Below are 57,477 nucleotides of genomic sequence, written 5' to 3' on the forward strand. Positions count from 1 at the left end.
GGCCTACGACGCCCGGGAGCGCGACTACCCCGGCGGCGTCAGCGTGCCCGCGATCGTGGACGTACCGAGCGGGCAGCTCGTCACCAACGACTACCAGCGGATCACCCTCGACCTCGCCACCGAGTGGACCGCCCTGCACCGCCCCGGAGCCCCCGACCTCTACCCCGAACCGCTGCGCGCGGAGATCGACGAGGTGATGGAGGGCATCTACCGGGACATCAACAACGGCGTCTACCAGTGCGGCTTCGCCAGCTCGCAGCAGGAGTACGAGGAGGCGTACGCCGCCCTCTTCGCCCGCCTGGACCAGGTCTCCGCCCGCCTCGCCGACCGTCGCTACCTGGTCGGCGACACCATCACCGAGGCCGACATCCGGCTCTTCACCACCCTGGTCCGCTTCGACCCCGTCTACCACGGCCACTTCAAGTGCAACCGGAACAAGCTGACCGAGGACCCCGTCCTGTGGGCCTACGCCCGCGACCTCTACCAGACGCCCGGCTTCGGCGACACGGTCGACTTCGACCACATCAAGCGGCACTACTACCAGGTGCACACGGGCATCAACCCGACCGGCATCGTCCCCGCCGGCCCCGACCTCTCCGGCTGGACCACCCCGCACCACCGCGAACAGCTCGCCGGCCGCCCCTTCGGCGACGGCACACCCCCTGCGGCGACTGTCCGAGATCCGGCGGCAACCTTTTGATCCTCGGCGGCGACAAGGAGTCGTCCGGCCGCACACGGCCGGACGACTCCCGACCGAGCGAAGGAACCACCCCACGTGATCACCAGCAGAGGACGACACCGCAGGACGCGTACGCTCATCTCCACCGTGGCCGTCGCGGTGGCCACGGGCGTCGCGGGCGTCTGGCTGACCAGCACCCCCGACGACGCCCGCGCCGCCGGCACGGTCGTCGTCTCCACCACCGCCGAGCTGGAGAAGGCGTTCGCGAACGCCGGGCCCGGCACCACCCTCCAGCTGCGTGGCGGCACCTACCACCCGGCGAAGAGCCTCAAGAGCCAGGCCGACGGCACCGCACGGAGCCGGATCACCGTGACCGCGTACGGGGCGGAGAAGGCCGTCGTCGACGGATCCCGGCTCCCGGCCGGTGCGTGGCTGGTCGCGATAGGCGGCGACCACTGGACCCTGTCGAACCTGACGTTCCGCAACTCCCGCGCCCACGGCGTCGTCGTGACCTCGTCCGTCGGCGGGATCTTCCGCAACCTCACCACCCACGGCAACGGGGACTCCGGCTTCACCCTGCGTGGTGAGGGAACGACGGACAACCTCATCGAGAACCTGGACTCCCACGGCAACTACGACGCGAAGAACCACGGGCAGAACGCCGACGGCCTCGCCATCAAGTTCGGCTCGGGCAGCGGAAACCGGGTGATCGGCGCACGGCTCTACAACAACGCCGACGACGGCGTTGACCTGTGGCAGTGGGCGAGCCCTCTCCGTATCGAGCGCAGCTGGGCGTACGGGAACGGGGTGAACCGCTGGAAGGACCCCGCCTTCGAAGGCAACGGCAACGGCTTCAAGCTCGGCGGCGGCGGGGCGAGCGCGGCGCACGTCATCACCGGCAACGCCGCCTGGGACAACGAGAAGCACGGCTTCACGGACAACAGCAACCCGGGCGCACTGCGCCTGCACCGCAACACCGCCTACGCCAACGACGCCTCCGGCTACTACATCGCCTCCTCGCCGTCCCGGCTCTCCCGGAACCTCGCACTCGACAACGCCTCCGGTCCGGCGAAGCTCGGCAGGCGCGTGGTGTCGGCCGCCAACACCTGGGACGCGGGCGGGGCAGGGGACCTGCGCCCGGCCGTCACCGACCCCACCACCGCGTACGGGCCCCGGCGCGCGGACGGCTCCCTCCCCGCCACGGACTTCCTGGTGACCGGCACATCGGCCATCGGCGCGGGGATGAAGTAGCCCGCCGCCGGTCCATGTCCATGGCGTAGGATCCGGCGCTCGGCCCGGATCGGCGCGCACCACGGAGGGGTTCTGGGGAATGACCGACGACACATCCGCGGAGTTCCACGACTTCTTCGACCGTCACTACGCCGAACTGGCCCGCCTCGCCTTCCTCCTGACGGGCGAGGCCGACGCCGCGGACGACCTGGCCGCCGACGCGCTCCTCGCCCTGTGGGACCGCTGGGACCGGGTACGCGCCGCCGGGCACCCCGTGGCCTACGCCCGCGGAGTCGTCGCCAACATGGCGCGCAGCCGCATCCGGGGGGCCGTGCGCGAGCGTCGGCGCGTCGCCCTGTTCTGGTCCCGGCGCCAGGACCACACCGAAGGGCCGGACCTGGCGGCCGTCCTCGACGTGCGGCAGGCGCTGCGAAGACTGCCCTTCCGCAAGCGGGCCTGTGTCGTGCTGCGGCACGCGCTCGACCTGTCGGAGAAGGACACCGCCCTGGCCCTGGGCATCTCGGTCGGCACGGTGAAGAGCCAGACCTCCAAGGGGATGGCGGAACTCGAACGGCTGCTGGGTGACCGCACCGCCCTCGAAACCGCGGGAAGTGGACGACGATGAGCGACCTGCTCAGGCAGTTGGAGGAAGCGGCCCGGTCGCACCGGCCGGACCGGGCGCGGATGCTGGCCCGGGTCGAGCGGGCCCGGGCCGGCGGCGTGGATCCCCAGGGCTCCCGCGCTCGCCGTACCCGACCGGCCTGGCCGCGCGTCGCCCTCGCGGCGTGCACCGCCACCGCGGTGTGCGTGATCGGCGGAGTCGCCGTCGCCGCACTCGTGCCGGGGGACGCGTCCCCTCCGCGGGAAGTCTCCACCGGCTCGCCGCCCGAGCCCCCCGACGCCACACCCCCGGCGTTCGGCGACAGCCGCCCGCCGGTGCCGGGCGACAGCCGCGTCACGGACGGCCCGCTGTGGGCCGACGGCTCCGTCGCCCCCGACGACAACATCCACTGGGCCCAGAGCAACGTCACCCTCAAGAGCCAGGATCCGCTCACGGCGCTCACCGTGGAACTGTTCGTGGCCCAGACGGGCCGGGTGCAGAGCACCGGACGGTGGGAGACCCGGCCCGAGGAGGACTTCGACCTCACCGTGTACGAGCGGGGCGGCATGGTCGTCTACCGCTGGACGCTCAGGCCCGGACGGACGCTCCCGGCCGGGACCCATGTCTTCGCCGGACAGTACGACCACGCCTCCGGCGGCCGCGACGCGGGCGCCGACGTGTACCGGGCCACGGCGGCGACGGCGAACGGCACGTACGAGGTCCACGGCGACTTCGCGCGCACCACCTGAGCAGGCAGCCGCTACCGCGTGCGAGGAGGCGCGGGCGGCGGCGCGAGCGTGCCCCTGGCCAGTGGCGTACGGGCCAGGCGCACGCACCCCGTGGCGATCAGGGCCAGCGCGGCCAGCTCGGGCAGCAGCCACCACCCGGTCCGCAGCTCCTCGTCGAACAGGGTCACCCCGAACAGGATGCTGATCAGCGCGTCCCCCAGCGTCAGCATCGGCTGAACCGCCACCAGACTGCCCGCCTGCAGCGCGTTCTGGAGCAGGAACAGCGCGCCCACCCCGGCCGCCGCCGTGGCGTACAGCTGCCAGGACGCCAGCAGCGCGACCGCCCCGCCGTCGTCCAGGTTCGCCATCGCGTCCTTCATCAGCGCGGCCGTCAGCGCGTACCCGCAGGCGGCGGCCAGGCCCAGCAGCGCCGCCTGGAGGTTGCCCCGGGTGCGGAGTGCGGCAGTGATCAGCCCCGCCTCGAACATCCCGGTCACCAGCAGCGCCGGAATCCACGCGAAGTCCTCCACCGTGTCGCTGCCCTCGACCGGGGCGGCCGCCGCCATACCGAGCGCCAGGCCCGCGGTGACCGCCGCGACCCCGGACCAGACGGCCGCGTCCGCCCGCACCCGCATCACCAGACCGGCGATCAGCAGCGTCAGCGGCAGCTCGATCACGAAGATCGGCTGGACCACCGCGATCGGCCCGGTGGCCAGCGCGATCGCCTGGCAGACCGCCGCCACGACCACCAGCCCGATCCCCGCCAGCCATACCTTCTGCCGCACCAGGCGGGTCATCAGCGACAGCCGCATGGCCTCGCTGTCGGGCACCTCCATCGCCGCCCGGCGCTGGAGCACCGAGGCGGCTCCGTTGCTGAGGGCGGTGAGGACGGCGAACAGGACACTGATCACCGGTTCATCATGGAGCCGTGCCGGCCGGTGCGCTCGCACACGGGCCCGGTGGGCGTGCCGCGCGGCTGCGGCCGGAGTCGACGTGACGAGGACGCTCCGCCGATTGCGGACCGTGGCTGACCGCAAGCGCCGGTAGCGTGCGGACCATGGCCACGAAGACGCACCGCACCGCCGCACACTCCGCCGTCCTGTCCGTGCGGGCGCTGAACCGGGCGACCCTGGACCGTCAGCTCCTGCTGCGCAGGTCACCGATGTCCGCCAAGGACGCCGTCGCCCACCTCGTCGGGCTCCAGGCGCAGAACACCAAGCCGCCGTACTTCCAGCTGTACGCCAGGCTCGCGGACTTCGACCCCGCGGAGCTGTCCGCGCTGATGGAGTCCCGCGAGGTGGTCCGCATCGTCACCCTGCGCTCCACCCTCCACACCCATACGGCGGACGACGCGCTCACCCTGCGCCCGCTGGTGCAGGCGGCACGCGAGCGGGAGCTGAAGGGGTTCCGGCGCGGGCTGGAGGGGGTGGACCTCGACCGGCTGGCGACGGTGGCCGAGGAGCTGGTCCGCGAGCGCCCACGCCCGGTCGGAGAACTGCGGAAGGAACTCCTCGCGCACTGGCCGGAGGCCGACCCGCTCGCGCTCACCGCCGCCGCCCGCTGTCTGCTGCCGCTGGTCCAGGTCACCCCGCGCGGACTGTGGGGCCGCAGCGGGCAGGTCGCCCTGACCACCGTGGAGCACTGGCTCGGCCGGCCCGCCGCGCCCGTGCGGGAGCTCGACGCCACCGTGCTGCGTTACCTCGGCGCGTTCGGCCCCGCCTCGGTGATGGACTTCCAGTCATGGGCGGGCCTCACCCGTACGAAGGAGGTCTTCGAACGGCTCAGGCCCGGGCTGCTCACCTTCCGCGACGAGCGGGGCGTCGAGCTCTTCGACCTGCCCGACGCCCCGCGTCCCGACCCCGGCACCCCGGCCCCGCCGCGCTTCCTGCCCGAGTTCGACAACGTCCTCCTCGGCCACGCCGACCGCACCCGCGTCATCCCCGCGGTGAACAAGGGGCGCAACGGGGTGGGCAAGCAGGCGTACGGCTCCGTGCTGATCGACGGGTTCTTCGACGCGGTCTGGCGCATCGAACGCGATGGCGGTGCGGCGCTCCTGACCGTCCAGCCGCTCCGCGGCCTGGCCCGCGCCGAGCGCGCGGAGATCGCCGACGAGGCGGCGCGGATGCTGGCCAGGATGACGGACGCGACGGATCAGGACGTGCGGTTCGGCACGTTCCTGGACTTCGGCGACTGAGACTCCCTCGCGGGACACGGGAGACCGGGACGCGGGACACGGGGGTGGAGGTCAGGGCAGCAGTCCCGCCCTGCGGGCCGCCACCACCGCCTCCAGCCGGGTGTGCGCCCCCAGCTTCCGCATCGCGGACCGCAGATACCCCTTCACCGTCTCGGGCCGCAGCCCCAGCCGCTCGGCCGCCGCCGCGTTCGTCGCGCCCGCCGCCACACACGCCACCACGTCCACCTCGCGCGGGGCGAGGCGGACCTCCCGGTCCGTGGACGCCCTGGCCCCCGACGCCGACGCGAGCCGCCCGCAGACCTCCAGCAACTCGTCGCGCAGGGCAGGGTCCTCGACCTTCGGGACCAGGGCGCGCAGTTGGCGGTGGGCCTCGCGCACGTCCTCCCACGCCCCGGGCACCGCGTCCGGATCGTCCACCCGCTCCCGGCCCGCCGCCAGCAACTGCCGTGCCGAGTCCCGTACCGCGAGCGACTGCTCCACATCACGGGCCGCCGCCACCACCGCGTCGAACGTCCGGTCGCCGAGCGTGACCGGTGTACGCAGCGCCCCGTAGAGCACGCCCCGCACCGCCCGCCGGACGACGACGGGGGCCGCGACGACCGAACGCAGGCCCTCCGCCGCCACCGCCGCGTCGTACTCATGGCTGATGTGGCGGGAGGTGGCGTAGTCCGTCACCGCGCAGGGCCGGGACAGCGCGATGGCCTTGCCGCCGAGGCCGCTCCCGGCGGAGATGACGAGACCCCGCAGGGCGCTGGTCTGCACCCCGTTCAGCTCGGCGATCCGGGCGTGGCGCGCGTCCGACAGCAGACCGCCGAACACCACGGGAAGCCCGCTCGTGCGGCGCAGCCTCGACAGCGCCGCCTGCATCTCCACCGCATCGACCGCTTCCGGCACTCCGACGCCCCTCCGCCCCGGCCCGCGCAGTCCACCCCCGCACGGGGAGCGGACCACCCCCGTCCGGGGGTGGTGAGACCTGGGTCACTGTTTACATGATGTTAGGCGACGGGTCCGTAACGAGGAGGGCACATGCCGGCAACCAGCGCGACCGAGACGTTCCGGGCCGCCCGGGACTTCCTGCTGGAGCAGCGCGAGGACTACGAGCGGGCTTACGCGGGCTTCCGCTGGCCTCGGGCCGACCACTTCAACTGGGCGCTGGACTGGTTCGACGTCATCGCCGAGAACAACGACCGCACCGCCCTGCACATCGTGGAGGAGGACGGTCGGCGCACCGAGGTGTCCTTCGCCGCGATGTCGGAGCGCTCCGACCGGGCCGCCAACTGGCTGAGGGCGCAGGGCGTACGGGAGGGCGACCGCATCCTCGTGATGCTCGGCAACCAGGTCGAGCTGTGGGAGACCGCGCTCGCCGCGATGAAGCTGCGCGCCGTCGTCATCCCCGCCACCCCGCTGCTCGGCCCCGCCGATCTGCGCGACCGGGTGGAGCGCGGCCGGGTGCGCCATGTGCTGGTGCGGGACGCGGACACCGCGAAGTTCGACGAGGTCCCGGGCGACTACGGCCGGATCGCGGTGGGCGAGGAGGTGGCGGGCTGGCGATCGTACGCCCGGGCGGCCGAGGCGCCCGCCGACTTCACGCCCGGCCGGGAGACGGACGCGGACGAACCGCTGATGCTCTACTTCACCTCGGGCACCACCGCCAGCCCCAAACTGGTCGAGCACACCCATGTGTCCTACCCCGTGGGCCACTTGGCGACGATGTACTGGATCGGTCTCAAGCCCGGCGACGTCCATCTGAACATCTCCTCGCCCGGCTGGGCCAAGCACGCCTGGTCCAACCTCTTCGCCCCGTGGACCGCCGAGGCCACCGTCTTCATCTTCAACTACACCCGTTTCGACGCGGGCCGGCTGATGGCCGAGATGGACCGCTCGGGCGTCACCAGCTTCTGTGCCCCGCCCACCGTGTGGCGGATGCTCATCCAGGCGGACCTGAGCCAGTTGACGGCCCCGCCGCGCGAGGTCGTCGCGGCCGGTGAACCGCTGAACCCGGAGGTCATCGAGACGGTCCGGCGGGCGTGGGGCGTCACCATCCGGGACGGCTTCGGCCAGACCGAGACCGCCGTCCAGGTCGCCAACAGCCCCGGCCAACCCCTCAAGACCGGCTCCATGGGCCGCCCGAGCCCCGGCTACACCGTCGAACTGCTCGACCCGGTGACCGGGCAGCCCGGGGCGGCCGAGGGGGAGATCGCCCTCGACCTCTCCGACCGCCCCGTCGGGCTGATGACCGGCTACCACGGCGACCCCGACCGCACCGCCGAGGCGATGGCCGGCGGCTACTACCGCACCGGGGACATCGGCGCCCGCGACGAGGACGGCTACATCACCTACGTGGGCCGCGCCGACGACGTGTTCAAGGCCTCCGACTACAAGATCTCGCCGTTCGAGCTGGAGAGCGCCCTGCTCGAACACGAGGCGGTCGCCGAGGCCGCCGTCGTCCCCGCGCCCGACCCGCTCCGCCTCGCCGTCCCGAAGGCGTACGTCGTGCTCGCGGAAGGCTGGGAGCCGGGGCCGGACACGGCGAAGGTCCTCTTCGAGCACTCCCGGGCGGTCCTCGCCCCGTACAAACGCATCCGCAGGCTGGAGTTCGCGGAGCTGCCCAAGACCGTCTCGGGCAAGATCCGCCGCATCGAACTCCGCGAACGCACCGCTCTGGGCACCGGCGCCGAATTCGACGAGGGAGACCTGAAGTGAGCCTGCTCTCGTACGCGCACGGCACCGGCGACACCGCTCTGCTCGGCGACACCATCGGCCGCAACCTCGACCGGACCGCCGCCGCGCACGGCGACCGCGAGGCCCTGGTCGACGTGGCCTCCGGCCGGCGCTGGACGTACACGGAACTCGTCGCGGACGTCGACGAGCTGGCCCGCGCCCTGATGGCTTCGGGGGTGGCGAAGGGCGACCGGGTCGGCATCTGGGCGGTCAACTGCCCCGAATGGGTGCTCGTCCAGTACGCCACCGCCCGGATCGGGGCCGTCATGGTGACCGTCAACCCGGCCTACCGCGCCCACGAGGTGGAGTTCGTCCTGAAGCAGGCGGGCATCTCCCTGCTGGTCGCCTCGCTCGCGCACCGCGCCAGTGACTACCGCGCCCTCGTCGACGAGGTCCGCGGCAACTGCCCCGGCCTGCGGGCCGTCCACTACATCGGCGACCCCTCCTGGGCGGAGCTGACCGCCGCCGCCCCCGCCGTCACGCGCGGACAACTGGCCGCCCGCGAGGCGGAGCTGTCCTGCGACGACCCGATCAACATCCAGTACACCTCGGGCACCACCGGCTTCCCCAAGGGAGCGACGCTCTCCCACCACAACATCCTCAACAACGGCTATTTCGTGGGGGAGACGATCGCCTACACCGAGGCCGACCGGGTCTGTCTCCCGGTGCCCTTCTACCACTGCTTCGGCATGGTGATGGGCAACCTCGCCTGCACCTCGCACGGCGCCTGCATCGTCATCCCCGGCCCGTCCTTCGAACCCGCCACCGTGCTCGCCGCCGTCCAGCAGGAGCGCTGCACCTCGCTGTACGGGGTGCCCACCATGTTCATCGCGGAGCTGAACCTGCCGGACTTCGCCGCGTACGACCTCTCCTCGCTGCGCACCGGGATCATGGCCGGTTCCCCCTGCCCGGCGGAGGTGATGAAGCGGGTCGTCGCCGAGATGCACATGGCCGAGGTCTCCATCTGCTACGGGATGACGGAGACGTCACCCGTCTCCACCCAGACCCGCCGCGACGACGACCTGGAGCGCCGCACCGGCACGGTGGGCCGGGTACTGCCGCACATCGAGGTCAAGGTCGTCGACCCGGTCACCGGCGTCACCCTGCCGCGCGGCGAATCGGGTGAACTGCGCACCCGGGGCTACAGCGTGATGCTCGGCTACTGGGACCAGTCCGACCGCACCGCCGAGGTGATCGACGCCGGGCGGTGGATGCACACCGGCGACCTCGCGGTGATGGGCGAGGACGGCTATGTCCAGGTCGTCGGCCGGATCAAGGACATGATCATCCGGGGCGGCGAGAACGTGTACCCGAGGGAGATCGAGGAGTTCCTGCACGGCCACCCGAAGATCGCCGACGTCCAGGTGGTCGGGGTCCCGGACGAGCGCTACGGCGAGGAGATCCTGGCCTGCGTCATCCCCCGGGACCCGGCCGACCCGCCCACCCTGGCGGAGCTCACCGAGCACTGCCGGGAGCGGCTCGCGCACTACAAGATCCCGCGCAGGCTGCGGATCCTGGAGACCTTCCCGATGACGGTCAGCGGGAAGGTCCGCAAGATCGAGCTGCGCGAGGCGTACACGGACTGAGGGGGGCGCGGGCGGGGCGGCCGGGGCACCGGGGGTCAGGCGGCTTCGATGATGTCGGGGTCGCCCCGGGTCGCCGCCGCCCACTCGATGAGGAGCACCTCGTACGTCGCCGCCTCCACCGGGGACCAGTCCGGTCCGGTGGCGTCGACGAGCGCGCGGATGGCCTCGTTGGCCTGCTCGGCGGCGGGCGCGGGGCGGTCTGCGGGGTGGGAGCTGTCGGGGAGTAAAGCCATGCGCACAGCTTAAGGGCCACCACTGACAGCGAGGGCTCCCGAATCGTCGGCGGCCCCCGAAGTGTCCGGAACCGGTGGGGTCTTCATGGCTTTCGGGGCCGGCGAGGGCCGGGGGACGGCCGACAGGTCGCGGCGCATGCAGACCCGGGGCCAGCGGTCGAGGCCGTGCTGGGCCTCCTCGGCGCGGATGGCGCGGAGCCCGTCGGTGAGTTCGTCCTCGGTCAGGACCCGGAAGCCGAGCCGGGTGTAGTACGGGGCGTTCCACGGAACGCCGGTGAAGGTGGTCAGAGTGAGCGCCGTCATGCCCTGTCGCGCGGCCAGGGCGGCGAGGTGGGCGATCAGTTCCCGCCCGATGCCCCGGCGGGCGGCGGCGGGGTCGACCGAGACCTGCTCGATGTGCAGGGCACCGTCGACGGGATCGGCGAGCACATAGCCGAGCGGCCGGTCGCCGGTGGCGGAGAGGGGGTCGGTGGCCACCCAGCAACGGCCTGCCTGCCGGTAGCCCTCCAGCAGGTCGAGCGGGGGCGGATCGTCGTCGGCCACGAAGGCCATGCCCAGGGCGCGGAACGGTTCCCCTGCGGCGCGCTCGATCTCCTGGAGCAGCGGGAGATCCGAGCGTCTGGCGGAGCGGATACGCATGTACTCAGTGTGCCGCGCCGGAGGCCGGACCGGTACGCGGGTGGCCGGATCCGGCTGCCTGGACGGGGCCCGGTTCGTTCAGGCGCCCGTGCTCACGAGTTCGTCGGCGGGGCTGTTCACCGGCTGCGGGGTCCCGGTCAGGTCGATCACGAAGAGCGGGAGACCGACACCGTCCGCGCGGGCCCGGGCATCGGTGGCGTACCCCGCGAGGGAGAAGAACACTCCGGCCGCCGAGGCGCCCAGCGCGTTGAGCCAGAGGGTCTCGACCGCGCGCAGCGTCGCCGGGTGGGTGCTGGAGTCGACCTGGGCGATGACTCCGTCGCCCCGCAGATCGATGCCGGAGGCCGGGCCGGCGCCGGGCCGCCCGACCTCGCGGAAGCCGAGCCAGGTCAGATACAGACCGGCCGCGTTCACCGCGTCGTGGCGCGTGCGGATCGTCATAGGGCGGAACGTCGGCCGTGGGCGCGCGGCGGTGCGCGGCAGGGGGATGTGGGCCGGCGGGACGGGTGGGGCCGGGGGCGGGGCGGCGGCCACCGGGCGGACCGGTATCCGCAGGACGGTCCCGCACGGGCAGCACAGCTCGGGCTGCGGCCACTGGTCCTCCCGGGCGCAGGACGAACAGCGGACGGTGACCCAGACGTCGTTCCAGCTGCGGTGGCCGACCCGGACCGCCGGGGCGTCGGGCAGCAGCGGCGGGGCCGTGGGCATGCCGCACGGGCAGGGGTAGGCCGGTGTGCTGTAGGCGTGGTCCCGGTTGCAGACGGGGCACCGGACCGGCACGGACTCCACGTGTCTCTCCCTCCGGCACGGCAGCGCGAGCGACTCCGCTCCGTGCCTGACTCGTCACACCATCGTCCACCAGGAGCGAGGCTCTGGGGAGGGGATCGACGTACTTCGTGCGGTGCGCACACCGGTGTACGCCCTTGACGGCGATCGCCCCAGCTCCTAGATTGCTTCCATATAGCAGAACTAGGATTCCGTAATGCGGAATTGGTGCTCTCAGGTGGCGCGACAGAGCCCGACTCCACCAATCCCGAGCAGGAGCTTCCATGCCTCGTATGACCGCTGCCCGAGCGGCAGTTGAGATCCTGAAGCGCGAAGGCGTCAGCAACGCGTTCGGCGTTCCGGGCGCGGCGATCAACCCCTTCTACGCGGCCCTCAAGGCGTCCGGCGGGGTCAACCACACACTGGCCCGCCACGTCGAGGGCGCCTCCCACATGGCGGAGGGCTACACCCGGGCCAAGGCGGGCAACATCGGCGTCTGCATCGGTACGTCGGGCCCCGCGGGCACCGACATGATCACCGGGCTGTACTCGGCCATCGCCGACTCCATCCCGATCCTCTGCATCACCGGCCAGGCGCCGACGGCCGTCCTGCACAAGGAGGACTTCCAGGCCGTCGACATCGCCTCGATCGCCAAGCCGGTCACCAAGGCGGCGACCACCGTCCTGGAGGCCGCGCAGGTCCCCGGCGTCTTCCAGCAGGCCTTCCACCTGATGCGCACCGGCCGTCCCGGACCGGTCCTCATCGACCTGCCGATCGACGTCCAGCTCACCGAGATCGAGTTCGACCCCGAGCTGTACGAGCCCATCCCGGTGCACAAGCCCGCCGCCTCCCGCAAGCAGATCGAGCGGGCCGTGCGGATGCTGAACGACTCGGAGCGCCCCGTGCTCGTCGCGGGCGGCGGCATCATCAACGCCGACGCCTCCGAACTGCTCGTGGAGTTCGCCGAGCTGACCGGCGTCCCCGTCATCCCGACCCTGATGGGCTGGGGCATCCTCCCCGACGACCACGAGCTGAACGCCGGCATGGTGGGCCTCCAGACCTCGCACCGCTACGGCAACGCGAACTTCCTGGAGTCCGACTTCGTCCTCGGCATCGGCAACCGCTGGGCCAACCGCCACACCGGCAAGCTGGACGTCTACACCCAGGGCCGCACCTTCGTCCACGTCGACATCGAGCCCACCCAGATCGGCAAGATCTTCGCCCCGGACCTCGGCATCGCCTCCGATGCCAAGGCCGCGCTGACGCTCTTCGTCGAGGTGGCGCGCGAGCTGAAGGCCGCGGGCGAGCTGAAGGACCGCTCGGCCTGGGCCGCCGCCACGCAGGAGCGCAAGGCGACCCTCCAGCGGAAGACGCACTTCGACAACGTGCCGCTCAAGCCGCAGCGCGTGTACGAGGAGATGAACCGGGCGTTCGGCCCGGAGACCCGTTACGTCACCACGATCGGGCTCTCCCAGATCGCCGGCGCGCAGATGCTGCACGTCTACAAGCCGCGCCACTGGATCAACTGCGGTCAGGCCGGCCCGCTGGGCTGGACGATCCCGGCCGCGCTGGGTGTCGCCACCGCGGACCCGGAGGGCACGGTCGTCGCCCTCTCCGGTGACTACGACTTCCAGTTCATGCTGGAGGAGCTGGCGGTCGGCGCGCAGCACCGCATCCCGTACGTCCACGTCCTGGTGAACAACTCCTACCTCGGGCTGATCCGCCAGGCGCAGCGCAACTTCGACATCGACTTCCAGGTCAACCTGGAGTTCGAGAACCTCAACTCCCCGGAGCTGGGCGTCTACGGCGTCGACCACGTCAAGGTCGTCGAGGGCCTCGGCTGCAAGGCCATCCGGGTCACCGAGCCGGACCAGCTGCTGCCTGCCTTCGAGGAGGCGAAGAAGCTGGCGGCGGAGTTCCGCGTCCCGGTCGTCGTCGAGGCGATCCTGGAACGGGTCACGAACATCGCGATGAGCGGCAGTGACATCGCGTCGGTGAACGAGTTCGAGGACCTGGCGACGGACCCGTCCCACGCCCCGACGGCGATCCGCCCCTTGACGGTCTCCTGACCCGTCCGCCCCCGCACCGAACGGCCCCGCCCCGGATTCCTTCCCGGGCGGGGCCCGCCGCTGTGCCCCCGGCCCCTCACCGCTCGCCCGTGGGCACGCTCATCGCCAGGAGCGCGGTGTCGTCGTCGAGTCCCTCGCCGAACGAGTCCAGCAGTGCGGTGACCGCCCCGACGGTGCCGGGCGCCGAGGTGGGCGCCAGGGACCTCGCGAAGTCCAGGAGCGCTTCGTCGCCGTAGCGTTCCCCCGCGTCCCCGGTACGGGCCTCGGTCAAGCCGTCGGTGTAGAGCAACAGGGTGTCGCCGGGACGCAGGTCCAGGGTGGCGGTGGTGAACTGCGCGTCCGGTACGACCCCGACCAGCTGTCCGCCCGGGGTGGGCAGGTAGTCTGCGCTGCCGTCGGCCCGGAGCAGCATCGCGGGAGGGTGGCCGCCGCCTGCCAGGACGACATGGAATCCGGGGTCGTTCTCCTCGGGTGTGAGCAGGCCGAAGATCACGGTGCAGAAGGGTGGTTCGTCCTCCTGGGCCTGCTGGTTGAGCGCGGTGTTGAGGTTGGCCAGTACCCTGACCGGTACGGGATCGGAGACCGCCGCGGCTCGCAGGGTGTACCGCGCCAACGACGTCACCACGGCCGCGTCGGCGCCCTTGCCGCGCACATCCCCCATGAAGAACCCCCAGCCTCCGCCGGCGAGCGGGAACAGATCGTAGAAGTCCCCGCCCACCTCGTCGGAGGACGCGAAGTGGTAGTGCGCGGCGGCCTCCATTCCGGGCACCGGTTCGATGGCCGGCGGGATCAGGGTGCGCTGCAGGGTGGTGGCGAGGCGTTGCAGACGTTCGCGGTCGTGCTCGGCCTCCTGCCGGGCCCGCAGGAGTTCCCGCTCGTAGGCGCGCCTGTCCCGGGCGTCGAGGAGGGTGGTGCGGATGAGCAGCGGTTCGCCGCCTTCGCTCCGCTTGACGGTGGACGTGGCCAGGACCGGCAGCCGGGTGCCGTCCGCGGCCTTGAGCTCCAGGGCGACGCCGTTGATCTCGCCCTGCATCCGCAGCAGCGGTGCGAAGTGCGTCTCGTGGTAAAGCCTGCCACCGACGGTCAGCAGGTCGGAGAAGTGCCGGTGGCCCACCAGGTCCTCGCGACGATTGCCGAGCCATCTCAGGAGTGTTCCGTTGACCTTGGCGATCCGCCCGTCCATCAGTGTGGAGAGGTAACCGCACGGCGCGTTCTCGTACAGGTCCTCCACGCTGTCCTCCAGCAGGGCGGACAACGCACGGGGGGCGTGGTCACGGTCCTGCGACGGCCACGATCCGTCGGTCCCCTCGCTGCCCCGGCGCACGGTCACGGCCCCTGCACGAAGGCGATGATCGCCGCGGCGGTCTCCTCGGGGGCGCTCAGCTGGGGACAGTGGCCCCTCGAGTCCAGTGTGACCAGCTCGCTGCCGCGGATCTGCGCGTGGACGAAGGCGCCCACCTCACGCGGGGCGATCGTGTCGTGCGCGCTCTCGGCGACGAGCGTCGGAACGGTCACCTCGGAAAGGTCCGCGCGGTTGTCGGACAGGAAGGTGGTTCTCGCGAAGACCCGGGCGATCTCGGGGTCCGTTCGGCAGAAGCTGTTGGTCAGCTCTTCGCCCAGTTCGGGGCGGTCCGGGTTTCCCATGATCACCGGCGCCATGGTCGCCGACCAGCCCAGATAGTTGCTGTCCAGTGACTCGAGCAGTTCGTCGATGTCCTGCTCGCTGAATCCGCCCCGGTAGTCGCCGTCGTCGATGTACGACGGCGAGGGGGTGAGGAGGACCAGTTTCTCGAAGAGCGCGGGCTCCTGAACGGCGGCGAGCACACCGATCATGGAACTGACCGAATGCCCGACGAAGGTCACGGGCCCGAGAGCGAGCTCCCGGCAGATGCCGATGACGTCCTGCGCGTAGCCGTCCAGGGTGGAGTACCGCTCGGGGCTCCAGGCCGACGGATCGGAATGCCCCGCCCCCACATGATCGAACAGGACCACCCGGAAGTGCTCCCCCAGCGCGGGCGCGACGAGACGCCAGAGGTTCTGATCACAGCCGAAGCCGTGGGCGAGCATGACCACCGGGCCGCCTTCCCGGCCCATCACCCGCACCCGGTTCCTCTTGCGTACGTCCATACGGACATCCTGGCACCCTTCGCACCTCACGGCCTGGTCTGCCGGCCGGCCGCCGCCCCAGGCGCGGATCACGGTGGGGCGTGGGCATGCGGAAGGGCGCGGGGTACGGGACCGTATCCGTACTCCACGCCCTCGTTCAGGGGGTGACAGGGACCGCGGCGGCGGCGATCGGTCCGGGGGAGGGCGTCTCCTTCAGGTCAGGAGACGGTCCCCGGGCCTTCACCACCGCACTGGCATCGCACAGCCGCCGCGGCCTCGTCGTCCTGCCCGTCCCGCGCGACACCCCTCATCCGGGTGCGCGGTACGGGCAGGGTCCAGGGGGAGGCTCAGTCCTCGCGCAGGGCGCGGACCGCCTTCTCCACGCGCTTGCCGTAGTCGGCGTCGGCGGCGTGGAAGTGGGCGAGGTTCTTCTCGATCACGTCGTCGCGGGTGACCTGCGAGAGGCCCCCTGCGATGTTCGCGACCAGACGGCCCTTCTCGTCCTCCGACATGAGCCGGTACAGCTCGCCCGCCTGGAAGAAGTCGTCGTCCTTGGCGTGGGCGGGAGCCTCGTGCGTGCCCGTCCAGCCGTGGATCGCGAGCGGCGCGGCGAGCGCCGCGTCGGTCTGCGCCGGACCGGCGTACGAGTTGGGCTCGTAGTTCTTGTCGTGGCGCGAGCCGTTCCGGGTCGCGTGGAGGCCGTCGCGACCGTAGTTGTCGACGACCGCCGTGCGCGGCGCGTTCACCGGCAGCTGGGTGTGGTTGACGCCCAGGCGGTAGCGGTGCGCGTCCGCGTAGGCGAACAGCCGGCCCTGAAGCATCTTGTCCGGGGACGGGCCGATGCCGGGCACGAAGTTGTTCGGGGAGAACGCGGCCTGCTCGACCTCGGCGAAGACGTTGTCGGGGTTCCGGTCGAGGACCAGCCGGCCGACCCGCTGGAGCGGGTAGTCCGCGTGCGGCCACACCTTGGTGAGGTCGAACGGGTTGAACCGGTAGTCCGCGGCCTCGGCGGCCGGCATCACCTGGACGTACAGCGTCCAGGACGGGTTGACGCCGCGCTCGATGGCCTGGAGCAGGTCCGTCTGGTGCGAGTTGGCGTCCTTGCCGACGAGCTCGGCGGCCTGCTCGGCGGAGAGGGACCGCACGCCCTGGTTCGTCTTGAAGTGGTACTTGACGAAGAAGGCCTCGCCCTCGGCGTTCGTCCACTGGTAGGTGTGCGAGCCGTAGCCGTTCATGTGGCGGTACGAGGCGGGGATGCCGCGGTCGCCCATCAGCCAGGTGATCTGGTGCGTCGCCTCGGGGGCGTGCGCCCAGAAGTCCCAGACGTTGTCCGGCTCCTGCTTGCCGGTGAACGGGTCGCGCTTCTGCGAGTGGATGAAGTCGGGGAACTTGATCGGGTCCTTGATGAAGAACACCGGGGTGTTGTTGCCGACCAGGTCGTAATTGCCCTCGTCCGTGTAGAACTTGAGGGCGAAGCCGCGCGGGTCGCGGACCGCGTCCGCGCCGCCGAGCGAGTCGGCGACGGTCGAGAACCGGAGGAACGTCTCGGTGCGCTTGCCGACCGCGGAGAGGAAGTCGGCGCGGGTGAAGCCCGTGACGTCGTCGGTCACCTCGAAGTAGCCGTACGCACCGGAACCACGGGCGTGCACGACGCGCTCCGGGATGCGCTCACGGTTGAAGCGGGCGAGCTTCTCCAGGAGGTGCTGGTCCTGGAGGAGGATCGGTCCACCGACACCGGCGGTGGCGGAGTTCTGGTTGTCGGCGACCGGGGCGCCTGACTCGGTCGTGAGCACACGCTTAGCCATGTGGCGGGATGACCTTTCGTACGAGCTGCTGACGGCTTGAGGAGCGTAGATTCGCCGCCGAGGACGCGTCAACAGTTTGTTGAAATCGAAGTTTGTGGTTCCGGGCCGCGGCAGCGCCTGGGCGCGACAGGACAGGTGTCAGCGCCACCGCGGCCCGGAGATCAGGGGGCCCGCCGTGCGGGCCGTGGCCCCGTACGAGGCCAGGGACTCCTCGCGGAGCCGGGGGAGGGGTCAGACCTGGGAACCGGAGAGCCGCTCGACCGAGCGCAGCAGCGCCGAGTGGTCCAGGCCGCCGTCGCCCTGGGCGCGCAGCGAGGCGACCAGCTGGGCGACCACACCGCCGACGGGCAGGGCCGCGCCCACGTTGCGGGCGGCGTCCGTGACGATGCCCATGTCCTTGTGGTGCAGGTCGATCCGGAAGCCGGGGGCGAAGTCCCGCTTCAGGAAGTTGTCCTTCTTGCGGGTCAGCACGGTCGAGCCGGCGAGGCCCCCGTTGAGGACGTCGAGCGCGGCGGTGAGGTCGACCCCGGACTTCTCCAGGAAGACCACGGCCTCGGCGCAGGCCTGGATGTTGACCGCGACGATCAGCTGGTTGGCGGCCTTCACCGTCTGGCCGGAGCCGTGCGGGCCGCAGAGCACGATGGTCTTGCCGAGCGCCTCCAGGAGCGGCTTCGCGGCGTCGAAGTCCGCCTGCTCGCCGCCGACCATGATGGAGAGCACCGCCTCGATGGCGCCGGCCTCGCCGCCGGAGACCGGCGCGTCCAGGACCCGGATGCCCTTCTCGGCCGCGTTCTTGGCGAGGTCCACGGAGGTCTGCGGGGTGATGGAGGACATGTCCACCAGCAGCGCGCCGCGCCTGGCGTTCTCCAGGATGCCTTCGGGGCCGTAGGCGATGGCCTCGACCTGCGGCGATGCGGGCACCATCGTGATGACGACATCGGCGTCCCTGACCGCGTCCGCGATCGAGGAGGCGCCGGTGCCGCCGGCCGCGACCAGCCGGTCGATCTTGTCCTGCTCCAGGGTGTATCCGGTGACGGCGTAACCGGCCTTGATCAGGTTCTCCGACATGGGGGAGCCCATGATGCCGAGACCGATCCAGGCGACCTTGGGGAGGTTGTTGCTCATGAGGGTGCCTTCCTGAAAAACGTGTGTACGTAAGGGGGGCGGCCGGTCAGCCGGCCGCTCGGGCCGACGCCGGGAGCCAGTCGAAGGACTCGGCGCTCGGCCGGTCGCCCGGCTTGTACTCCAGGCCGACCCAGCCCGCGTAACCGGCGTCCTTCAGCTCGTCGAGCAGCCGCTCCAGCGGGAGCGAGCCGGTGCCCGGCGCGCCGCGCCCCGGGTTGTCGGCGATCTGGACGTGGCCGGTCTTCGCGGCGTACGCCTTGATGACCTGGCTCAGGTCCTCGCCGTTCATGGAGAGGTGGTAGAGGTCCAGCAGGAACTTGGCGTTCCCGAGGCCCGTCGCCGCGTTCACCTTGTCGACGACCTCGATCGCGGCCGGTGCGCTGACCAGCGGATAGAGCGGCGACTCCGGCTTGTTGAGGGTCTCGACCAGGAGGATCGCCCCGACCCGGTCCGCCGCGCGGGCGGCCAGCACCAGGTTCTCCAGGGCGAGCGCGTCCTGCACCTGCGGGTCCGCGCCCTCGACGCGGTTGCCGTACAGCGCGTTGAGCGCCGTGCAGCCGACCGAGGCGGCGAAGTCGGCCGCCACCTCGATGTTGGCGCGGAAGCGGTCCGACTCCTCACCGGGCACGGAGAGCGCGCCGCGGTCGGGGCCGGGCAGCTGTCCGGCGTAGAAGTTCAGTCCCACCAGCTGGGTGCCGGCGTCGTCGAGCGCCTTCTTGAGGGCGTCGAGCTCCGCCTGCGGCGGGGTGGGGGTCTCGATCCAGGGCCACCACAGCTCGACCGCGGTGAAGCCCGCCGCGGCGGCTGCCGCGGGACGCTCCAGGAGCGGGAGTTCCGTGAAGAGGATCGAGAGGTTCACATCGAAGCGCTGGTCCGGGTATCCCATGAGGATTTCGGCGCTCCTTCCGTATTGCGGAAGTTAGTTTCTGCTTAACGGAAGATTGCCCGGAGGGTGGCGGGGCTGTCAAGGGGGTACGGCGAATTCACCCCGGTGGGCGGCGTACGGATTCGGTGGCGGAGGCGCCTTCGAACCCCTTCCGGCAGCCCTTCCGGGCATACGAAAGCGGGGCGGGGGCCGCTGTCGGCCCCCGCCCCGCCCGGCTCTCACACCGTGCGGACCGCTCCTAGCTGGCGGGCACGGTGTCCTCGAAGGTCTTCCCCGCGCTGCGGTACGCCCCGACCATCGCGTTCACCTGCGCCGGGGTGAGCACCTGGTCCTTCACATGCAGGACGTAGTCCACCTGCTGGTCGTAGGAGCGCGGCGTGGTGCTGGGCTGCCCCTGAAGGTCGATGAGCCACTGGTTGAAGTTGATCGACATCGGCCGCTCGGGCAGATACGCCGCCCCGTGCGTCCCGAAGTGCTGGCCGTCGACGTAGTACGTGATCTGGTTGTTGTCGATGGTCACCACCAGGTCGTGCCAGCCCGCGTACGATGCCCGGACCTCGCTGTGCGCGTTGACCGCCTCCCACGGGTCGGGCCGGTAGGTCTCCCACGAGGTCGTGTAGAGGATGTTGGCCGGCTCGCCCCAGCCGCCGTTCGGCAGGTACTCGAAGTCGTACTCCGCGTAGTCGTCGGCCATCGGCGCCTTGAGGTCGTTGATCGTGAAGAACGTCTGCACGATCCGGTCGCCGTCCGGACCCGAGCGCGGCGCGTCGCTGAACTTCACCCGGGACGCGTACGTCCCGTTCTTGAACTTCATCGACTTCGTCAGGATCTCGGTGTGCTTGGTCGAAGCGCCCGTACCGGCCGTCGAGGTCTCCAGGTTCATCACCGAGTTCCCGCTCTGCGAGGCGAAGGTGACGTTCTCGGCCGCCCAGGTCGCGCCCGGCACCCCCGGGCCGCCGGCGTTGGATCGCACGGACCAGCCGTTCGCGCTGATCTTCGGGTCGGTGTGCGAGCTGTAGTTGAAGTCGTCGAACAGCCGCGCCCCGTCACCCGGCGGGTCGGTCGGCGGGTCCGTCGGGTCCGGCGGGTCGGTCGGCCCGTTGCCCGCGGGTGCCTGGCCCCAGACGAGCGAGCCGTTGACCTGGGCCGTCACCTTGGACCAGTCGCCGTACGTGGTCCGGTCAGGGCCGAAGGAGTAGTCGTCGGACTGGACGAGCGAGGCCCAGGAGCTCTGGTGGAACCGGAGCTGCATGTCCCCGGTGTCCGCGCCCGGTGCGAGCGATCCCGCCCCGGCGGTGAAGCCGATCTCCAGGTAGCGGTCGGCGGTGGCGGTCGGGTTGGCGAGCGTCCCGAACGTACCGGTGATGTTCGCGCACCCCTTCACCGCCCAGGAGCAGGCGAAGCGGTAGGCGGCGGACGCCGAGTCGGCCTTGAAGTAGTAGCGGAGCTTGACGCCGCTGAGCGGCACGGACGTGGAGCCGGCGTTGCGGACCTTCAGCCACGGCTCGCTCTGGTCGGCGCTCGCACCGGACGCGCTCGTCCGGTACTGGACCACGATCCCGTCGGCCGCGGCGGACGCCGAGGCCGGCAGGGCGGCCAGTCCGGTGGCGGCCAGGGCCACGGCGGCGGCCGAGGCGGCTGCGGTGCGCAGCCTGGACCTGCGCGGATTCCTGCGTGATGTGTTCACGGGTGTTCCTCTCCGGAGCGGTGGTGGGGGAGTGGTTACGGGTGGAGTCGCGCTGTTCCTGCGGAGGGGGACGCGGACACGGCCGTCGCGAGCGACCGCGCGTCCAGCGTGCGGTAGGGGACGCCCAGGGCGTCCAGCCGGGCGGTGTGGTGGCGCAGCCGCTCGACGAACCCCGGCCAGTCACCGCGCCCGCCGGACCAGGAACGGTCGGCCAGCGCGCAGAGCCGGGGAAAGCTGAGGTACTCGATCTCCTCGGGGGTGCGGGCGTACTCCGTCCACAGCTGGACCTGGGTCCCGAGCACCCGGGCCCGCTCGTCCTCCGGCCAGTCGTGCGGTGCCGGTTCATAGCCGTGGACCGTGTGCAGGGGGACCGGCGCGCCGGGCTGGGCTACCGGCTCGGACGGGTCCGTGGACTGGGCGTAGTCGAGATAGGTCGTCCGGTGGTGCGCGGCGATCACCTGATGGCCGCGGCGGGCGGCGGCCCGGGCGTGCGTGGCGTCGCGCCAGGTCATCACGGTGAACTCCGGGGGGAGTTCGGCGCCGTTCTCGACCCAGCCGAGCGGGATCCGGCCACGCTCCACCAGGAACGCCCCGACCCGGCCCATGAACCAGCCGTGCAGTTCGGCCGGGCCCGCGAGCCCCAGGGCAGCCGCACGCTTCCGCGCGGCCGGGCTGTCCTCCCACTCGGTGGTCGGGCACTCCTCGCCGCCGATGTGGATGTACGGCGACGGGAAGACGTCCATCACCTCCTCCAGCACGGCCCGGCAGAAGTCGAAGACCCCCTCGTGGACGCCGAGGATCGTGTCGCACACCCCCAGCGGGTCCACACGTCCAGCTGCCGGCCCGGGTGGTTGCCCAGCTCCGGGTAGGCGGCGAGCGCGGCCCGGACATGCCCGGGCATCTCGATCTCCGGTACGACGGTGATGCCGCGCTCCGCCGCGTACCGCACCAGGCCCCTCAGCTCGGCCTTGGTGTAATGCCCTTCGTGCGGCACCGCGTCGAAGTGCGCGCCGTCCGGACCGGTCGGGCCCTTCTGCGACCGGGCCCGCCGGGAGCCGACCGAGGTCAGCCGGGGGTAGGCGTCGACCGGCACCCGCCACCCCTGGTCGTCGGTGAGGTGGAGGTGCAGGACGTTCAGCTTGTGCAGCGCCAGCAGGTCCACGTACCGGTGCAGATAGCCGATCGGCTGGAAGCGCCGTGCCACGTCCAGCATCGCCCCGCGCCACGGCCGGTCGGGTACGTCGGTGATCTCGACGCAGGGCAGCTCCCAGGACCCGGACCCCGTTGCCCCGCCCGACAGGGCCTCGGCGGGCAGGAGTTGGCGGATCGTCTGGATGCCCCGGAGGAGCCCGGTGCGGTGGGCGGCGCGCAACTGGAGCGCCTGCGGGGCGACCGTCAGCCCGTACCCCTCCTCGCCGAGGCCGCCGAGCCGGTCGTCCAGGGCGAGGACGACCCGGCCCTCGGGCGACGGGGCCAGGGGAAGTCCGGCGGGTCGGCCGACCAGGGTGCGCAGCAGGTCCGCCGCCGGTTCCGCGCCCGGCAGCGCGCGGACGGTGGTGTCCCGGTCGAGGGTGAGCCGGCCGCCGAGCGAGGAGATCTTGCTCGGGCGGGGGAGGAGGGCGAGGTCGGGGCGCGGTGCGGACACGGGGACTCCGGATTCGGTTCGCGGGCAGGCGGACGGGCGGAGAGGCGGGTGGCGGAGGGGCCGGCGGGGGGCGAGCGGCGTTCTGTGCTGCTCAGCCCTTCACGGCACCGGCGGCGAAGCCGGACGTGACATGGCGCTGGAGCAGCAGGAAGATCACCAGGGCGGGCAGCGCGAAGAGGGTGGAGGCGGCCATCGTGGCGCCCCAGTCGGTGCCGAAGGTGTTCTGGAAGGACGACAGCCAGACCGGCAGGGTCCGGTTGTCCTGCTGCTTGATGATCAGGAAGTTGGCGTAGGCGAACTCGTTCCAGGCGGTGATGAAGCCGAACAGCGAGGTCGCCATGAGCCCCGGCGCCAGCAGGGGCATCGCCACCCGCCAGAACGCTCCGGTCCGGGTGCAGCCGTCGACCTGCGCCGCCTCCTCCAGCTCCGGTGGGATCGTCCCGATGAACCCGCGCAGCACCACCACCGTGAACGGCAGCGTGATCATGAAGTAGATCAGCGTCAGCGTCGGCAGCCGGTCCAGCATGTCCGTGTCCCGGGAGATGATGTAGATCGGGATGATCAGCGACTCCCAGGGCGCCATCTGCGCGATGAAGATCATCAGCATGAACTGGCGTCGGCCCCGCCACCGCAGCCGCGCCACGGCGTACGCCGCCCCAGCGCCACCAGCAGCGCCAGCAGGACGGCCCCCAGCGTCACGAGGATGCTGTTGCGCCAGAACAGCGCGAACCCGTCGGCGTCCACGGCCCGTTGGAAGTGGTCGAGGGTCCAGGTGTGCGGGAAGAGCTGCGGGTTCGACGACTGGATGTCCTTGGACGGCTTGAAGGCCGTGGAGATCATCCAGTACACGGGGAAGAGGCAGACCACGACGGTGACGGCGGCGGCGAGGTGGAGCGGAAGGCGCCGGAGCCGAAGGCGGGCGACAGGTGTCTTCATCGGGTCTCGTCCTCCTGGCGGAGCATCTGGCGGAAGTAGAGGACGAGCACCCCGGACATCAGGACCACGGTGACCATCGAGGCGGCGGAACCGAGGTCGTACCGCTGGCTGGAGAGCGCCGTCTGCACCGCGTAGACCGGCAGGATCGTCGTGGCGTCGCCCGGACCGCCCCTCGTCATCACCCAGATCTGGACGAACGCCTTGAACGTCCAGATCACTTCCAGCGACAGCACCAGCAGGAAGATTGGCCGCAGGATCGGGAAGGTGACCGAGCGGAAGATCCGCCCCGCGCCCGCCCCGTCCAGCCGCGCCGACTCGTACAGCTCGGGGGAGACGGTGGTCAGCGCCGAGTACAGCGTGATCGCGGCGAACGGCACCGACTGCCAGACGATCAACGTCACCAGGATCGCGAACGCGGCGGTGCCGTTGGCGAACCACGGATAGCGGTCGAAGGAGTCGAGGCCGAGCGAGGTCAGCGACCAGTTGACGATGCCGAACTCCGAGTGGAACAGCCACTGGAAGACGGTGGTCGCCGCGACGACCGGCATCGCCCAGGCCAGCACCAGCGAGCACAGCACCACCGTCCGCCCGATCCGCCCAAGCCGCTCCACCATCAACGCCACCAGCGTGGCGATCACCATGATCAGGACGACGTTGACCGCCATGAACAGGAACGTGCGGCGGACCACTTCCCAGAACCGGGGATCCGTCAGCAGGGTCCGGTAGTTCCGCAGACCGACGAAGTCCGCGTCACCGGCGATCAGCTGGCGCAGCCGGAAGTCCTGGAACGAGATCAGGACGGCCCGCACCAGCGGGTAGACCAGCAGATAGAGCATGCCGCCGACCGCGGGGGCGACCAGGGCGTACGGCCAGAGGCTCCGGGCCCCGCCCGTTCCCCGGCGCCGGGGCGGGGTCTTGCGTACGGCGAGGCGTGTGGCCGGGCGTCGCCGGGGGGTGCTGGGTGCGGTCCGTTGGTCGACGACCGGCACGGCACGCCTCCTTTCCTGAGGGCCGGGAGCAGGGCGGATCGGGGTCAGGAACCGGCGTTCATGGCCCGGGTGATGTCCCGCGAGGCCTTCGCGGCCTCCTTCGCGGGATCGCCCCCGGTGAGCACGGCCGTCATGTAGTCCTTGATCGGGTTCTCCGCCTCGACCGCCGCCCAGCCCGGGGTGTTGGGCGTGGCGTGCCCATGGGCCGCGCCGACCGCCATCGCGGCGGCCCCCGGGTCGTCGGCCACGGCGGAGGCCAGCGAGGTCCGGTTCGGTACGTAGCTCATGGCGACGGCGAGCTTCTTCTGCCAGGTTTCCCCGGTCAGTTCCTTGATGAAGGTGACCGCCTCGTCGGGGTGGGCAGCGGCGGCCGGCACCACCAGGTCGGAGCCGCCGGTGAAGACCGCGCCCGGGGTGTTTGCCGTCTTGCCCGGGATCGGGAAGAAGGCGAGCTTGCCCTTGAGTTCGGGGTTGTTCTCCGCGATGACCTTGGCCCCGCCCGGGGTGGAGATGATCTGGGCCACCTGCCCCTGGGCCATCACCTCGGCCTGCGGCGGATCATCCTCGTCGGAGTCCTTGGGGCCCTTGCCGAGCGCCTGGAGCTCCTCGTAGAACGCCATGCCGCGCAGCGCCTCGGGGGTGTCCAGCGCTCCGGACCACGTCCCGCCGGACTCGGCGGCGAGGTCGCCGCCCTCGTCCCAGATGAACCCGGCCAGCGCGTACCACATCTGCCCGGGGAGGTAGATGCCCTGCGTGCCGCCCCTGTTGAGCTTGGCGGTCGCGTCGATCCACTGCTCACGGGTCTTGATCTCCGCCGCGTCGACGCCTGCCTTCTCGAAGAGGTCGGTGCGGTAGATGACCACCCGGTTCGCCGCGTAGTACGGGATGCCGTACTGCTTGCCCTCGTACGACCCCGGCTCGGCCAGGCCGCTCAACCAGTCCTCGCCGTTCAGCTCGTCCTTGTGGTCGCTGAGGTCGAGCAGTCCGCCGCTCTCCGCGTACTGGGCCACCTGGGTGTTGCCCGCCTCGATGACGTCCGGGGCGTCGTTGCTGGCGAGGGCGGCGGTGATCTTCTGGCCGATCCCGTCCCACTCCTGGATCTGGATCCTCACGTCGATCGTCGGGTGGCGTTTCTCGAAGTCCGCGTTGAACTCCTTCTGGAACTGCGCCGAGACGCTGTCGCGCATCAGCCATACATCCACCGTCGTCCGGCCGTCCCCGTTCCGGGAGTCCGGCCCCGACGACGAGCTACAGGCACTGAGCGCGGCGGTCAGGACGAGCACGGACACACCGGCGAGCAAGCGGTACTTCACGGTTCACCTCGGAAGCAGAACGGATCGGACGGACCTGACGAGGCCTGACCACCTGACCAGTTGGATGTACTGGACAGCTCGCCTGTCGGTGGTGGATGAAGGTGGCATAGACCAATGAGGTCGTCAACCCCCTGCGTACAAGGGCAACTTGGTGATCTCGACGTAACGTGAGCGACCGAGCCGTTCGCCGTGAGCGCTACACTTCGCCTGACCAGCAGGCCAGTTGGGGTGGCGACTTGGTCAACTGGTAAGGAAAGATGCACCCGTCGGGAGGGGAGACCATGGACGCGGACGTGCCGGGAACGGTGCTCAAACGGGAGCGGGCCCGCGATGCCGTACTGGAGCTGATCGAGTCGCGCAGCCCCGGGGACGCGATTCCCTCCGAGCGCGCCCTGTGCGCCCTGCTCGGCGTCTCCCGGCCCACCGTGCGCGCGGCGGTCGACGAGCTCGTCGCCGCCGGGCTCCTGGTGCGCGAACACGGCCGGGGCATGTTCGTCGCCCCCGCCAAGATCACCCAGGAGCTGGTCGCCGGGGACCGGGCGCTCAGCGTCCCGCAGGCGGCCGGCGCCTGGTCGAGCCGACTGCTGGAGTTCACCACGCTTCAGGCGGGGGCCCGCGTCGGCCGCAAGCTGCGCATGTCACCCGCCGCCGAGATCGTCTACGTGGCCCGGCTGCGGCTGGTCGACGGGGCGCCGATGGCCATCGAGCATCTGCACATCCGGGCGGAGCTGGTGCCGGGGCTCAGCGCGCAGGAGCTGGAGAGCGGCGATCTCTACGAGCATTTGCGCGCCACCCACGGTGTGCACGTCCACGAGGCGGTCCAGGCGATCGAGCCCACCGTCGTCACCCGCGCCGAGGCCGGGCTGCTCGACGTTCCGGAGCTGTCCCCGGCGCTGCTCTTCGAGCGGCTCACCTCCGACACCACCGGCCGTCCGGTGGAGTACGTCCACTCGCTGTACCGGGGCGACCGCTACCGGATCGTCTCCAGGCTCGCGCTCGGACCGGCGGCCGAGGTCGCCCCCGACCCGGAGGGACACCACCCGGGCATCCCGCCCGGCGACTTCGCGCACGGCGACGCCATCGCCTCGTCGACCAGGGGGGACATTCAGGTGGGCGGCTGACCGACGGGTCCGACTGCCGTTGCGCAGAACGCAACTCATGTTGCGCCTCTTGCCGTGCGGGCGTCGGCGGTCCAGGGTGGCGGACGCATCCGAAGCAGCCGAACCCCACCCGAGGTGCCTCGCATGAAGTCATCCCCCCACTCGTACTCCGGCCCCGATCGCCCCGACCCCGCGCTCACCGGCCGTCGCGGCTTCCTCGGCGGCCTGCTGGCCACAGCCGCCCTGGCGGCCGCGGGGGCCGCCCCCGCCCACGCGGCCGCCCGGTCCGCCGTCCCGCTCGCCACCCGCCCGCTGCTCCTCGGCACGTACACCTCCGAGGCGGGAGGCGGGACCGGCATCGGCGCCGCCGCGTACGACACGGCCACCGGCGCGCTCACCCCGGGCCCCGTGATCACCGGCGTCGACAACCCCTCCTACCTGGCCCTCCACCCCTCCGGCTGCACCGTCTACGCGGTCGCCGAGCAGGACGCGGGCGCGGTCACCGCCGTGGGAATCGCACCGGACGGGGCGTACGAGGTGCTCGGCAGCCGCTCCACCGGCGGCTCCGGGACCACCCACCTCTCCGTCCACCCGTCCGGGCGCTGGCTGCTCAGCGCGGACTACGGCTCCGGCAGCGTCGCCGTGCATCCGATCGCCGAGGACGGCTCGCTCGGAGAGCGCACCGACCTGCTCACCCACAGCTCACCGCCGCCCGGACCCGGCCAGGGCGGGCCGCACGCCCACCAGATCGTCACCACCCCCGACGGTGGCCATGTCCTCGCCGTCGACCTGGGCACCGACACCGTGTACACGTACACGCTGGACGAGACCGCCGGGACGCTCACCGAGGTTTCCCGCGCCGCCCTGGCGCCCGGCTCCGGCCCCCGCCACCTCGCCTTCCACCCCGGCGGGCGCTTCGCCTACCTGGCCTGCGAGCTGGACGACACCCTGGTCGTCTGCGCGTACGATCCCGCCACCGGCGCCCTCACGCCGGGACCCGGCCAGTCCACCGGCACGGGATCCGTCACCGGCTACCCCTCCCAGCCGGTCGTCACGGGCGACGGGGCGTACGTCTACCTCGCCAACCGGGGCCCCAACAGCCTCACCCGTTACGCGGTGGAGGGCGACGGGGCGGACCTGCGGCTGCTGGACACCGTGCCCGTCGGCGGCGACTGGCCCCGGCAGCTCGCCCTGTCCCCGGACAGCTCCCTGCTCTTCGCCGCCAACCAGCGCTCCTCCACCGTCACCGTCTTCGGCATCGGCCCCGACGGCTCCCTCACCGCCGTCGGCGACCCCTTCCCGGCACCGGTAGCGGTCTGTGTCCTGCCACTGCCGTGACCACCGCCGTACGGGGCCCCGCGCACACCGGGGGCGGGGTCCGGGGCAGCGGTTACAGTCGTGGCCGAGCCGCGCGCCCGCACCCGCGGCGAGGACATCAAGGAGGCACAGTGCGCTTGAGGGTGGAATTCACCACCGAGCCCTTCGATCTCGACGAGGCGCCCCCCCACGCGGTGGTGGCCCGGGAGGTGATCCAGGGCGCCGAGCTGGACGCCGTCGACGTCGGCCCCTTCGGCAACACCGCGGAAGGCGGCGCGGACGAGGTGCTCACCGCCGTGGACTCCCTGCTGCGCCAGGCCCTCGCCTCCGGCGCCACCCGGGTCTCGCTCCAGGTGAACGTGATCGAGGAGGAGGTCCGGTGACCGAATCCGCCGATCACGTTCCGGTCACCGTCGACCACCCCTTCGTATCGGCCGTCAAGCCGCTCGTCGACGCGATGGGCGCCGAGCTGCTGGGCCCCGAGCAGGCTCAGCCGGACGATGTGGTGCTCGCCTGGGAGGGCCAGGACGTCATAGCCGTACGACTGCCCCAGCTCTCCGACTCGCTGGACCACATCCTCGCCGCGATGGAGCGACGGCACGGGATGCCGCTCGCCGACCTGGACCGGAAGGCCAAGCAGAGCGTCGTCCGGGCCCTGGAGGCACGCGGTGCCTTCTCCGTGCGCCATGGAGTGGAGACCGTGGCCGGCGCCCTGGGCGTCTCCAGATTCACCGTGTACAACTACCTCAACAGGGAACATACGGCCAAGGGCGAGTAGTTGGCCCAACCCGCCGAACACGCAGGAAGGCCGCCGTCCGCATGCCGGGACGGCGGCTTTCTTCGTTCGCGAGATTTCAACAAAGTGTTGACGTCGTGTTGCGGAGGGCGTTAGCTATCCGCAGCCCGAACAACGCACAGCGAAAAACAGCCACGGAGGCTCCCGTGACTTCGAGCTCCACACCGGGCCTCACCCGGTTCAACACCCTGGCGGACGACGAGGCCACCCCCGCACTGCACGAGGTGTGTGCCAGTGCGGCCTGGGGAGACACCATCCTCGCCGGGCGTCCGTACGCCACCGAGGAAGCCCTGCTCTCCGCGAGCGACGCCGCCACGGCGCGGCTCACCGCGGCGGACCTGGCCGACGCGATGGCGGGCCACCCGCCGATCGGCCGCCCGAAGCCCGGCGACCCGACCTCCTCCCGTGAGCAGCGGGGGATGGCCGGCGCCTCCGAGGAGCTCAAGACCGAGATGCTCGAACTGAACCTGGCCTACCAGGAGCGGTTCGGACATGTCTTCCTGATCTGCGCCACCGGCGCCACCGGTGAGCAGATGCGCGACGCGGTGAAGTCCCGGATCGGGAACTCGCCCGAGCAGGAGCAGGAGATCGTGCGCACCGAACTGGGCAAGATCAACCGCATCCGGCTGACCCGTCTCGTGACGGAGGCCCTCGCAGAGGACGCTCCCGCACAGGACTCTTGAGATCTAGGAGAGTGACGGTCTTGAGTACCGACACGATCGCATCGGTGTCCACCCACATCCTGGACACCAGCATCGGCCGCCCCGCCGCGTCCGTCGCCGTCTCGCTCGCCGCCCGCAGCGGAAGCGGCGCGCCGTACGTCACGCTCGGAGCGTCCGCCACTGATGCGGACGGGCGTTGCAAGGACCTCCCGGCACTGCCGGAGGGCACCACCCATGTCCGTCTCGAATTCGACACCGAGACGTACTTTTCCAAGAAGCAAGCCGAGGCGCAGCAGGACGCCCCCCGCGTAAGGGACAGCGGCGCGTTCTTCCCGGAAGTGACGATCGCCTTCGCGGTCGTCCCGGGCGAGCACTATCACGTACCGCTGCTGCTCAACCCGTTCGGCTACTCCGTTTACCGAGGGAGCTAGCACCGACATGCCCACGATTCTCGGCCAGAACCAGTACGGCAAAGCAGAGAACCGCGTCGTAAAGATCACGCGGGACGGCGACACCCACCACATCAAGGACCTGAACGTCTCGGTCGCCCTCTCCGGCGACATGGACGACGTCCACTACTCCGGCTCCAACGCCAACGTCCTGCCGACCGACACCACCAAGAACACGGTGTTCGCGTTCGCCAAGGAGCACGGGATCGAGTCCGCCGAGCAGTTCGGCATCCACCTCGCCCGGCACTTCGTCTCCTCGCAGGAGCCGATCCACCGCGCCCGCATCCGGATCGAGGAGTACGCCTGGGAGCGCATCGCCACCTCCGAGGGCAACTCCAAGTTCATCGGCGCCGACGAGGTCAAGCACTCCTTCGCCCGCAAGGGCCAGGAGACCCGCGTCTCCCAGATCACCTACGACGGTGAGAACTGGGAGGTCATCTCGGGCCTCAAGGACCTCACGGTGATGAACTCGACCAACTCCGAGTTCTGGGGCTACGTCAAGGACAAGTACACGACGCTGAAGGAGGCGTACGACCGCATCCTGGCGACCGACGTCTCCGCGCGCTGGCGCTACAACTGGACCAGCGACGAGCAGCGCATGCCGAACTGGGAGAAGTCCTACGAGCAGGCGCGCAAGCACATGCTCCAGGCCTTCGCCGAGACGTACTCCCTCTCGCTCCAGCAGACCCTGTACCAGATGGGCTCGCGCATCATCAACAGCCGCAGCGAGATCGACGAGATCCGCTTCTCGCTGCCGAACAACCACCACTTCCTGGTGGACCTCGAACCGTTCGGCCTCAAGAACGACAATGAGGTCTACTTCGCGGCGGACCGTCCCTACGGTCTCATCGAGGCCACCGTGCTCCGGGACGGCGTCGAGCCGAAGATCCCGGTCGACATGACCAACCTCTGACGCGGCACTGAACCGGCCGCCGACCGCGTAACGACGGGCGGCGGCCGGTCATCCCGGAGGGAACACCCATGGCACAGCCTGCAACGGGGCCGGCCGAAAGCCCAGGCAAAGCCCCCTCGAAAACTCTCGTCGACCCGGCAGTTCACCCGGTCGACGAAAAGCTCCCCGCCGCGCGGCTCGTCCCCGCAGCGCTCCAGCACATCGCCGCCATGTACGCGGGCGTCGTCACCCCTCCGCTGATCATCGGCCAGGCCGCCGGCCTGGACACCGCCGGCATGACCCGGCTCATCGCGGCCGGCCTCCTGATCGCCGGTCTCGCCACCATCCTGCAGACCGTCGGTCTCGGCCGCTTCGCCGGAAACCGGCTCCCCTTCGTCAACGCCGCCTCCTCCGCCGGGATCGCGCCGATGCTCGCCATCGCCGAGACCAGCGCACCGGGCCATCAACTCCCCGCGATCTACGGGGCGGTGCTCGTCGCCGGAGTGTTCTGCCTGGCCGTCGGCCCCTTCTTCGGGCGGTTGCTGCGCTTCTTCCCGCCGCTCGTCACCGGCGTGGTCATCACGCTCATCGGCGTCACCCTGATGCCCGTGCCCGTCGCCTGGGCGCAGGGCGGCGACGCCACCGCCGACGACTTCGGCGCCATGAAGTACCTGGCGCTGGCCGCCTTCACGCTCGTCGTCATCCTGCTCGTCCAGCGTTTCGGGCGCGGCTTCCTCAAGCAAGTCGCCCTGCTGGTGGGCATGTTCGTCGGCACGCTGGCCGCGATCCCGTTCGGACTCGCCGACTTCTCCGCGCTGAAGTCCGCCCCGCTCGCCGCCCTGCCGTCCCCCTTCGCCTTCGGCGCGCCGGAGTTCCAGCCCGCCGCGATCCTCTCGCTCTGCATCGTCATGCTCGTCCTGATGACGGAGTCCTCCGCCGGGATGCTGGCCCTCGGCGAGATCTGCGAGCGCCGCACCGACGGGCGTACGATCACCCGCGGCCTGCGCACCGACGGCATCGCCACCCTCCTCGGCCCGGTCTTCGGCGGATTCCCGACCAGTGCGTTCGCCCAGAACGTCGGCGTCGTCTCGCTGACCCGCGTCCGCAGCCGGTACGTCGTCGCGGCGGCCGGCGGAGCCCTGCTGATCCTCGGCGCCTTCCCGGTGCTCGGCGCGGTCGTCTCGCTCGTCCCGATGCCCGTCCTCGGTGGCGCCGGCGTCGTCCTCTTCGGCTCGATCGCCGTGAGCGGCATCCGTACGCTCTCCGAGGCCGGCCTGGACGACAGCTCCAACATCATCCTGGTGGCCGTCGCGCTCGGCGCGGGCATCATCCCGCTCGCCGCGCCCACCTTCTACGCCGGTTTCCCGGCCTGGGCGCAGACCGTCCTCGGCTCCGGGATCAGCGCGGGAGCACTGGTCGCGGTCGTGCTCAACCTGTTCTTCCACCATCTCGGCACCCACAGCCGCAACGCTGTGGCACTCAAATCCTCCTAGGGTCCTGCCGTGCCCACATCGCCACAGAGAGAAGAAGGAAGCGCCATGGCAGCTTCGGCAGACCCTCAGCGCATCGTCATCGAGAACTGTTCGATCGCCACCGTCGACGCCCACGACACGGAGTACGCCTCCGGGTACATCGTCGTGGCGGACAACCGCATCGAGTCCGTCGGCGCGGGCAAGGCCCCGGAGGGCCTGACCGGTGTCGTCCGGCGCGTCGACGGCACCGGGCACCTCGCCACCCCCGGCCTGGTCAACACCCACCACCACTTCTACCAGTGGATCACCCGGGGCCTGGCCACCGACCACAACCTGTTCAACTGGCTGGTCGCCCTCTACCCGACCTGGGCGCGCATCGACGAGCCGATGGCCCGGGCCGCCGCGCAGGGCTCGCTCGCCATGCTGGCCCGCGGCGGTGTCACCACCGCCATGGACCACCACTACGTCTTCCCGCAGGGCTCCGGCGACCTGTCCGGGGCCATCATCGGGGCCGCCCGCGAGATGGGCGTACGGTTCACCCTCGCCCGGGGCTCCATGGACCGCAGCGAGAAGGACGGCGGGCTGCCGCCGGACTTCGCCGTCGAGACCCTGGAGGGCGCGCTCGCCGCCACCGAGGCGACGATCGACGCCCACCACGACGCCTCCTTCGACGCGATGACCCAGATCGCCGTCGCCCCCTGCTCGCCGTTCTCGGTCTCCACCGAACTGATGCGCCAGGGCGCCGAGCTGGCCCGCCGCAAGGGCGTGCGGCTGCACACGCACGGCTCGGAGACCGTCGAGGAGGAGCAGTTCTGCAAGGAACTGTTCGGCATGGGCCCGACCGAGTACTTCGAGTCGACCGGCTGGCTCGGCAGCGATGTGTGGATGGCCCACTGCGTCCACATGAACGACTCGGACATCGCCGCCTTCGCCCGTACGGGGACCGGCGTCGCCCACTGCCCCTCCTCCAACGCCCGCCTCGCCGCCGGTATCGCCCGGGTCCCCGACATGCTCGCCGCCGGCGTGCCCGTCGGCCTCGGCGTGGACGGCACCGCCTCCAACGAGTCCGGCGAACTCCACACCGAGCTGCGCAACGCGCTGCTCATCAACCGCCTCGGCGCACACCGCGAGGCCGCCCTGAACGCCCGTCAGGCCCTGCGCCTCGGGACCTTCGGCGGGGCCCAGGTCCTGGGCCGCGCCGACCAGATCGGCTCCCTGGAGGCCGGCAAGCTCGCCGACCTCGTCCTCTGGAAGCTGGACACCCTGGCCCACTCCTCGATCGCCGACCCGGTGACCGCGCTCATCTTCGGCGCGGCCGCCCCGGTGACCCTCTCCCTCGTCGACGGCAAGCCGGTCGTCGAGGGCAACCACCTCACCACGGTGGACGAGGACGCCATCGCCCGCGTCACCCGCGACGAGGCCCGCCGCCTCGCGCAGATCGCCGCCGGGGCCTGACCCCGCGCGGTATCCCCGACCGGCCGGTCTCGGGGGACGGCCCGAGACCGGCCGCCGTGGACCCGAGCGGGGCCCACGGCAGCCGGTCCGGCGGACGCGCACCCCATGGTGCGCGTCCGCCGGACCGGTGATGAACGCTGCCCGCACACACCCCCGGTGCGCGCCCCGTACCCCCCTCTGCACGACCTGCACCACCTGAGAGAGCCAAGCTCCGCCGCACCACTTACGCACCACCTCCCTGACACCCGCGTCGCCGACGACGCGTAACCGACCGGAGGAACCGCCGTGGCCGCTAAGCCCAGGTTTCGCAAAGACGCAGACGCAGCCGCCCCCGACGTGACGGACGACGCCGTCGCGGAAGGATCGGTTGACGGCCGGAAACATCCGGTCGACGAGACCCTTCCCCCACTGAAGATGTTCACCAGCGGCCTCCAGCACGTGGCCGCCATGTACGCGGGCGTGGTGGCCCCGCCGCTCATCGTGGGGCCGGCCGTCGGCCTCACCGCCAAGGAGACCGCCTTCCTCATGGGGGCGAGCCTCTTCACCGCGGGGATCGCCACCCTGCTCCAGACCATCGGCTTCTGGAAGGTCGGCGCCCGGCTGCCCTTCGTCAACGGCGTCTCGTTCGCCGGCGTCGCCCCGATGATCGCGATAGGCAAGGACCGGGGGCACGACGGGATAGCCGTCATCTTCGGCGCGATCATCGTGGCGAGCCTTCTGGGCTTCGTCCTCGCCCCGTACTTCTGCAAACTGGTCCGCTTCTTCCCGCCGGTCGTCACGGGCACCGTGATCACCCTGATCGGCGTCTCGCTCCTGCCGGTCGCCTTCAACTGGTCCCAGGGCGGCAACGCCACGGCCGACGACTACGGTTCGATGACCAACATCACCATGGCCGCCGTGACCCTGGTCATCGTGCTGGCCCTGCGCAAGCTGCTGCGCGGCTTCCTCCAGCAGATCGCGATCCTGCTCGGCCTGATCCTCGGCACCCTGATCGCCATCCCGGCGGGCATCACCGACTTCAGCGCCATCAAGAACGCCGACGTCGTCGGCTTCCCGACCCCGTTCGCCTTCGGCGCCCCGCAGTTCGAGATCGCCGCCATCATCTCCATGTGCATCGTGATGCTCGTCTGCATGACCGAGTCCACGGCGGACATGCTGGCCCTCGGTAAAATCGTCGGCCGCCCGGCGGACGAGAAGATCATCGAGGGCGGTCTGCGCGCCGACACCCTCGGCAGCGCCATCAGCCCGCTCTTCAACGGCTTCATGTGCAGCGCCTTCGCCCAGAACGTCGGCCTCGTCGCCATGACGAAGATCCGCAGCCGCTTCGTCGTCGCGGTCGGCGGCGGCATCCTGATCCTGCTCGGTCTCGTCCCGGTCGCGGCCTCGGTCATCGCCCTCGTGCCGCTGCCGGTCCTCGGCGGCGCGGGCATCGTCCTGTTCGGCACGGTCGCGGCCAGCGGCATCCAGACCCTGGCCACCGCCGCCATGGAGAAGGGCGAGAACGCGCTGATCGTGGCGGCTTCCCTCGGGATCGGCCTGATCCCCATCGCCGCGCCGCAGTTCTACCACGCCTTCCCCGAGGACCTGCTGGTCGTCCTCGACTCGGGCATCTCCACCGGCTGTGTGGTGGCGATCGTGCTGAACCTCGCCTTCAATCACGTCGGCCGCAAGCCTGACGCGGCGGACGAGGAGCCGGCGAACGGCGAACACGTGGTGCCGGCGGCCGCCGGGGTGGGCGTCCACTGACCCACGCCCCCGACAGCGGCCCGGTGGGACCCCGCACGGTCCCGCCGGGCCGGCGCACGTCCGGGGCGGGGCCTGTGGCGCGGGCCCCCGCCCGTCGGCTGTAGCGTCAGAGCATGGAAGATCAGTCTGTTGTGGATGTCGGCGATGTGCGCCTCGCGTACCGCGCCTGGGGCGACGCGTTCGGCTCGCCCGTCGTGCTGCTGCACGGCCTCGGCGGTTCGGCCGCGAACTGGGAGGCGGCCGGGACCCTGCTCGGCCAGGAGTGGCGGGTCTACGCCCTGGACCTGCGCGGCCACGGCGAGAGCGACTGGCCCGACGACTACGACCTGGAGCTGATGGCCGAGGACGTCGTGGGCTTCCTCGACGAACTGGAGCTGGACCGGGTCGGGCTCGTCGGCCACGGCATGGGCGGCGTCGTCGCCCGGCTGGTGGCCCAGGAGCACTCCGACCGGGTGGAGCGGCTGGTGCTGGTGGAGACCCCGGCCCCGTTCCCCGGCGACCCGGGCCCGGCCGGCCGCGCCGAGGGCCCGGTGGACTACGACGAGAACGCGGTCCCCGCCGTACGGGACCAGCTCGCCGACCCCGGCCCGGACGCGGCCGAGCACCTCGGCGACATCGTCTCCCCGACCCTGATCATCACCGGGGCCCGGAGAGCGGGATGGAACAGCACCGCCAGGCCGACGTGGCCTCCCTCGTCCCGGACTGCCGTCTGGTCACGGTCCCGGGCGGCCACCGCATGCACGAGACCCGGGCGGACCAGGTGGCCGCGCACATCACGGAGTTCTTCACCAGCTGAGGGGGCCCCGCCCCTGTGCGGCGGCGGCCGCTATCGGTCGCCCGGCCGCCAGTCCGGGCGTCGGCCGCTGAGCCCGATCACCCGGTCCAGCAGCGGGGCATCGGCCGGCACCGGGACGGGCGGCGCGAAAATGCCCCCGCGGTCCGGGTCGTCCTCGTCCGGGGCGAGCAGCGCCTCGCACGACCGCAGCTCGGCCTCGCCCGCCGCGTACGGCTGCCCGGTCGAGCGGGCCAGGTCCCAGCCGTGGATCACGAGTTCGTTGAGCGCCACGGCCCCGGCCACCTCGCCGGGCAGCTCGATCCCGCCCGCCCGGGTCATGCCCGTCCAGGCGTCGGGCGCGCGCCAGGCCGCCGCCACCTCCTCCAGCCGCCGGGGCAGCACCTCGCGCCAGTCGTCGTCGAGGAGGACGGGGAGGGCCGCGTCGGGGGAGGCGGCCGTGCTCGGCCCGAGGTCCTTGCGGGCGGCGTCGCGGAAGGCGGTGGCCAGCCCGGTGAGATGGCCGAGCAGCTCCCGTACGGCGTAGTCGGGGCAGGGGGTGGGGCCGTCCAGCGCGCCGTCGCCGACCGGACCGAGCAGTTCGGCGATCCGCCGGGCGGCCGGCTCCAGATCGGGAAGGGCGGCGGCCGTCCTGCGCGTACTCGACGCGACGGTCTCGTGCGCGGCCGAAGCGGGGTTCTCGTGCGTATCCATACAGGGAAGACCCCGTCCCCACCGGAAACTCATCGGTCGACGGGCCGCCCCGGACCGGCGGGCGGGCGGCGCAACCCGGCACATAGCGGAAGGTTCCCGGCCGGACTCTTGTCGGCGGGCCCCACGTCATGTCATACAGGTCTGGACCATTGCTGTCCGGATGGAAGGCACCACCGTGCAACGCCCCCACATATCTGCCGCGTTGGCCTGTTCCGCCCTGCTCCTCACCCCCCCTCTCCGCCTGCGGTGGTTCCGCCGAAGCCGACACCCAGCCGCCCGGCACCCCGGCGAACGTCACCGCCCAGGCCAGCAGCTCCACCTCCGTGCACGTCATGTGGAAGGCCGCCCCCGACGACGAGAAGGTCGCCGGCTACGAGGTCTACCGGGGAAAGAGCAAGGTCAAGAGCGTCCCGGCGTCGAAGACCATGATCGACGTCAACGGTCTGACGGCCTCGACGGACTACACCTTCAGCGTCCGGGCCAAGGACACGGCCGGGAACCTCTCCGCGCCCAGCAAGGCCGTCCCCGTCACCACCCAGGCCACCCCGCCCAAGGACGACGAGCCCCCCACCACCCCGGCGAAGCTGACGGGCCGCGCCGACGGCAGCCGTGGAGCCACGCTCACCTGGGGCGCGGCCAAGGACGACGTCGGTGTCACCTCATACGACATCTACCAGGAGGACTCCCGGATCCACAGCGTCCCCGCCTCCGAGACCACGGCCGAACTCACGGGGCTGCGCCCGGGGACCGTCTACACCTTCACCGTCCGGGCCCGCGACGCCTCCGACAAGTCCTCGGCCGACAGCAACACCCTCGACCTCACCACCGCGTCCGCGCCCGGCGCCCCCGCGAGCACCGCCCCCACCGGGCTGCGGACCGAAGTCGGCAAGGAGGGCGGCCTGTTCACCCTGGACCTGTCCTGGGACCAGCCCGACACGGGCGGCACCATCCCCGCCTACGAGCTGTACATGAACGGCAAGCTGACCACCACCATCGTCTGGGGCGGTACGCCCCCCGAGGGCCGTGCCACCTACCGGCTCGACCTCCCCGACCCGGCGGGCACCCGCTACTCGGTGAAGCTCAGGGCCAAGCTCCCGGACGGCACGTGGGGTGACTTCTCGGCCCAGCGGACGGTGGTCCTGGCGGACTGACATCCGGCGGGGCCTTCCGGGGCCCTCGGGGGCTTGGGCCGGCCGGGGTCCATGGGCCATCCTGGGGCGGCGGCGACGCTGCCGCGGCGATGAGCACGGGGGTGCGGCACCACGATGGTTCCGGGAACAGTGGGGCAGTTGGCCATTCTGCTGGTCCTCGTGCTGCCCGGGTTCTTCTACCAGGCGGTGCGGGAACGGCTGCGCGGCTCCCTCGCCAGCGAGCAGGAGCCGCAGAACCGGCTGGTGCGCGCCATCGCCGCGGGCGCCCTGCTCGACACCGTCTACGCGGTGGTCGCCGGGCCGTGGCTGGTGCGGCTGCTGGCCGGGGGAGGGGACGGGCCGGTGGCCGGGGTGCTGCGTCAGCCGCGCCAGGCGGGGCTCGCCGCGCTGCTGCTGATCGTCGCCGTGCCCTCCGCGCTGGCCTGGGCGGAGGCGGTGTGGTGGCGACGGCGCGCCCGGGCGCGGTACGAACCGACGCCGACCGCCTGGGACGCCCTCTTCCGCGACCGGGGATCGTGCTTCGTCCGGGTGCGCCTCAAAAGCGGTCTGTGGGTCGGGGGCTGGCTCGGTTCGCGGTCGGCCGTCTCGGCCTATCCGCAGCCGGGTGACCTCTATCTTCAGGCCCAGTACCGGATGGGGCCCGACGGCTCGTTCCTCGGGAAGGTGCCGGGCACCGCCGGCGTGTATGTGCGGGCGGCCGATGTGGACGTGCTGGAGGTGCTGCTGCCGCCGTCCGCGTCAGCGGCCGGAGGGGAGTGACTGACCGATGGCGAAGGCAGCGGGGACGGGCCGAGGCGGGGAGGACGGCATGAGTGACGATGCCGAACTGGCCGCCCTCGTAGCGGAGTTCTCCTTCCGCAAGACCTATCGGCCCACCGACGACCTGGCCGAGCCGGACGAGCTGCCGCACGGGCCGTCGGGCACCGCGCTGGGGGAGGGGGCCCCGACCGCCCGGGGAGCCGGCGAGCCGGACGGGCCCTGAAGGCGGGCGGGGCCGCGTCGCCCCGTCGTGGAGAGCCGCCCTCAGGGGCCCGTGTGGATATGGGCCGCCCACAGGTGGGGCGCCTGTGGGTAGCGGTCGCGCAGGGCCCTGACCGGGTGGTGCAGGGCCGTGGCCGGACCGATCGGGCGGCCCCGGTCGAGATCCGCCGCGAGCGCCGCGTAGAACTCCTCGGTGAGCCGGGTCGCCAGCTTGTCGGCGACGGGCCACAACGTGCCGATCACATGCGGGTATCCGGCCAGTTGGAAGGAGGAGGCCAGCTGGACCGCCTCGTCGGACAGCCTGATGCCGCCCTGGGCGGCCGAGCAGGCGGACAGTACGGCGAGCTCCGGGCTGCCGGGGCGCTGGGCCGCCGCGTCGGAGACGGTGAGCCGGCCGTCGTACAGGACCAGCCCGCTTCGCGACGGATCGAACGGCTCGTTGACTCCGTGGCAGCTGAAGTGGACCCAGGGGTGGGCCTCCAGCGCCCGGCCGACCGCCGCCACGGTGGCCTCGGGCCCGGCCAGCAGCCTCCCCCGGGGAACAGCTCCCCGAGCAGCTCCACCTCCCGCGCGACGCCCGCCAGCGGCGCGGCCCCCGGCGTCTCGGCGAGGGCCACGACCAGCGGGGAGGGGCGTGCGGCGCCACCGGGGGCGGGGCGGTCGCGGCCCCCGGAGGCGAGGCCGTCGCGGGCCCGCACCAGGGCGCGCACGGTCGGGGTGTACGAGGAGACGGCACGGTCGAGAACCCAGGTCCCGGAGTCCGCCGCGCCGCGCCCGGCGGCGTGCAGCGGCAGGAAGGACAGCAGACCGGTGGCGCACCACCACACCCGGGGCCACGGATCGCCCTCGTGCGGTACGGAGTCGAGCCCGAGGTGCTCCAGCACGGGTGCGGCCACGGCGTCCCAGAGCCAGCCCAGCGTTCCCGAGAGGCGGCGCATCATCGCGACGGCCTCGTCGACGCCTCGTTCCCCGTACGCCGTGTCGATCCCCCCGACGAACTCCGCCGCCCGCGCCTCGACGTCCCGCAGCGTGAGGCGGGGCAGGGGCACCACGTCGATGCCGGCGTCGGCGGTCACGACCAGGGCGTCGCAGCGGAAGGCGCTGACGTTGACGACCACCACCGGCCCCTCGGCCGCGGAGGCGACCAGGTCGGCCACGGACGGCGGTCGCAGGAAACCGTCAAGACCCGGTAACGCCCTGATCTCCTCCAGAAGTTGCTCCCAGCGCCGGGCCAGTGCGAGCCGGTCCTCGGCGACCGCCGCCGCCTCACGGGCGGCGTCGGACGGGACCACCGTCGGCCCGCCGGGCCCGGAGCCCAGCACGGGGGAGGGGCGCGGCGGCCGGCTCAACCGTTCGCGTATCCGCTCGAACTCCGCCGCGAGGCCGGGAGCGACGGTGCGCAACCGCGACGCATCGGCCCGGTTCTCCAGCCCCTGGGCCAGCAGCACCCCCCGCCCCTGTTCGAGGAGGGTGAGCGCGCGTTCCGCCGCACCCGTCCCGATCGCCAGCGCGGCGGCGTCACTCGCCATGCCGTCGCTGAGCAGCAGCCGCGCCTCCTGGTCCGCGCGGGCGAGGCTGCGTGGTGCGATGCGGGGCAAGAGACCGACGGCGTAGGCGTACGCTTCCAGGCCGTCGGCCGTCCGCCCGGCATGGACCGAGGCCACCCCCCAGGCCTGGGCGGCCCGGAGCCGGGCGCCCAGATGGGTCACCGGGCTCCGGGCGCAGTCGCGGGCGACGTGGGCCGCCTCCGCCAGGTCGACCCGGTCTCCCAGCCGCCTCCGGTCCAGTTGCGCGGTCGCCAGCAGCAGTTGGGAGACACCGTGCAGGGCGTGGCCGGGGGAGGTGCCCGCGAGGGCCTCCCGGGCGGCGGCCTCCGCCCGGCGCAGGGCCTGCCGGACCGCCGCCCCGTCGGGTTCCCGCGCAGGACGGGCATCGGCCCGGCGGCCGGGAGCCAGGCGGGCGAAGGTCACGCAGGCGGTCGCGAGTTTCTGCAGGGCGAACGGGCGCGAGGGGTGGTCCGCACCGAACCCGGCGATCACCTCCTCGAGGATCCGCCGGGCCTCGTCGGCGGGACGCGGGTCCTGGTCCGACTGGGCTCGGTTGATCAGCAGGGCGCCCAGATTGACGGCGGCCGACTCGGCGCCCCAGCGGTCGCCGTGGGTCAGGGCCATCGCCTCGCGCAGCAACGCGACCGCCTCGTCGGCGACGGAGGCGTCGCCCACGGTCTCGTACCAACAGCGCAGGGCCTCGGCGAGGTTGTTGAGATGCAGGGACCGCTCCACCGCCGTCGGCGGGCTGTCGTCCACCGCACGGCGCAACACCGTCACGGCCTCGGCCAGCCAGACCCGGTTGCCGGAGAACAGGCCGCGGTCCATGAGGGCCCCGCCCAGATTCGTGAGCGCCATCCCCCGGCGTATGCGGGGCGTCTCGGCCGCGGCCTCGCGCAGGGTGCGGACGGCCAGGTCTCCGAGCGCCTCGTCCCCGCTCTCGACGGCCCGGGTCCACCGGATGAAGCCGAGTCCGGTGAGGACGCTGCCCCGCAGTCCGTGCGGTGTCGGCCGCGGCGAGTCCAGAACGGCCTGGTAGAGGCGCACGGCCTCCTCGCTCTGCCGCACGTCACGGCTGTGGCGGTAGAGGGCCCCCAGACTGTTGGCGAGGCCGAGCAGCGCCATCGGCGGGGGCGCGCCCCGCGCCACGGCAACCGCCTCCCGGTGCCACCGTACGGACTCCTCCAGCGGAGCGGGGTCGGAGGCGTGACGGGCGAGGTTGCGCAGCGCGTCGCCGAGGGCCGTGCGGCAGGCGGACCCGCCGTACCCGGACGGGTGGGAGGCGGCAACAGCCCTGCGCAGCACGGTGATGCCCTCGTCCAGCGCCCCGGTGTCCGAGCAGAACTCGGCACGCGCCATCAAAGTCTCACCGAGTCCCAGGAGCAGCCGGGCGGCGAAGGGGTCGGACGGCCTCGACAGGCCGACGGCCTCCCGCTGGGCGGCCACCGCCTCGCTCAGGAGCTCGGTCCGGGCGGACCACGCCACGATGTTCATCAGACCGAGGCCGACGTTCGCGTGCCGTACGGCTCGGTCGACGCGGGAGAGCGGCGCTCGCCGCAACTGCTCGCGGAACAGGCCCACCGCTTCCTCGCACAGGCCGACGTCCCCCGTCGCCTCCGCCCGTCTCATGAGGGCCTCGGCGTACTCCCCATGGCCGTCCCAGTACTCCGGGCCGCCGGTCCGGAGCCGCCCGAGCCCCCGCCGCATCTCGGCGGCCGCCCTGGGCCAGTCCCCGGCGTCCGCCCCGGCGCGCCGGGCCAGCGCCGCCCCGAGCGCGATACGCGTGGTGGCCTCGAAGTTCCTGGTGGGAGCGGGCAGGGCGAGGCACTTGTGGAAGCAGTCGACGGCCTCGGCGGCACCGTCGGCGTCGCCCGGGACCAACAGGCAGGCGCCGAGTGCCCGCAGGACCCGGGCCCGGTCGGCGGAGCGGGCCGGAACCTCCCCGGCGAGCTCCCGGAGGAGCGCCAGGGGGGCGTCGATGGCGCCGGGGTCGCCGGGCGACTCGTCCAGGCCGAGGCCCCCCGGATCCCAGAGGTTCCCGGCCCGCCGGGCGGCACGCCTTCCCAGCAGTTCCGCGAGGTGGGTGGCGAGCACGATCCGCCGGGGCACGTCGTCCGAGGGCACGGACTCGGTCGCGAGGCGGGCGTGGGTGACGGCCTCGTCCAGGTCGCCCATGGAGCCCTTCGTCGTGTACCGCGCGTCCAGCGCCCGGGAGAGCGTGAAGTGGGCGCGGGAGCGCAGCGGATGCCCGTCCGGAGCGCCGTCCAGAGCCTCACGGGCCGTGGCGCACGCCTCGTCGAGGAGGTCGGGGCGGCCCGCGTGCTCGGCGAAGCCGGACAACAGCAGTCCGAGGTTGATGAGATAGACGGTGCGCTCGAAGACGTTCGGGGCGGTGTCGGCCGCCAGGCGGCAGGCGGCCACGCCCTCCTCGTGGAGCCCGCCGTGCCCACCGGCCGCGACAGCTTCGGCGAAGAGGGCGACACCCAGGTCGGAGAGGAGTGCGGCCCGGTCGGCCACGATGGCGTCCGGCTCGCGGAGGGCCGTGCGCAGCAGCGCGATCCCCTCGGAGCGCAGCGCGGGTTCGTCCAGGCGGTCGGCGGCGAGGCAGAGCGCGGAACCGAGCGTGGCGCGGTGCTGTTCGCGGTGCGGGCTGTTCCCCGTGGCGAGGTCCACCGCCTTCCGCAGGGCGTCGACCGACTCCCGCAGGGCGTTCCCGTCGCCGGTCACATCGGCCCAGTTGCGGAGCGTGTGACCGAAGTTGCCGTGTCTGCGGGCCTGTTCGTCCCGGTCCCCCGGGGCACAGGCCACGGCGGCGCGCCCCGCGGCGACGGCGTCGGCGAGCGCCTGGCGTCCGGCGCCGTCCTGGAATCCGTAGAAGAGGACGAGCCCGAGGTCCGACAGGCAGATGCCCTGCTCCACGCTGCCCCCGCCGGAGGCGGTGGCGGCGTGCCGTAAGAGGACCTCCGCCCCGCGCAGCACCTCCGGGTCGCGGGCCTGCTGGAACACCGTCATCATCCCGACGCCGGCGTCGTACGCCAGACCGGGCTCGGTCGCGGCCCCCTCCGGCTCGCCCGCCAAGGTGGCGAAGACCGGGCGCAGCCCCTGCGGGACCCGGTCGGGATCCTGCTCGCGGATCACGGAGAACCGGAGCAGAGCGGTGGCGAGCGCCGCCCGGTCGGCCGAACCCCGTGCCGCGTAGCGGAAGAGATCGGCGATACCGAGCGCCAGAACGCCCAGGCCCCACGTGCTTCCGTCGGGCAGGGGGAGGCAGCCGAGCACCTCCTCGGCCGCCCGCGCGGCCTCCGGGCCGGTGAACCATTCCAGAACGCCCGGGTCGGCTTCCGCGCGCTCGGCCTGCCGGAGGATGAGGTGGGCGCAGTCCTCGGCCCTCGCCTGTGTCATCGCATTCCCGTCGCCCCGGCGCTCCCCGCGTGCTCTGCCGGCAAGGGGAACAGTCTGGTGAGTGCGGCCACCGCCACCATTCCCTCCGGGCTCACTTCGCAAAGGGTGCTGCTTTGCAAAGCACTTGGTCAAGCGAAAGGCATTGGTACTCCATGACCGGTCGGGCTCCGGGAGGCCACCGCGTGCGGCGCGCCCGAACTCTCCCGGCTGGTCGACGACAGGTCCGTCACGAACCGGGTGGTGCGGGGCGCGGGTCTCGCCGCCGGTCAGAACCGCCCCCGGCGCTGTGCGGTGCCGGGGGCGGTGGTGCGTCCGTCGGGACGCGACGGCGCGGGTGCTCGTACGTGACGGGACGGGTCAGCGCAGCTGCTCGTACGCGGGCAGGGTCAGGAAGTCCGCGTAGTCCTGGTCCAGGGAGACCTGGAGCAGGAGGTCGTGGGCCTGCTGCCACTTGCCGGCGGCGAAGGCCTCCTCGCCGATCTCCGCGCGGATCGCGGCCAGTTCCTCGGCGGCGACCTTGCGCGCCAGGTCGGCGGTGGCGTGCTCGCCGTTCTCGAAGACCACGTCCGCGTTGATCCACTGCCAGATCTGGGAGCGGGAGATCTCGGCGGTGGCCGCGTCCTCCATCAGGTTGAAGATGGCGACCGCGCCCAGGCCGCGCAGCCAGGCCTCGATGTAGCGGATGCCGACCGCGACGGCGTTGCGCAGGCCCTCGTACGTGGGGCTCGCGTCGAGCGAGTCGATGGCGATCAGGTCGCCCGCCGCCACCGAGACGTCCTCGCGCAGCCGGTCCTTCTGGTTCGGCTTCTCGCCGAGGACCGCGTCGAAGGAGGCCAGGGCGATCGGGACCAGGTCGGGGTGGGCGACCCAGGAGCCGTCGAAGCCGTCGTTGGCCTCGCGGTCCTTGTCCGCCTTGACCTTCTCGAAGGCCACCTTGTTGACCTCGGCGTCACGGCGCGAGGGGATGAAGGCCGCCATGCCGCCGATCGCGTGCGCGCCGCGCTTGTGGCAGGTGCGGACCAGGAGTTCGGTGTACGCCCGCATGAACGGGGCGGTCATCGTCACCGCGTTGCGGTCCGGCAGGACGAACTTGGCGCCGCCGTCACGGAAGTTCTTGACGATGGAGAAGAGGTAGTCCCAGCGGCCCGCGTTGAGCCCGGCGGCATGGTCGCGCAGCTCGTAGAGGATCTCCTCCATCTCGTACGCGGCGGTGATCGTCTCGATCAGGACGGTCGCGCGGACCGTGCCCTGCGGGATGCCGACGTAGTCCTGGGCGAAGACGAAGATGTCGTTCCAGAGACGGGCTTCCAGGTGCGACTCCGTCTTCGGCAGGTAGAAGTACGGGCCCTTGCCGAGGTCGATCAGGCGCTGCGCGTTGTGGAAGAAGTAGAGGCCGAAGTCGACCAGTGCGCCGGGCACGGAGACGCCGTCCAGCTGGAGGTGGCGCTCCTCCAGGTGCCAGCCGCGCGGGCGCATGACGACCGTGGCCAGCTCGTCGGCGGACTTCAGCGCGTACGACTTGCCGGACTTCGGGTCGGTGAAGTCGATGCGGCGCTCGTAGGCGTCGGTGAGGTTGAGCTGGCCGAGGACGACGTTCTCCCACGTGGGGGCGGACGCGTCCTCGAAGTCGGCGAGCCAGACCTTGGCGCCCGAGTTCAGGGCGTTGACGGTCATCTTGCGGTCGGTCGGACCGGTGATCTCCACCCGGCGGTCGTTCAAAGCCGCCGGGGCGGGCGCGACCTTCCAGGAGTCGTCCGCGCGGACCGCCGCCGTCTCGGGCAGGAAGTCCAGCGTGGAGGTGCGGGCGATCTCGGCGCGGCGCTCACCGCGCCTGGCGAGCAGCTCATTGCGGCGCGGGGTGAACTGCCGGTGCAGCTCGGCCACGAACGCGAGGGCCGCGTCGGTCAGGACCTCATCCTGCCGGGGCAGGGGCTCGGCATCGACGATGGCCAGCGTGGACGGCGCTGGTGCGGACATGAGCTGTCACTCCTTCAGCGGGCGGCGGCGTCTCGACGGCCGCCGGGTCGCCTGAGACGGCACGGCGTGCCATGGCTCCGAGATACGGCCGTGGGTGCCGTCTGAGGTTCAGAGGGCTTCTGACCAGTGGATAGTAGTTTCCTCATGGTGGAAGTTCAATGGTTTGTTGATGTCGAGATTCTCCGGGTCGACAGAAACGGGCCGACGGCGGCGCAGCGTGCCAGCGCGGCCACGGACTGTTGACCGCCTCCGGCGGGCCGCCCGCGGAGGCGGCGGTTCCGGGTCACTCCAGATGTCGGAGGTCCTGCGAGGTGTCGATGTCGTACGCCTCGGCCACATCCGAACACTCCACGAGCGTGATCGCATCGCGGTGCTCCCGCAGATAGCTCCGCGCCCCCTGGTCGCCGACGGCCGCCGCCGCGATGTCCGCCCACCGGTCCGCCCCGAACAGCACCGGATGGCTCCGTTCCCCGCCGTACGAGGCCGCCGCCAGGCTCATCCGCGAGCGGAACGCGAGGCGCACCCGCGCCACCGCCTCCGCGCCGATCCCCGGCTGATCGACCAGGAGGACGAGCGCCGCGTCCGCGTCGGTCGCGCTCAGGGCCGCCAGGCCCAGCCGGAGCGAGGAGCCCATACCCTCCTCCCAGCCCGGGTTCACGCTCACCGCACAGCCCGTGAGATCCGCCCGGGCCCGCACCTCCTCGGCCGCCGCCCCCAGCACCACATGCAGCGGGCCGCACCCGCCGTTGCGCAGGGAGCGCACCGCGTGCTCGATCAGCGGGCGGCCCCGCTGCTCCAGCAGCGCCTTCGGCCGGCCGCCGAGCCGACGGCCCCCTCCGGCGGCCAGCAGCACCCCCGCGACCTTGGGGTTCTTCGCCCTGCGCGGGCTGTCCGTCGCCATGTCGTCAACCATGAGGTCTGGATACCACTGAGTCCTTCGCACACGCGACACGCATGTCACCCTCAGGGGTAACCCCGATTTCTTTCCGTGGGCTGGCGCGCACTGCCTGTTATGGCGTTAACTTGCGGGCGAACCCGGGGACTTGGCCACCACCCCGGATTTCGGGGGAGACACCGGCACAAGGACGTGCGAGGGGGAGTGCTGTGTTGCGAAGCGTGGGACAGAAGCGGCTGACCGGCAGCGACGAGGACCCGAGGGTGGCCGAGCTGCGGATGGCCGTCTCGCGGCTGCGCCGGGAGCTGGCAGCCATCCGGACCGACTTCCCCGACCGGCCGATCGCCGAGGACGAGCTGGCGGCCCTGGACGCCATGGCCGTCAGCGGCGTGCCGGAGATCCCCCGGATGCGCCGTTCCCTGCTGCTGATCGCGGGGGCGATCGGCTCGGTGAGCGCGGTTGCGGCGGCCCTGCGCGAGGTGCGCAACGCGGTCGACCTCTTCGGCGAGCCCCCGCGCGGGTGAACGCGGCCGTCGTGACGAGGAGCCCGCGCGGGTGACCCGCCGGGCGTGTCCCGTCAGCGGCGGATGAGCCGGCGGGCCGTGGCCGCCGCGACCGCCGACGTACGGGAGTCGACGCCGAGCTTGGCGTAGATGTGCACCAGGTGGGACTTCACCGTGGCCTGGCTCAGGAACAGCCGTTTGCTGATCTGCAGGTTCGACAGGCCCTCTCCGACCAGCTGGAGCACCTCCAGCTCCCGCCGGGTCAGGGCCTCGGCCGGGGTGCGCATCCGGTCCATCAGCCGGTGGGCCACGGAGGGCGCCAGCGCCGAACGGCCCGCCGCCGCCGTGCGCACCGCGGCCGCCAGCTCCTGCGGCGGCGCGTCCTTGAGCAGATAGCCGCTCGCCCCGGCCTCGACCGCCGCCAGGATGTCCGCGTCGGAGTCGTACGTGGTCAGGATCAGGACCCGGGGGCCGTCCGGCGCCGCGGTGATCGTCGCCGTGGCCTCCGCCCCGTGCATCCCCGCACCGAACTGCAGATCCATCAGGACCAGGTCGAAGCCGCCCTTCGCCGCCAGGGTGACGGCCTCCTCGGCGGTAGCGGCCTCACCGGCGACCCGGAATCCCGGCTCGGTGTCCAGGACCGCCCGCAGCCCCGCCCGGACCACCGGATGGTCGTCCGCGAGCAGCAGCCGGATCGCGTCCCCGCCCGCGCTCACGCGGCACGCTCCGCGTCGGCCCGCGTCCGCGCACGCGGATGCGCTTCCGCTTCTGCTTCCGTGTCGGACAGCGGCAGCGTGAGCGCCACCGCCGTGCCCTGGCCGGGCGCCGACTCCACGCTCAGCGCACCACCCAATTCGCCGGCGCGCGCCCGCATCGCCCGCAGCCCGAAGCCGCCGTCACCGCCGCGCCCGTCCCGCTCAGGGGCCGGGGCCCCCGACGGGTCGAAGCCCCGCCCGTCGTCCACGACGTCCAGCGCCACCGACGTGTCCATGAAACTCAGGGTGATCTCCACCCGCCGGGCCTCCGCGTGGCGCACCGTGTTGGCCAGCGCCGACTGGGCGGTGCGCAGCAGCGCCACCTCGTAGGGGGTCGGCAGCTCCACCGGGGTGCCGCTGACCGCGAACCGTACGGTCAGCTCCCGTGCGGTCGTCCGTGCGCAGAGCCGCTCCAGCGCGGCTGCCAGCGACCCGTGCTCCAGGTCCGGCGGGGTCAGCGCCCGGACGAAGGAGCGCGCCTCGGCCAGATTGGCCTGCGCCGCCTCGCGGGCGGCCCGGACGTGCGGGGCCGCCGGGGCGTTCTCGGGCAGCGAGCGTTCGGCGGCGCGCAGCAGCAACTGGATGCTGGACAGCCCCTGGGCCAGCGTGTCGTGGATCTCCCGGGCCAGGCGCTCGCGCTCGGCGAGCGTCCCGGCGGTACGTTCCGCCTCGGCGAGGTCCGCACGGGTGGCGACCAGCTCCACGATCAGCTCCCGCCGCCGTTCGCTCTCCCGGAAGAGGGTGTCGTACCCGAGGACCGTGGCGACGGCGACCGCCGCGCCGATCAGCGGCCCGATGAACGCGCCGGGCTCGATCTCCTGCCGGTGCGCGACGAAGCCGGTGATCGCCGCGGCCGCGGTGACCACCACGGCGGGCAGCGCCCAGCGCATCGGCAGGAAGTGGAGCTGGAGGAAGTAGAGCGGAAAGGCGACCCACAGTGCGTCCGGCGACAGCACCAGAAGCGCCGCCCACAGCACCCACAACCCGCCCAGCCACCACGCCCCGGCCCGCGTTCCCGGCCGCACGGGATTTCCCGGCCGCGCGGAGACTCCTGGCCGTACAGCGTCCTCTGGCAGTGCGGAGGAGGAGCGCACCGCCCCCGCCGCGTACAGGGCCGCCGTCAGCAGCGTCACGGCCACGACCGCCGCCGTGTCCGGCGCGTTCTCGCCCACGGCGCGCACCACCACCAGGGCCAGCAGCCCCGCCAGCAGCGCGTGCAGACAGAGCCGCAGGGCGGCCGTGACGTGGGTGTGCGATCGCGCATCCATGGTTCGTCCAGCGTAGCCGCGGGGGCCTGGGACCCGGTCAATCGAAAGGTTGATCCCGGGCCCGTCCGCCGCGCGATGTTTTCCCTTCCGCGCCGAACGACGCTGGGGCCATGTTCGTCGCATGGAGAGACCTTCGCTTCGCCAAGGGCCGGTTCGCGCTCATGGGTTCGGTCGTGGTGCTGATCACGCTGCTCGTGGGTCTGCTGTCCGGCCTGACCGCCGGGCTGGCCCGGGAGAACACCTCCGCCGTCACCGGGCTCGACGCCGACCACCTGGCCTTCGCCGCACCCCCCGACGGGCGGGCGGAGTCGTTCGCCGACTCGATCGTCCGGGAGGACGACTGGCGGGCCTGGGCCGACCGGCCCGGGGTCGAGGCCGCGCAACCGGTCGGCATCCGCACCCTGAACGCCACCGCCGGTGAGCGGAGCGCCGCCGTATCGGCCTTCGGCGTCGAACCGGACGGCACCCTCGGGCCGGCCGGGATCGGCCCCGGCCGGGTCGTGCTCTCCGAGGAGGCGGCCGAGGAGCTGGGCGTCTCCGCCGGAGACCGGATCGCGCTCGGCCGGACCGAACGGGAGGTCGCCGCCGTCGCCACCGACGCCTCGTACAGCCACACGCCCGTCGTGTGGACCACCCTCGACGACTGGCAGCGGATCGGCCACGACGGCACCGGGCCCGCCGACCGGGCGACCGTGATCGCCCTGACCACCACCGGCGGCGTCGACCTCGCGGCGGGGGACGAGGCGGCGGGCACCAGCACGCTCCCGCTCGACGACTCCCTCACCGCGATCGGCTCCTACCGGGCGGAGAACGGTTCGCTGCAACTGATGCGCGGCTTCCTCTTCGCCATCTCCGCGCTCGTCATCGGGGCGTTCTTCACCGTCTGGACGATCCAGCGCAGCGGTGATGTCGCCGTGCTGAAGGCGCTCGGCGCGTCGACCCCGTACCTCCTGCGCGACGCGCTCGGGCAGGCCGTGGTGATGCTCGTCCTCGGTACGGGGCTGGGCGCCGCCCTCGCCGCCGGGGCCGGGGTCCTGATCGGCGGGGGAGCCGTGCCGTTCGTCCTGGACCCGGCGACCGTCCTCGCCCCGGCCGCCGTGATGATCGCCCTCGGCGCGCTCGGGGCCGCCCTGTCCGTCCGGCGGATCACCGCCGTCGACCCGCTCACCGCACTCGGGAGTGCCCGATGACGCTCACCCTGACCGATGTCACCCTCACCTACCCGGACGGCGAGGGGCGGCTCACCGCCCTGGACCGGGTCTCGCTGGACGTACCGGCGGGCACGCTGACCGCCGTCGTCGGGCCGTCCGGCTCGGGCAAGTCGAGCCTGTTGGCGGCGGCCGCCACCCTGGTGACCCCGGACTCCGGCGAGGTCGTCGTGGCCGGGACACCGACCGCCGGGCTGAGCCGCGCGGGGCGGGCGGCCCTGCGCCGGGACCGCATCGGCATCGTCTTCCAGCAGCCCAGCCTGCTGCCCTCGCTGACCGCCGCCGAACAGCTCCAGGCCATGCGCCACCTGTCCGGGGGGCCCGCCCGGGGCGCCCGACGCCGGGCCCTGGAACTGCTCGACGCCGTCGGACTGGCCGACCGCGCCGACCGGCGGCCGCACCAGCTCTCGGGCGGCCAGCGCCAGCGGGTCAACATCGCGCGGGCCCTCATGAACGAACCGGCGGTCCTGCTCGTCGACGAGCCGACCAGCGCGCTCGACCACGAACGCGGCGCGGCCGTGCTCGACCTGCTGGCCACCCTGACCCGGCAGCGCGCCACCGCGACGGTGCTGGTCACGCACGATCCGGCGCACCTGGACCGGGCGGACCGCACGGTGACGATGGACGACGGCCGGCTGACGGCCCCGGCCGGGGTCTGAGACGCCGAGGTGACGAAGAGAGGCGGCGGGACCCGATGCTTCCGGGTCCCGCCGCCCCTCGTCGCGGCGTTCCAGCAGTCCGGCGTTCCGGTTTCAGCGGTCCGGCGGGCCGGTGTGTCAGCCCCCGTTCGTCCCGCTGCTCGCCAGGGCCTCCGACAGTTCCCCCGCGACCTGCTGGAGGATCGGCACGATCCGCTCCGTGGCCGCCTCGGTCACCCGTCCCGCCGGGCCCGAGATCGAGATCGCGGCCGAGGTGGGGGAGTTCGGTACGGAGACCGCCAGGCACCGCACCCCGATCTCCTGCTCGTTGTCGTCCACCGCGTATCCGGCGCGCCGCACCTGCTCCAGGGCGTCGAGGAAGCCCTCCGGCGTGGTGATCGTCTTCTCCGTGGCGGCGGGCATGCCCGTACGGGCCAGGAGCGCGCGGACCTCGTCGGCGGGGGTGTGCGCGAGGAGGGCCTTGCCCACGCCGGTGGAGTGGGGCAGGACGCGCCGGCCGACCTCGGTGAACATCCGCATCGAGTGCTTGGACGGCACCTGGGCGACGTACACGATCTCGTCCCCGTCCAGCAGCGCCATGTTCGCCGTCTCGCCGGTCTCCTCGACCAGCCGGCTGAGGTAGGGCCTCGCCCAGGTGCCGAGCAGCCGGGAGGCGGACTCGCCGAGCCGGATCAGCCGGGGGCCCAGCGCGTAACGGCGATTGGGCTGCTGGCGTACGTACCCGCAGACGACCAGGGTGCGCATCAGCCGGTGGATGGTCGGCAGGGGCAGACCGCTGCTCGCGGACAGCTCGCTCAGCCCGACCTCGCCCCCGGCGTCGGCCATCCGCTCCAGCAGATCGAAGGCGCGCTCAAGGGACTGCACCCCACCGCTGGACGCGGAGGGCTTGGAGTCGGCTGTGCTGGCGTGGGACGGCGGCACGTCAACGGTCCTTTCGAAGCGGAAGGCAAGGCAGCAGCCTACCGGGCGGTTCCGATACGGCCCACAGCTCCCCGGTCGGCGTCCGTGCCGGTCAGGGCCTGTTTTGTCCGGGTGTCGCCGATCGGTTCGGACGGCTCGGAGCCGCCTCTCCTGGCCCATGCTACGTTCCGCAGTTCGAAATCCGACTTTTACTTTGTGGAAACCTCTAGTCGCGGTGACAAGGCTGGCCCGTCGGCCCTCCGTACCGGAAAGTGGGTCTTGACGCGTGCGTTTCCCGAGTGAAGACTCCATCGAAGCTTCAACAGTTCGTTGAATTCCTGTTGTGATCATCCTGGAGTGAAGGAGCACGGGTGTCCGGTTTGGACGTGAACCTGGTACTGCGCTCGACGCGCGTCGTCACCCCCGAGGGCACCCGCCCGGCGGCGGTCGCCGTCGCGGGCGGGACGATCGACGCGGTCCTGGCGTACGACGCCGACGTGCCCGCGGGCGCCCGTTCGGAGGACTTCGGCGACGATGTCCTGCTGCCCGGCCTGGTCGACACCCACGTCCATGTGAACGACCCCGGCCGCACCGAGTGGGAGGGCTTCTGGACCGCCACCCGCGCGGCGGCGGCGGGCGGCATCACCACGCTCCTGGACATGCCGCTCAACTCCCTCCCGCCGACCACCACCGTCGACCACCTGCGGACCAAGCAGCAGGTCGCCGCCCCCAAGGCGCACGTCGACACCGGCTTCTGGGGCGGTGCGATCCCCTCCAACGTCAAGGACCTGCGCCCGCTGTACGAGGCCGGGGTCTTCGGCTTCAAGTGCTTCCTGTCGCCCTCCGGGGTCGAGGAGTTCCCGGAGCTGGACCAGGAGCAGCTGGCCCGCTCCATGGCCGAGATCGCCGGTTTCGGCGGCCTGCTCATCGTCCACGCCGAGGACCCGCACCACCTGGCCGACGCCCCGCAGCGCCCCGGCCCCGCCTACGCCGACTTCCTGGCCTCCCGCCCGCGCGACGCCGAGAACACCGCGATCGAAGGGCTCATCGCCCACGCCAAGCGGCTCAACGCCCGCGTCCACGTCCTGCACCTCTCCTCCAGCGACGCCCTGCCGCTGATCGCCGCCGCCAAGCGCGAGGGCGTCCGCGTCACCGTCGAGTCCTGCCCGCACTTCCTCACCCTCACCGCCGAGGAAGTCCCTGACGGGGCCACCGAGTTCAAATGCTGCCCGCCGATCCGTGAGGCCGCCAACCAGGACGCGCTGTGGGCCGGGCTCGCCGACGGCACGATCGACTGCATCGTCAGCGACCACTCGCCGTGCACCACGGACCTGAAGACCCCGGACTTCGCCTCCGCCTGGGGCGGCATCTCCTCCCTCCAGCTCGGCCTGCCCGCCATCTGGACCGAGGCCCGCCGCCGCGGCCACTCCCTCGACGACGTCGCCCGCTGGATGTCCGCCGCCCCAGCGGAGCTGGCCGGGCTGACCCGCAAGGGCGCGATCGAGGCCGGCCGCGACGCCGACTTCGCGGTCCTCGCCCCCGAGGCGACCTTCACCGTCGACCCCGCCGAGCTCTTCCACCGCAATCAGGTCACCGCCTACGCCGGGAAGACCCTGCACGGCGTGGTCCGCTCCAGCTGGCTGCGCGGCGTCCGCATCGCCTCCGACGGAGTCCTCGCCGAGCCCACCGGCCGCCTCCTCGACCGGGACCGCTGAACCGGTCCCACCGGCCCCCTCCGCGAACGCGACCACCGACCGTGCCCGAAAGGACCCCCTGACCATGACGGACGCCTCGATACCCCGCTTCACCGGCGACGCCAGTCCCTATGCGGGCGGCGACCCGTACGCCGACCACCGCACCGCCGATTTCCCCTTCACCCACCTCGTCGACCTCGCCGACCGCCGCCTCGGCGCGGGCGTCATCGCGGCCAACGACGAGTTCTTCGCCGAGCGCGAGAACCTCCTCAAGCCCGAGCCCGCCGTCTTCGACCCGGAGCACTTCGGCCACAAGGGCAAGATCATGGACGGCTGGGAGACCCGCCGCCGCCGAGGCGTCAGCTCCGCCGAACCCCACCCCACCGCCGACGACCACGACTGGGCCCTCGTCCGGCTCGGCGCCCCCGGCGTCATCCGGGGCATCGTCCTCGACACCGCCCACTTCCGCGGCAACTACCCGCAGGCCGTCTCCGTCGAGGCCGTCGCCCTGCCCGGCTCCCCGTCCCCCGAGGAGCTCCTCGCCCCCGACGTGAAGTGGACGACGCTCGTCCCCCGTACGGCGGTCGGCGGCCACGCCGCCAACGGGTTCGCCGTCGACGCCGAGCAGCGCTTCACCCATCTGCGGGTCAACCAGCACCCGGACGGCGGGATCGCCCGGCTGCGCGTGTACGGAGAGGTCGCCCCGGACCCCGCGTGGCTCGCCGCCCTCGGTACGTTCGACCTCGCGGCCCTGGAGAACGGCGGCCAGGTCGAGGACGCCTCCGACCGCTTCTACTCCCCGGCCACCAACACCATCCAGCCCGGCCGCTCCCGCAAGATGGACGACGGCTGGGAGACCCGCCGCCGCCGCGACCAGGGCAACGACTGGATCAGCTACCGCCTCGCGGCCCGGTCCGGGATCCGGGCCGTCGAGATCGACACCGCCTACCTCAAGGGCAACTCGGCCGGCTGGGCGAGCCTTTCGGTGCGGGACGGCGAGGACGGCGACTGGACCGAGGTCCTGCCCCGGACCCGCCTCCAGCCCGACACCAACCACCGCTTCGTGCTCGACGGGACCGTCCGGGCCACCCACGTACGGATCGACATCTTCCCGGACGGGGGCATCTCCCGGCTCCGGCTGTTCGGCTCGCTCACCGACGAGGGCGCGGCCGCCCTGGCGGCACGTCACCGGGAGCTCGGCGGCTGACCCCGGACAGGGCACACGCCCGGGCGCACCGCGGTCGCAGGGGGATCGCGGCGCGCCCGGCCGGCCCGTCGCGCCGGGCGGGGTGCGCAGGCGCTCAGAACTCCTCGTGGGACTCCGGGTCGCCTCCGAACCGCCGCTGCCGCCCGGACGCGATCGTCGTCAACTCCTGCGCCGTCAGCTCGAACCCGAACAGATCGAGGTTCTCGCGCTGCCGTCCCGGGTCCGCCGACTTCGGGATCGGCACCGCGCCCAGCTGGGTGTGCCAGCGCAGCACCACCTGGCCGGGCGTCACCCCGTGGTCGTCCGCGATCGCCACGATCGAGGGGTCCTCCAGCACCTCCCGACCCCGGGCCAGCGGGCTCCAGCTCTCCGTCACGACGCCCTTCGCCGCGTGCACCGCCCGCAGCTCCTCCTGCGGGAGCAGCGGATGCATCTCGATCTGGTTCACCGATGGCAGCACCCCCGTCTCCCGCTCCAGCCGCTCCAGATGGGCCGCGGTGAAGTTGGAGACCCCGATCGAGCGGACGAGGCCGTCCTCGCGGAGCCGGATCATCGCCTTCCAGGTGTCCACGTACTTGTCGAGGCGGGGGAGCGGCCAGTGGATCAGATACAGGTCGACGTACTCGACGCCGAGGCGGGCCCGTGACTCCTCGAACGAGGCGAGCGTCTCCTCGTACCCGTGGTGCCGGCCGGGCACCTTCGTGGTGACGACGACCTCCTCGCGCGGAACGCCGCTGCGGGCGATGCCCCGCCCCGTACCGGTCTCGTTGCCGTAGTTGAGAGCCGTGTCGACCAGCCGGTAGCCAAGCTCCAGGGCCCCGGCGACGGCCTCCTCGGCCGCCGCGTCGTCCAGCGGATAGGTGCCGAGCCCCACCGCGGGGAGCCGTGTGCCGTCGTTGAGCGTCTGAACCGGTGTGCCGGACATGTGCAGGGTCCCGTCCTTCCCGTCGCTGCCCCGTCCCGGCCAGCGTAGGCGCGTGGCCCGGCCGGAGCAGCGGGGCGGAGCAGCCGGGGGACGCGGCGCTCACCGTAAGGGCGGCAGCAGCCCCGGGTCCGTCGCCGCCGATCGCAGCCGGGACAGGATGGCGCGGGCGGCCTTGTCGTAGCCGAGATTGTTGTTCTGCAGCACCGACTCGGCGTTCGCCAGCTCCAGGAGGGCGATCACCTCGAACGCCAGCTGGCACACGTCGGTGTCCCCGGCCAGCTCCCCGGCGGACCTGGCCTCCTCGATCGTCTCCTCGACGAAGGTGACCCAGCCCGTCTGCGCGGACGCCAGGGCGTCGTGCACCCGGCCGGCCCGGGCGTCGAACTCGGCGGTGGCGGCGTAGAAGAAGCAGCCGCCCCGGAACACCCGCTCGCGGGAGTACGCGATCCACGCCTCGCACATCGCCCAGACCCGCCCGAGCCCCGGCGGCACCGACCGGGTGGGGCGCAGCACATGGTCGACGTAGACGGCCACCGCTCCCCGCACGGTGGCCAGCTGGAGCCCCTCCTTCGAGCCGAACAGCGCGAACACCCCGCTCTTGCTCAGCCCCAGCTCGGTGGCCAGCCGCCCCAGCGACAGGCCCTCGAGACCTTCGACCGAGGCGATCTGCACCGCCCGTCCCAGGATCAACTGCCGGGTCTGGTTCCCCCGCTCGACCCGCCCGTCCGCCCTTACCGACGCCATGTGACCACTCCGTGCCTCAGCGTTACCGAGGCGTCAGTCTAGGGAGGCGCGGGAGGCGCCCGGGAACGATCCGGCCTCCTGGACAGGTGTTCCCTTCCCGGGAAGGCGACGGGTAGCGTGATCACTCCGCGTGCGAGCCGGTGAGGTCTCCACATCACGTTCCGTGGAGAATCCGGGAGAACCAGATGTCCGCTGCCGCCGTGCCCGCCGTGGGAGACGTCTCCCCGCGCCGTGCCTGGGTCACCGATCTGCCCGTGCTGGCGGTCGCCGTCGTCTGGGGCGCGAGCTATCTCGCCGCCAAGGGCATCACCACCACGCACACCGTCGTCGCCGTGCTCGTCCTGCGCTT

The 57,477-nt window shown here is 72.1% G+C and carries 49 protein-coding genes and 4 pseudogenes (2 of these 53 running past the window's edge); 29 read left to right on the forward strand and 24 right to left on the reverse strand.

The window, feature by feature from the left end; genetic code table 11:
• The 4 genes from CCZ36_RS29495 to CCZ36_RS29510 all read left to right on the forward strand — a co-directional run.
• On the forward strand, positions 1-700 hold the 3' portion of the coding sequence (locus CCZ36_RS29495) for a glutathione S-transferase family protein (protein WP_069736725.1). Its footprint begins 341 nt before the window's first position; the window shows 700 of its 1,041 coding nt (coding positions 342-1,041); its start codon lies beyond the left edge, outside the window; the stop codon is at positions 698-700.
• A 75-nt stretch (positions 701-775) separates the two neighbouring features.
• Positions 776-1,930: a right-handed parallel beta-helix repeat-containing protein gene (locus tag CCZ36_RS29500; RefSeq protein ID WP_069736726.1), complete on the forward strand. Its 1,155-nt coding sequence runs from the start codon at positions 776-778 to the stop codon at positions 1,928-1,930.
• 79 nt (positions 1,931-2,009) lie between these two features.
• Positions 2,010-2,534 (forward strand): SigE family RNA polymerase sigma factor, encoded by a 525-nt coding sequence (locus tag CCZ36_RS29505; RefSeq protein WP_128818951.1) that lies wholly within the window; start codon positions 2,010-2,012, stop codon positions 2,532-2,534.
• A complete protein-coding gene (locus tag CCZ36_RS29510) occupies positions 2,531-3,259 on the forward strand; it encodes a hypothetical protein (RefSeq protein WP_128818952.1) in 729 nt (242 codons plus the stop codon). Before CCZ36_RS29505 ends, CCZ36_RS29510 begins: the two co-directional genes overlap by 4 nt.
• 11 nt (positions 3,260-3,270) lie before the next feature.
• Here the strand turns inward: CCZ36_RS29510 and CCZ36_RS29515 are convergent, their stop codons facing one another.
• Positions 3,271-4,149 carry a DMT family transporter gene (locus tag CCZ36_RS29515; protein ID WP_128818953.1) on the reverse strand — a complete coding sequence of 293 codons (879 nt, stop codon included), beginning with the start codon at positions 4,147-4,149 and terminating at the stop codon, positions 3,271-3,273.
• 146 nt (positions 4,150-4,295) lie between these two features.
• Between CCZ36_RS29515 and CCZ36_RS29520 the strand changes: the two genes are divergently transcribed.
• Entirely contained in the window at positions 4,296-5,432 is a 1,137-nt protein-coding gene (locus tag CCZ36_RS29520) for a winged helix DNA-binding domain-containing protein (RefSeq protein WP_128818954.1), read from the forward strand.
• A 51-nt stretch (positions 5,433-5,483) separates the two neighbouring features.
• Here CCZ36_RS29520 and CCZ36_RS29525 read toward each other — a convergent pair whose 3' ends face one another.
• Positions 5,484-6,326, reverse strand: coding sequence for a response regulator transcription factor (locus CCZ36_RS29525; protein WP_128818955.1), 843 nt, complete (start codon positions 6,324-6,326; stop codon positions 5,484-5,486).
• A 132-nt stretch (positions 6,327-6,458) separates the two neighbouring features.
• Between CCZ36_RS29525 and CCZ36_RS29530 the strand changes: the two genes are divergently transcribed.
• Together CCZ36_RS29530 and CCZ36_RS29535 are read left to right on the forward strand one after the other, a co-directional pair.
• On the forward strand, positions 6,459-8,135 hold the full coding sequence (locus CCZ36_RS29530) for an AMP-binding protein (RefSeq protein ID WP_069741510.1): 1,677 nt from the start codon (positions 6,459-6,461) through the stop codon (positions 8,133-8,135).
• A complete protein-coding gene (locus CCZ36_RS29535) occupies positions 8,132-9,739 on the forward strand; it encodes an AMP-binding protein (protein WP_128818956.1) in 1,608 nt (535 codons plus the stop codon). The genes CCZ36_RS29530 and CCZ36_RS29535 overlap by 4 nt, the downstream gene beginning before the upstream one ends.
• Before the next feature lie 35 nt (positions 9,740-9,774).
• Here the strand turns inward: CCZ36_RS29535 and CCZ36_RS29540 are convergent, their stop codons facing one another.
• From CCZ36_RS29540 to CCZ36_RS29550, 3 genes are all read right to left on the reverse strand, one after another.
• Positions 9,775-9,972 carry a hypothetical protein gene (locus tag CCZ36_RS29540; RefSeq protein WP_069736807.1) on the reverse strand — a complete coding sequence of 66 codons (198 nt, stop codon included), beginning with the start codon at positions 9,970-9,972 and terminating at the stop codon, positions 9,775-9,777.
• A gap of 9 nt (positions 9,973-9,981) precedes the next feature.
• Positions 9,982-10,611: a GNAT family N-acetyltransferase gene (locus tag CCZ36_RS29545; RefSeq protein ID WP_069736734.1), complete on the reverse strand. Its 630-nt coding sequence runs from the start codon at positions 10,609-10,611 to the stop codon at positions 9,982-9,984.
• 78 nt (positions 10,612-10,689) lie between these two features.
• Positions 10,690-11,400 (reverse strand): hypothetical protein, encoded by a 711-nt coding sequence (locus CCZ36_RS29550; RefSeq protein ID WP_069736735.1) that lies wholly within the window; start codon positions 11,398-11,400, stop codon positions 10,690-10,692.
• A 260-nt stretch (positions 11,401-11,660) separates the two neighbouring features.
• Between CCZ36_RS29550 and gcl the strand changes: the two genes are divergently transcribed.
• Positions 11,661-13,445: a glyoxylate carboligase gene (gene gcl / locus CCZ36_RS29555; protein WP_128818957.1), complete on the forward strand. Its 1,785-nt coding sequence runs from the start codon at positions 11,661-11,663 to the stop codon at positions 13,443-13,445.
• Positions 13,446-13,521: 76 nt separating this feature from the next.
• Here the strand turns inward: gcl and CCZ36_RS29560 are convergent, their stop codons facing one another.
• The 10 genes and pseudogenes from CCZ36_RS29560 to CCZ36_RS29605 all read right to left on the reverse strand — a co-directional run bounded on the left by CCZ36_RS29560 (position 13,522) and on the right by CCZ36_RS29605 (position 25,937).
• Positions 13,522-14,775: a PP2C family protein-serine/threonine phosphatase gene (locus tag CCZ36_RS29560; RefSeq protein ID WP_128818958.1), complete on the reverse strand. Its 1,254-nt coding sequence runs from the start codon at positions 14,773-14,775 to the stop codon at positions 13,522-13,524.
• Positions 14,772-15,572: an alpha/beta fold hydrolase gene (locus CCZ36_RS29565; protein WP_128818959.1), complete on the reverse strand. Its 801-nt coding sequence runs from the start codon at positions 15,570-15,572 to the stop codon at positions 14,772-14,774. Before CCZ36_RS29565 ends, CCZ36_RS29560 begins: the two co-directional genes overlap by 4 nt.
• Positions 15,573-15,898: 326 nt before the next feature.
• Positions 15,899-17,356: a catalase gene (locus tag CCZ36_RS29570; protein ID WP_128818960.1), complete on the reverse strand. Its 1,458-nt coding sequence runs from the start codon at positions 17,354-17,356 to the stop codon at positions 15,899-15,901.
• Between the two features lie 231 nt (positions 17,357-17,587).
• Positions 17,588-18,481, reverse strand: coding sequence for a 2-hydroxy-3-oxopropionate reductase (locus CCZ36_RS29575; protein WP_069736740.1), 894 nt, complete (start codon positions 18,479-18,481; stop codon positions 17,588-17,590).
• Positions 18,482-18,527: 46 nt separating this feature from the next.
• Positions 18,528-19,367 (reverse strand): TIM barrel protein, encoded by an 840-nt coding sequence (locus CCZ36_RS29580; RefSeq protein WP_069736741.1) that lies wholly within the window; start codon positions 19,365-19,367, stop codon positions 18,528-18,530.
• A 238-nt stretch (positions 19,368-19,605) separates the two neighbouring features.
• Positions 19,606-21,054 carry a cellulose binding domain-containing protein gene (locus tag CCZ36_RS29585; RefSeq protein WP_069741517.1) on the reverse strand — a complete coding sequence of 483 codons (1,449 nt, stop codon included), beginning with the start codon at positions 21,052-21,054 and terminating at the stop codon, positions 19,606-19,608.
• A gap of 35 nt (positions 21,055-21,089) precedes the next feature.
• Positions 21,090-22,699, reverse strand: a pseudogene (locus tag CCZ36_RS29590) (beta-N-acetylhexosaminidase).
• Positions 22,700-22,790: 91 nt separating this feature from the next.
• Positions 22,791-23,635 (reverse strand): annotated as a pseudogene (locus CCZ36_RS29595) (carbohydrate ABC transporter permease).
• Positions 23,632-24,624 (reverse strand): carbohydrate ABC transporter permease, encoded by a 993-nt coding sequence (locus CCZ36_RS29600; protein WP_069736745.1) that lies wholly within the window; start codon positions 24,622-24,624, stop codon positions 23,632-23,634. Before CCZ36_RS29600 ends, CCZ36_RS29595 begins: the two are co-directional and overlap by 4 nt.
• Positions 24,625-24,668: 44 nt before the next feature.
• Complete coding sequence (locus tag CCZ36_RS29605; RefSeq protein ID WP_128818961.1) at positions 24,669-25,937, reverse strand: extracellular solute-binding protein; 1,269 nt, start codon at positions 25,935-25,937, stop codon at positions 24,669-24,671.
• Positions 25,938-26,218: 281 nt separating this feature from the next.
• Here CCZ36_RS29605 and CCZ36_RS29610 point away from each other — a divergent pair, with 281 nt between their 5' ends.
• From CCZ36_RS29610 to CCZ36_RS37050, 12 genes and pseudogenes are all read left to right on the forward strand, one after another.
• The gene (locus CCZ36_RS29610; protein WP_069736747.1) at positions 26,219-27,058 is read left to right on the forward strand and encodes a GntR family transcriptional regulator; all 840 of its coding nucleotides are present in this window, start codon (positions 26,219-26,221) and stop codon (positions 27,056-27,058) included.
• Positions 27,059-27,181: 123 nt separating this feature from the next.
• Entirely contained in the window at positions 27,182-28,375 is a 1,194-nt protein-coding gene (locus tag CCZ36_RS29615) for a lactonase family protein (protein ID WP_128818962.1), read from the forward strand.
• A 110-nt stretch (positions 28,376-28,485) separates the two neighbouring features.
• On the forward strand, positions 28,486-28,737 hold the full coding sequence (locus tag CCZ36_RS29620; RefSeq protein ID WP_079149510.1) for a hypothetical protein: 252 nt from the start codon (positions 28,486-28,488) through the stop codon (positions 28,735-28,737).
• On the forward strand, positions 28,734-29,132 hold the full coding sequence (locus CCZ36_RS29625) for a helix-turn-helix domain-containing protein (RefSeq protein ID WP_069736750.1): 399 nt from the start codon (positions 28,734-28,736) through the stop codon (positions 29,130-29,132). The genes CCZ36_RS29620 and CCZ36_RS29625 overlap by 4 nt, the downstream gene beginning before the upstream one ends.
• Before the next feature lie 164 nt (positions 29,133-29,296).
• Positions 29,297-29,833: a 2-oxo-4-hydroxy-4-carboxy-5-ureidoimidazoline decarboxylase gene (uraD, locus tag CCZ36_RS29630; RefSeq protein WP_069736751.1), complete on the forward strand. Its 537-nt coding sequence runs from the start codon at positions 29,297-29,299 to the stop codon at positions 29,831-29,833.
• Between the two features lie 20 nt (positions 29,834-29,853).
• The gene (uraH, locus tag CCZ36_RS29635) at positions 29,854-30,243 is read left to right on the forward strand and encodes a hydroxyisourate hydrolase (RefSeq protein ID WP_128818963.1); all 390 of its coding nucleotides are present in this window, start codon (positions 29,854-29,856) and stop codon (positions 30,241-30,243) included.
• 7 nt (positions 30,244-30,250) lie between these two features.
• Positions 30,251-31,174 (forward strand): factor-independent urate hydroxylase, encoded by a 924-nt coding sequence (gene pucL, locus CCZ36_RS29640; protein ID WP_069736753.1) that lies wholly within the window; start codon positions 30,251-30,253, stop codon positions 31,172-31,174.
• Between the two features lie 68 nt (positions 31,175-31,242).
• The gene (locus CCZ36_RS29645; RefSeq protein WP_069736754.1) at positions 31,243-32,646 is read left to right on the forward strand and encodes a nucleobase:cation symporter-2 family protein; all 1,404 of its coding nucleotides are present in this window, start codon (positions 31,243-31,245) and stop codon (positions 32,644-32,646) included.
• A gap of 45 nt (positions 32,647-32,691) precedes the next feature.
• Positions 32,692-34,080 (forward strand): 8-oxoguanine deaminase, encoded by a 1,389-nt coding sequence (locus CCZ36_RS29650; protein WP_069736755.1) that lies wholly within the window; start codon positions 32,692-32,694, stop codon positions 34,078-34,080.
• Positions 34,081-34,365: 285 nt separating this feature from the next.
• Complete coding sequence (locus CCZ36_RS29655) at positions 34,366-35,826, forward strand: nucleobase:cation symporter-2 family protein (protein ID WP_128818964.1); 1,461 nt, start codon at positions 34,366-34,368, stop codon at positions 35,824-35,826.
• Positions 35,827-35,939: 113 nt separating this feature from the next.
• A pseudogene (locus CCZ36_RS29660) lies at positions 35,940-36,491 on the forward strand (alpha/beta fold hydrolase); the annotation flags it as partial.
• Complete coding sequence (locus CCZ36_RS37050; RefSeq protein ID WP_443069825.1) at positions 36,485-36,622, forward strand: alpha/beta fold hydrolase; 138 nt, start codon at positions 36,485-36,487, stop codon at positions 36,620-36,622. The pseudogene CCZ36_RS29660 and the gene CCZ36_RS37050, both read left to right, overlap by 7 nt.
• A 30-nt stretch (positions 36,623-36,652) precedes the next feature.
• Here CCZ36_RS37050 and CCZ36_RS29665 read toward each other — a convergent pair whose 3' ends face one another.
• A complete protein-coding gene (locus CCZ36_RS29665) occupies positions 36,653-37,312 on the reverse strand; it encodes a TIGR03086 family metal-binding protein (protein WP_128818965.1) in 660 nt (219 codons plus the stop codon).
• 160 nt (positions 37,313-37,472) lie between these two features.
• Here CCZ36_RS29665 and CCZ36_RS29670 point away from each other — a divergent pair.
• The 3 genes and pseudogenes from CCZ36_RS29670 (at position 37,473) to CCZ36_RS29680 (ending at position 39,445) form a co-directional block, all read left to right on the forward strand.
• Positions 37,473-38,463, forward strand: a pseudogene (locus tag CCZ36_RS29670) (fibronectin type III domain-containing protein).
• Between the two features lie 129 nt (positions 38,464-38,592).
• The gene (locus tag CCZ36_RS29675) at positions 38,593-39,222 is read left to right on the forward strand and encodes a DUF6338 family protein (protein WP_237302864.1); all 630 of its coding nucleotides are present in this window, start codon (positions 38,593-38,595) and stop codon (positions 39,220-39,222) included.
• 49 nt (positions 39,223-39,271) lie between these two features.
• Positions 39,272-39,445, forward strand: a complete 174-nt coding sequence (locus CCZ36_RS29680) for a hypothetical protein (RefSeq protein ID WP_234427991.1) — start codon at positions 39,272-39,274, stop codon at positions 39,443-39,445.
• A 41-nt stretch (positions 39,446-39,486) separates the two neighbouring features.
• Here CCZ36_RS29680 and CCZ36_RS36715 read toward each other — a convergent pair whose 3' ends face one another.
• From CCZ36_RS36715 to CCZ36_RS29705, 3 genes are all read right to left on the reverse strand, one after another.
• Entirely contained in the window at positions 39,487-40,281 is a 795-nt protein-coding gene (locus CCZ36_RS36715; RefSeq protein WP_335755850.1) for a CHAT domain-containing protein, read from the reverse strand.
• Between the two features lie 4,469 nt (positions 40,282-44,750).
• Positions 44,751-46,370: a malate synthase A gene (aceB, locus tag CCZ36_RS29700; RefSeq protein WP_128818967.1), complete on the reverse strand. Its 1,620-nt coding sequence runs from the start codon at positions 46,368-46,370 to the stop codon at positions 44,751-44,753.
• 283 nt (positions 46,371-46,653) lie between these two features.
• The gene (locus CCZ36_RS29705; protein ID WP_237302762.1) at positions 46,654-47,271 is read right to left on the reverse strand and encodes a nucleotidyltransferase family protein; all 618 of its coding nucleotides are present in this window, start codon (positions 47,269-47,271) and stop codon (positions 46,654-46,656) included.
• Positions 47,272-47,486: 215 nt separating this feature from the next.
• On the opposite strand from CCZ36_RS29705, the gene CCZ36_RS29710 reads away from it, so the two are divergent.
• Entirely contained in the window at positions 47,487-47,789 is a 303-nt protein-coding gene (locus CCZ36_RS29710; RefSeq protein WP_069736765.1) for a DUF5955 family protein, read from the forward strand.
• 53 nt (positions 47,790-47,842) lie between these two features.
• Here the strand turns inward: CCZ36_RS29710 and CCZ36_RS29715 are convergent, their stop codons facing one another.
• Complete coding sequence (locus CCZ36_RS29715; RefSeq protein WP_128818969.1) at positions 47,843-48,484, reverse strand: response regulator; 642 nt, start codon at positions 48,482-48,484, stop codon at positions 47,843-47,845.
• Positions 48,481-49,791, reverse strand: coding sequence for a sensor histidine kinase (locus CCZ36_RS29720; RefSeq protein WP_069736767.1), 1,311 nt, complete (start codon positions 49,789-49,791; stop codon positions 48,481-48,483). Before CCZ36_RS29720 ends, CCZ36_RS29715 begins: the two co-directional genes overlap by 4 nt.
• Positions 49,792-49,901: 110 nt before the next feature.
• Between CCZ36_RS29720 and CCZ36_RS29725 the strand changes: the two genes are divergently transcribed.
• Together CCZ36_RS29725 and CCZ36_RS29730 are read left to right on the forward strand one after the other, a co-directional pair.
• Positions 49,902-50,981 carry an ABC transporter permease gene (locus CCZ36_RS29725; RefSeq protein WP_128818970.1) on the forward strand — a complete coding sequence of 360 codons (1,080 nt, stop codon included), beginning with the start codon at positions 49,902-49,904 and terminating at the stop codon, positions 50,979-50,981.
• Positions 50,978-51,658 (forward strand): ABC transporter ATP-binding protein, encoded by a 681-nt coding sequence (locus tag CCZ36_RS29730; protein ID WP_069736769.1) that lies wholly within the window; start codon positions 50,978-50,980, stop codon positions 51,656-51,658. The genes CCZ36_RS29725 and CCZ36_RS29730 overlap by 4 nt, the downstream gene beginning before the upstream one ends.
• Positions 51,659-51,775: 117 nt before the next feature.
• Here the strand turns inward: CCZ36_RS29730 and CCZ36_RS29735 are convergent, their stop codons facing one another.
• The gene (locus CCZ36_RS29735; RefSeq protein WP_032775366.1) at positions 51,776-52,579 is read right to left on the reverse strand and encodes an IclR family transcriptional regulator; all 804 of its coding nucleotides are present in this window, start codon (positions 52,577-52,579) and stop codon (positions 51,776-51,778) included.
• A gap of 350 nt (positions 52,580-52,929) precedes the next feature.
• Between CCZ36_RS29735 and allB the strand changes: the two genes are divergently transcribed.
• Both allB and alc read left to right on the forward strand, forming a co-directional pair.
• The gene (gene allB, locus CCZ36_RS29740; RefSeq protein ID WP_128818971.1) at positions 52,930-54,273 is read left to right on the forward strand and encodes an allantoinase AllB; all 1,344 of its coding nucleotides are present in this window, start codon (positions 52,930-52,932) and stop codon (positions 54,271-54,273) included.
• Positions 54,274-54,337: 64 nt separating this feature from the next.
• A complete protein-coding gene (alc, locus tag CCZ36_RS29745) occupies positions 54,338-55,459 on the forward strand; it encodes an allantoicase (RefSeq protein WP_128818972.1) in 1,122 nt (373 codons plus the stop codon).
• 94 nt (positions 55,460-55,553) lie between these two features.
• Here the strand turns inward: alc and CCZ36_RS29750 are convergent, their stop codons facing one another.
• Together CCZ36_RS29750 and CCZ36_RS29755 are read right to left on the reverse strand one after the other, a co-directional pair.
• Positions 55,554-56,384 (reverse strand): aldo/keto reductase, encoded by an 831-nt coding sequence (locus tag CCZ36_RS29750; protein ID WP_069736772.1) that lies wholly within the window; start codon positions 56,382-56,384, stop codon positions 55,554-55,556.
• Positions 56,385-56,483: 99 nt separating this feature from the next.
• Complete coding sequence (locus CCZ36_RS29755) at positions 56,484-57,128, reverse strand: TetR/AcrR family transcriptional regulator (protein WP_069736773.1); 645 nt, start codon at positions 57,126-57,128, stop codon at positions 56,484-56,486.
• A 185-nt stretch (positions 57,129-57,313) separates the two neighbouring features.
• Here CCZ36_RS29755 and CCZ36_RS29760 point away from each other — a divergent pair, with 185 nt between their 5' ends.
• Positions 57,314-57,477: the 5' end (the start) of a DMT family transporter gene (locus CCZ36_RS29760; protein ID WP_069736774.1), read on the forward strand. It continues 763 nt past the right edge of the window; only the first 164 of its 927 coding nucleotides appear in the window; it begins with the start codon at positions 57,314-57,316; its stop codon lies beyond the right edge, outside the window.

Source organism: Streptomyces sp. S063 (assembly GCF_002832675.1).
GTDB lineage: Bacteria > Actinomycetota > Actinomycetes > Streptomycetales > Streptomycetaceae > Streptomyces > Streptomyces sindenensis.

Excerpts from the sequence above, each read along its gene's own strand:
- CCZ36_RS29565 (WP_128818959.1), bottom strand. The coding sequence starts at position 15,572 with ATGGACGTACGCAAGAGGAACCGGGTGCGGGTGATGGGCCGGGAAGGC.
- CCZ36_RS29610 (WP_069736747.1), top strand. The coding sequence starts at position 26,219 with ATGGACGCGGACGTGCCGGGAACGGTGCTCAAACGGGAGCGGGCCCGC.
- CCZ36_RS29510 (WP_128818952.1), top strand. The coding sequence starts at position 2,531 with ATGAGCGACCTGCTCAGGCAGTTGGAGGAAGCGGCCCGGTCGCACCGG.
- CCZ36_RS29705 (WP_237302762.1), bottom strand. The coding sequence starts at position 47,271 with ATGGCGACGGACAGCCCGCGCAGGGCGAAGAACCCCAAGGTCGCGGGG.
- CCZ36_RS29720 (WP_069736767.1), bottom strand. The coding sequence starts at position 49,791 with ATGGATGCGCGATCGCACACCCACGTCACGGCCGCCCTGCGGCTCTGT.
- gcl (WP_128818957.1), top strand. The coding sequence starts at position 11,661 with ATGCCTCGTATGACCGCTGCCCGAGCGGCAGTTGAGATCCTGAAGCGC.
- CCZ36_RS29645 (WP_069736754.1), top strand. The coding sequence starts at position 31,243 with ATGGCACAGCCTGCAACGGGGCCGGCCGAAAGCCCAGGCAAAGCCCCC.
- CCZ36_RS29575 (WP_069736740.1), bottom strand. The coding sequence starts at position 18,481 with ATGAGCAACAACCTCCCCAAGGTCGCCTGGATCGGTCTCGGCATCATG.
- CCZ36_RS29545 (WP_069736734.1), bottom strand. The coding sequence starts at position 10,611 with ATGCGTATCCGCTCCGCCAGACGCTCGGATCTCCCGCTGCTCCAGGAG.
- CCZ36_RS29680 (WP_234427991.1), top strand. The coding sequence starts at position 39,272 with ATGAGTGACGATGCCGAACTGGCCGCCCTCGTAGCGGAGTTCTCCTTC.
- alc (WP_128818972.1), top strand. The coding sequence starts at position 54,338 with ATGACGGACGCCTCGATACCCCGCTTCACCGGCGACGCCAGTCCCTAT.
- CCZ36_RS29650 (WP_069736755.1), top strand. The coding sequence starts at position 32,692 with ATGGCAGCTTCGGCAGACCCTCAGCGCATCGTCATCGAGAACTGTTCG.
- CCZ36_RS29755 (WP_069736773.1), bottom strand. The coding sequence starts at position 57,128 with ATGGCGTCGGTAAGGGCGGACGGGCGGGTCGAGCGGGGGAACCAGACC.
- CCZ36_RS29725 (WP_128818970.1), top strand. The coding sequence starts at position 49,902 with ATGTTCGTCGCATGGAGAGACCTTCGCTTCGCCAAGGGCCGGTTCGCG.
- CCZ36_RS29730 (WP_069736769.1), top strand. The coding sequence starts at position 50,978 with ATGACGCTCACCCTGACCGATGTCACCCTCACCTACCCGGACGGCGAG.
- CCZ36_RS29580 (WP_069736741.1), bottom strand. The coding sequence starts at position 19,367 with ATGGGATACCCGGACCAGCGCTTCGATGTGAACCTCTCGATCCTCTTC.
- CCZ36_RS29615 (WP_128818962.1), top strand. The coding sequence starts at position 27,182 with ATGAAGTCATCCCCCCACTCGTACTCCGGCCCCGATCGCCCCGACCCC.
- aceB (WP_128818967.1), bottom strand. The coding sequence starts at position 46,370 with ATGTCCGCACCAGCGCCGTCCACGCTGGCCATCGTCGATGCCGAGCCC.
- CCZ36_RS29505 (WP_128818951.1), top strand. The coding sequence starts at position 2,010 with ATGACCGACGACACATCCGCGGAGTTCCACGACTTCTTCGACCGTCAC.
- CCZ36_RS37050 (WP_443069825.1), top strand. The coding sequence starts at position 36,485 with ATGGAACAGCACCGCCAGGCCGACGTGGCCTCCCTCGTCCCGGACTGC.
- CCZ36_RS29750 (WP_069736772.1), bottom strand. The coding sequence starts at position 56,384 with ATGTCCGGCACACCGGTTCAGACGCTCAACGACGGCACACGGCTCCCC.
- CCZ36_RS29570 (WP_128818960.1), bottom strand. The coding sequence starts at position 17,356 with ATGGCTAAGCGTGTGCTCACGACCGAGTCAGGCGCCCCGGTCGCCGAC.
- CCZ36_RS29530 (WP_069741510.1), top strand. The coding sequence starts at position 6,459 with ATGCCGGCAACCAGCGCGACCGAGACGTTCCGGGCCGCCCGGGACTTC.
- CCZ36_RS29520 (WP_128818954.1), top strand. The coding sequence starts at position 4,296 with ATGGCCACGAAGACGCACCGCACCGCCGCACACTCCGCCGTCCTGTCC.
- pucL (WP_069736753.1), top strand. The coding sequence starts at position 30,251 with ATGCCCACGATTCTCGGCCAGAACCAGTACGGCAAAGCAGAGAACCGC.
- CCZ36_RS29665 (WP_128818965.1), bottom strand. The coding sequence starts at position 37,312 with ATGGATACGCACGAGAACCCCGCTTCGGCCGCGCACGAGACCGTCGCG.
- CCZ36_RS29540 (WP_069736807.1), bottom strand. The coding sequence starts at position 9,972 with ATGGCTTTACTCCCCGACAGCTCCCACCCCGCAGACCGCCCCGCGCCC.